The following is a 57048-nucleotide window of genomic DNA, read 5'->3' on the forward strand; positions in this document are numbered from 1 at the left end:
TTCGTGCCGATGACCCGGGTGACCGGTATCGAGTCCGGGCAGATCGTGATCACCGGAGTGATCAACATGCGGCGGTTCGAGCAGCGGTCGTCGGAGACGCTGGTGCTCGGCGAGCTGCTGGACCGGCGGGTGCGGCTGGTGGAGACCGGCGAGGAGGCCACCGTCCTCGACATCGGCATCACCCGGCTGCCGGCCCGCCGCGACTGGGAGATCGAGAAGGTCTTCGTCCGCAAGGGCAAGGGCAGGAGCGGGGCGCTGCGCCGCAAGGGCGAGACGCTGACCGTGGAGTGGTCGGCGGTGACCGGCTTCTCGCTGGAGGAGCACGGTCAGGGCGCGGAGAGCCTGCTGGCCACGTTCGAGCAGCTGCGGCCGGCCGACCTCGCCGGCGTGCTGCACCACCTGTCCGCGAAGCGACGCGGTGAGGTCGCCGCGGCGCTGGACGACGCCCGGCTCGCCGACGTCCTGGAGGAGCTGCCGGAGGACGACCAGCTGGAGATCATCGGCAAGCTGAAGGACGAACGGGTCGCCGACGTGCTGGAGGCGATGGACCCGGACGACGCCGCCGACCTGCTCTCCGAGCTGCCGGACGAGGACAAGGAGCGGCTGCTGGCCCTGATGCGGCCGGAGGAGGCCGCCGACGTGCGGCGGCTGATGTCCTACGAGGAGCGGACCGCGGGCGGGCTGATGACCACGGAGCCGATCGTGCTGCGCCCGGACGCCACGGTCGCCGACGCGCTGGCCCGGGTCCGCGACCCCGACCTCTCCCCCGCGCTCGCCGCCCAGGTGTACGTCTGCCGGCCGCCCGACGAGACCCCGACCGGCAAGTACCTGGGCCTGGTGCACTTCCAACGGCTGCTGCGGGACCCGCCGTTCACCCTCGTCAGCTCGATCGTGGACACCGATCTGCCGCCGCTGCCGCCGGACACCCCGCTGCCCGTGGTGACCGGCTTCCTGGCGGCGTACAACATGGTCGCCGCGCCGGTCGTGGACGAGAGCGGCGCCCTGCTCGGCGCGGTGACCGTCGACGACGTCCTGGACCACCTGCTGCCGGACGACTGGCGGGAGTCCGAGCTGTACGCCGGCGGGGCCGCCGGGCTGACCGGCGCCGGGAGCCGGGCGGAGGCACCGGATGGGCGCTGAGGAGCGGGAGAACGCGCGGGAGCGCGCCCGGGCGAACGGCGCCTCGGCGGTGCGGCGCGGGGCCGCCGAACGGTCCCGGGTGCGGCTGGACGTGCCGCGCACTCCGCGCCGGACGTTGCTGCCGGAGTACGACCCCGAGGCGTTCGGGCGGCTGTCGGAGAAGATCGCGCGGTTCCTGGGCACCGGGCGCTTCATCGTCTGGATGACCGTCGCCATCATCCTGTGGATCACCTGGAACATCACCGCGCCGGACCATCTGCGGTTCGACGGGTACCCGTTCATCTTCCTGACCCTGGCACTGTCGCTGCAGGCCTCGTACGCGGCGCCGCTGATCCTGCTGGCGCAGAACCGCCAGGCCGACCGGGACCGGGTCACCCACGAGCAGGACCGCCAGCGCAACGAACGGTCGATCGCCGACACGGAGTACCTGACCCGGGAGATCGCGGCGCTGCGGATGGGGCTGGGCGAGGTCGCCACCCGCGACTGGATCCGCTCCGAACTGCAGGATCTGCTGCGGGATCTGGAGGCGGTGCCGGAGGGCCGCCGCGGAGAGTGACGAACGTGACCGCCGACGGCCTTTCCGGAGGCCGCCTCATGCGCCGTACCATCGGGACATGGCTCACGAGACTGCCCCCAGCACCCCGAGCGAAGACGCGATCCGCGCCGCGCTCGCGACGGTGAACGACCCCGAGATCCACCGCCCCATCACCGAACTGGGGATGGTCAAATCGGTGGACATCGCGGCGGACGGCGCGGTGGCGGTCGTGGTCTACCTCACCGTCTCCGGCTGCCCGATGCGCGAGACGATCACCCGCAACGTGAGCGACGCGGTCGCCGGCGTCGAGGGCGTCACCGACGTCCGCGTCGACCTGGAAGTGATGAGCGACGAGCAGCGCAAGGAGCTGGCGGCGTCGCTGCGCGGCGGCACGGCCGAGCGCGAGGTCCCGTTCGCCAAGCCGGGCTCGCTCACGCGCGTGTACGCGGTCGCCTCCGGCAAGGGCGGCGTCGGCAAGTCCTCGGTGACGGTGAACCTCGCCGCGGCGATGGCGGCCGACGGCCTGAAGGTCGGCGTCGTGGACGCCGACATCTACGGCCACTCCGTCCCCCGCATGCTGGGCGCCGACGGCCGGCCCACCCAGGTCGAGAACATGATCATGCCTCCGTCGGCCAACGGCGTGAAGGTCATCTCGATCGGCATGTTCACGCCCGGCAACACGCCGGTCGTCTGGCGCGGCCCGATGCTGCACCGCGCCCTCCAGCAGTTCCTCGCCGACGTCTACTGGGGCGACCTGGACGTCCTGCTCCTGGACCTCCCGCCCGGCACCGGTGACATCGCGATCTCCGTCGCCCAGCTCGTCCCGAACGCCGAGATCCTGGTCGTGACCACCCCGCAGCAGGCGGCGGCCGAGGTCGCCGAGCGGGCGGGCGCCATCGCCGTCCAGACCCACCAGAAGATCGTCGGCGTGGTCGAGAACATGTCCGGGCTGCCCTGCCCGCACTGCGACGAGATGGTCGACGTCTTCGGCACCGGCGGCGGCGAGCGGGTCGCCGAGGGCCTGACGAAGACCACCGGTACGCAGGTTCCGGTGCTCGGCGCCATCCCGATCGACGTCCGCCTCCGCGAGGGCGGCGACGAGGGCAAGCCGGTCGTGCTGACCGACCCGGACTCCCCCGCCGGCGCGGCCATCCGCGCGATCGCCGGCAAGCTCGGCGGCCGCCAGCGCGGCCTGGCCGGCATGTCCCTGGGGATCACCCCGCGCAACAAGTTCTGAGAGTGGTGCCCCGGGGCTCCTACGGGAACTCCCGGGGCTCATCGACGCCACATGATGCGAAGAAGGGGGCGGGCCCATGGGCCCGCCCCCTTCCCTCTGCACGGGCGCCCTCAGCTGCCGCACACGCCCAAGCCGAGGCGCGAGGCGTGCGGCCGGCAACCCGGCCGACCGTGGCGGCCGTCAGCGCCGGTCAGCCCGCGTACGTGCTGATGTCCTCGACGACCGAGAAGCCCAGGCGCGAGGCATGCGGCCGGCAACCCGGCCGACCGTGGCGGCCGTCAGCGCCGGTCAGCCCGCGTACGTGCTGATGTCCTCGACGACCGAGAAGCCCAGGCCGTAGGCGCTCATTCCCCGCCCGTACGCGCCCAGATGGACCGTCTCCGGGCCGTCGCCCGCGGAGCCGGCCAGGACCCAGCCGTATTCGGACTCGCGGTAGGCGAAGGAGGTCGGGACGCCGTCGACCGGGAGCATCAGCTCGGTCCAGGCCCCGCCCCCGAGGTCGTCGGCCAGTTCCCAGGCCAGCATCGTCTGCTGGTCCAGCCAGGACTGGCGCAGCGTGCGGTCCATGTGGGTCGGCCAGGTGTGGTTGAGCAGGCCGGACCCGGCGAGCCAGGCGGCGGTGGAGACCGAGGTGGCCTCCAGGACACCGGTGCCGTCCGCGCTGCGCCGTACGGGGCGGCTGGCGACTGTCACCACCACCGCGAACCGCTCGTCCTGCGGGGACTCCACCTTGATGGTGGGCTCCTCGCCGTGCCCGGTCGCGCCGTGCTCGACGGTGCCGTCCGCGGCCGCGCCGACCTGCATCAGCCAGCGCGGACCGGTGAACGCCTCGTCGAGGCCGTACCACGGGAACGCGGCCAGCAGATAGCCGTCGGCCTTCCGGCCGACCGTGGCGGGCGCCTGTTGTTCCGCTGTCCGACTCGTCGTCTCCATCTGAGCGGAGCCTCCTTGTTGCCCTGCGTCGTGGGCGGCCCGCCCCCCTCAGGCGACCAAACCCCGGACACCCGGAGCATAGCCATAGGGGTCAATACAGCCCGGGCATACCGGAGTGTGTCAGGTGGCGTCGGCGTCGAACGGCGGACGCTCGTCCGGCTGCCGCTCCGCGGGCTTCTTGAGCAGGTCCGGAGCCCCGGAGGAGGCCGGGGATTCCTTGGAGAAGGAGATCCCTGAGCCGTTCGGGTGCGCGGCCGCGGAGCCGCTCTCGCGGCTGTGCACGGCGTCGGTGACCTCGGCCATCTCCGTGCGGAAATCGAAGCCGTTACGGATCTCCTGGAGGTCCTTGAGGCCGTACTCGTCCTTCTCCAGGACGTGCTTGCGGACGAAGTTCTTCGGCTTGAGGTCCTCGAACTCGAAGTCCTTGAAGTCCGGGCCGAGCTCGTTGCGGATGTCCTGCTTGGCGCTGTCGGAGAACTCCCGGATCTTGCGGATGACCCCCATCACGTCCTGGATGACCTTGGGGAGCTTGTCCGGACCGAAGACGAGCACTGCCAGGACCACGATCGCTACCAGCTCTAGGGGTCCTATGTCGAAGAACACCTTGCAGCTCCTTGGGTCATCCGCGGCCTTCGTCGGCCTATGGGCCAGGCCGCCTCTCACCGTACCTGGCCCCGCACGTCGGACGGGAGTCGACCGTGCCAACACCGTGCAAACGATCAGCCCGCGGTGGAGGAACCCAGCCTGAGCCGAACGGACCGCTCCTTGCCGTCCCTTTGGAGGGTGAGCGCCAGGGTGTCGCCCGGCCGGTGGCTGCGGATCTTGATGATCAGCTCCTCACCGCTGTGCACGGCGGCGCCGTCCACCTTGGTGATCACGTCACCGGGCCGGATGCCCGCCTTGGCGCCGGGCCCGCCCGGGAGGACCGGCTGCCTGCCGCCCTTGCTGTGCGCGCTGACCCGCGCCCCGTCGCCGGCGTACTCCATCTCCAGGGTGACGCCGATGACCGGGTGGGTCGCCCGGCCGGTGTTGATCAGCTCCTCGGCCACCCGTTTCGCCTGGTTGATCGGTATGGCGAAGCCCAGCCCTATGCTGCCGCCCTGGCCGCTGCCGTCCTGTCCGCCGCCGCTGTCGGCCGCGCGGATGGCGCTGTTGATGCCGATGACGCGGGCCCTGGCGTCCACCAGCGGGCCGCCGGAGTTGCCGGGGTTGATGGGGGCGTCGGTCTGCAGCGCGTCGACGTACGAGATGTCGCTGCCGTCGCCCTTCTGGCCGCCCGCCGTGATCGGGCGCTGCTTGGCGCTGATGATCCCGGCGGTGACCGTGTTGGCCAGGTCGAACGGTGCGCCGATGGCCACGACCGGGTCGCCGACCTGCACCGAGTCGGAGTTGCCGAGCGGCAGCGGCCGCAGCCCGGTGACGCCCTCGACCTGCACCACCGCGAGGTCGTAGCCGCCGTCCTGGCCGACGACCTTGGCCTTGGCGGTCTGCCCGCCGCTGAACGTGACCGTTATCTCGCCGCCCGTTCCGGCCGGTTCGACGACGTGGTTGTTGGTGAGGATGTGGCCCTCGCGGTCGAGGACGAAGCCGGTGCCGGTGCCCTGCTCGGCGTTGCCGCGGACGTGGATCGTGACGACGCCGGGCAGCGCGGCCCGGGCGATCCCGGCGACGCTGTCCGGCTTGCGGCCCCCGGAGTCCCCGGCGGCCTGCGGCAGCTTGATGTCGTTGATCCCGCCGTAGCGCTCGACGTACGCACCGATCCCGCCGCCGACGCCGCCCGCGAGCAGCGCCAGCGCCACCGCGCCGGCGACCAGCACCCCGCGCGGGGTGCGCCGGGCGGGGTGCAGCGGCAGCGGGCCGCCCTGCAGCGGCGCGCGCCACGGGTCGTACTGCTGCCAGGCACTCCGCGGGGCGCCCGGGTGGTCCTGCGCGGGGGCGTGCCCCGGCGAGAGGGTGGGGCCCGGCGTCGGTGCGGGCCCCGGCGGCAGGGCGGGGCCGCCCGGGTGTGCGGGCACGCCGGGCTCGACACCCGGTTCGGCGGAGGGGCCGGTGGCCGGGCCGGCGGACGGATGGGGTTGCGCGGGTCCGGTGCCCTCCGGTGCGGCGGGGTACGGCTGGTCGCCGGGTCCGGCTCCCGGAGGTGCGGTGGGGTGCGGCTGCTCGCCGGGGCCGGATCGCGGCGGCGCGGTGGGCTGCGGGGGCTGCGGGGGCTGCTGCGGGCCGGGATAGCCCGCACGGCCGGGCGCGGCCTGGGCGGCCGGGGCGCCGTACGGGGGCATCGGTCCGGCGGACGGCGGGAGCACCGTGCCGTGCGCAGGGGTCGTCACCGGCCGCTGCACGGGCGGCGCGGGTGCCCAGGGCCCGGGCCCGCCGTACGGCGGGGTCCCGTACGGGTCCTCGGCATGCAGCGGCCGACGCTGCGGCGGCGCACCGGGTGTCTCGGCGGAGACGGACGCCGCGGCGGAGACGGATGCCGTGGCGGGGGCGGGCGCGGCAGGCGCGGTGGCTTCGGCGTCGGTACGGTCCGGGGCCTGCCCTGTGGCCGTCGGGGCGACAGGAGCAGCCGGGGTCCCCGGGGTCCCCGGGGTCGCCTGGGTCGCCTGGGTCGCCTGGGCCAACTCCGCGGTCGTGTCAGGGAGTTCGGGCGCCGCGTCGGCCACGGACGGCCCCGCGGCCGGTGCCTGCGCGCTCACGGTCGTGGCCTCCGCGCCGGGGTTCCGCTGCGGTGGCCGCACGATCCAGTCCTCCGGTTCCTGCACCGCGGCCTCACCGAAGCCACCAGGCGTTCCGGAGGTGTCGGACACAGAGGGGGTGCCGGCCGTACCGGGCACCGCGGCGGCGTCCCGCCCCGCGGCGGCGTCCGGCGCCGGCAGGCCCGCCTCGGCGGGTCGCTCCGGGCTCGGGGGGTTTCCCGGGCGGCTCCACCACTTCAGCTTCGACCCGGCGGCCTTACCGTCGTCCATGCTCTCCCCTACTTCGCCCGCGACCCCGCGGGCCACCACCACCTCGCGGCACGCGCCCGGTCAGGGGTGCGCCGCCCCAGGGGGATTCAACCAGTTCCGCCCGGGGCCGTGCAGCGGGCGGTCAGCGGCGGTCGGCGGCGGGGCCGTTCGCGGCGGGGCCGTGCAGCGGACGCATCGGCTCCAGCGGGGGAAGCGGGGGCAGGTTCTTGCGCACCGGGCCGCTGCCGGACGCGGCGGTCAGGGGCGAGAAGCGGTACGCCGGGGCCGGGCCGGTCGCGGCGATCAGCGGCGACAGGCCGAAGTGGCCGGAGGACTGGTCCGGCGTCCAGGACACCGACGGGGAGGCGGGCGCCCCGCCGGCACCGTCCAGGCTCATCGCGCTGGGCGCGGGGGCGAGGGTCGGCGCACCGGACGGCGGCCAGGTGGCCGGCCGGGAGCGGGCGCTGGGGACGAACTCCGCGCCGCGCAGCAGGGCGGCGCCGTCCGCCGCGGGACTGCCGGTGAGCGGGGTGACGGCCGTACCGCCGCCGTCGGTCCGTCCGCCGGTCGCGTCGACGGCCGCCTCCAGCGGGAGGGCACCACCGAGCGCGAACGCCGCGAGCGAGACCGCGCCGGCCGCCGCGAAGGCGAACCGGCGGCGCTGTCCGGGCCGCCCGTCCTCCTGGACGCGGAAGCCGCGCGTCCGGGGCTGCGGGGGCACCGCGGCCATGGCATGACGGGAGTGGACGTCGGCGGGGACGTAGCGGAACGCGCCGCCGCCGCGGGCGAATTCACCGCGTCCGAGAGCGCCGTTGCCCAGTCGGCTGCCGGGACCGTCCAGGTCACCTCCGGGCAGCTGCACGAGGCGGGCCAGCAGTCCCTCGGAGGGACCGGGCGGCGCCGTCTCGGCGAACACGCTTTTCAGCCGACGCTGGGCGTCGGCCTCCGCCTTGCACTTCGCACATGTCGCAAGATGCGCGAGCACCCGCTCGCGCGCGTCATGCCCCAACTCGCCGTCGACCAGGGCCGCGAGGCGGTCGCCGAGATGCTGCTCGGCGGGGGACGGACCGCCACTGAGGCTCACGCGATCCCGACCTCCCCCGTGGGCACCACGGCCAGCGCCCGCCGCTGCTCGCGCCGCTCCTCGCCGCGCAGTGCGGGGGCGCGGTGCTTGAGGGCCTTGCGCAGGTGCGAGCGGCCGCGGTGGATCCGGCTGCGGACCGTGCCGAGCTTGACCCCGAGGGTCGCGGCGATCTCCTCGTAGGACAGCCCCTCGATGTCGCACAGCACGACGGCGGCGCGGAATTCGGGCGCGAGGGTGTCCAGCGCCTGCTGGACGTCGGCGTCGAAGTGGGTGTCGTCGAAGTGCTCCTGCGGCGCGGGCTCCTTGCTGGGGAGCTTCTCGGCCGCGTCGTCACCGAGCGCGTCGAAGCGGATACGCTGCCGGCGGCGGACCATGTCCAGGAAGAGGTTGGTCGTGATGCGGTGCAGCCAGCCCTCGAAGGTGCCGGGGGTGTACGTCGACAGCGAGCGGAAGACGCGGACGAACACCTCCTGGGTGAGGTCCTCGGCGTCGTGCTGATTGCCGCTGAGGCGATAGGCCAGGCGGTAGACCCGTGCGCTGTGCGTGCTGACGATCTCCTCCCACGTGGGCGGAGTCCACGCCTCCGCATCCGCGTCTGCGGCGAAGGTCGCGGTGCGTGCGGAGTCAGTGCGGAAACGGTCAGCAGTGTTTGTCACGGATTTCGGCTCGGCGAACGACCTCTTCAAGCGCCTCAGCACTCCTCGGTCACCCGTCGCAGCCGCACCTCCCCTGGTGGCTCTGGTGGTGTCCAGTAGAGCCCCTACCATATCCACCTCGCCCGTTAGCTCCGGATAAGCAGATTTGACCTGCATTTGGTCCAGCTTCTGGCCTTGATTCGTGTCTCGCGCGGTCTTCACCACTGCGTCCCCCCGTCTTCCTCCTCCCCCTCTTTAACGCCCGGTCCCATCTGCGGGTTCCCGGACGCAGCGGATACAGTCACGGTTGCGTCAACTACGGGGACAGGAGAGGGCCATTACCGGCAACCGGCAGACGAGCTTGGCATTCGCCGAGGCGTACGGCGCCGGGACCATCGACGGCACCACCGAGGCCGCCCTGCGCTGGTCCCGCGACCGCGCACGCGAGGCCGGCATCCGCACGGTGGCCACCGGCACCGGCGCGGCCCTGCGGCTGCTCGCCGCCACCGTCGACGCCAAGGCCGTCGCCGAGATCGGCACCGGCACGGGCGTGTCGGGCATCTACCTCCTGCACGGCATGCGCCCCGACGGCGTGCTGACCACCGTGGACTGCGAGCCCGAGCGGCAGGCCTTCGCCAAGCAGGCGTTCCGCGCCGCGGGGTTCGCCGGCAACCGCGCCCGCTTCATCCCGGGCCGCGCGCTGGACGTCCTGCCGCGACTGGCGGACGGCGGGTACGACCTCGTCTTCTGCGACGGCGACCTGATGGAGTGCCTGGAATACCTCGCTGAATCGTTGCGGCTGCTGCGCCCCGGCGGCCTGGTGTGCTTCGAGGGCGTCTTCGCCGACGGCCGGACGGTGGACTCGGCGATGCAGCCCGCCGAGGTGCTGCGGCTGCGCGAGCTGCTGCGGGCGGTACGCGAGAGCACCACGCTGGTGCCGTCCCTGCTGCCGGTCGGCGACGGCCTGCTCTGCGCGGTCAAGCGCGGCTGAGCGCCGGAACGCCGGGGCCTTGGAAGTCCCCGGGCACGCGAACGGCCCCGGCACGCGGCGCGCCGTCACTGCGCGCCGTCTGCCGGGGCCGGGGTCTCGGCCGGGTACCGGGCTCACTCGGGCCCGGGCGTCCGCCGGTTACTCACCCTTGTCAGACGGTGACCTTCTCCAGGGCCTCTCCGAGGGCCTTGGCTTCGTCGGGGGTCAGCTCGACGACGAGCCGCCCGCCGCCTTCGAGCGGAACGCGCATGACGATGCCCCGCCCCTCCTTGGTCACCTCGAGCGGGCCGTCACCCGTCCGCGGCTTCATGGCCGCCATGCTCGTTCCCCTTCCTGAAACCAGCTCATCTCAGCCGACGGCCCGGATAGGCACGTGTCACCGGCATCGAACACATTGCTTCCAGGCCATTATCCCGCATCGAACGACCCGATGACCAACATCGGGCAGCATCCCTTCGGCAACTCGCACCCGCAAACCCACCCAATTCGGGGAGCGGGCTGCGATACTTCTCCGCCCGCCGACTCCCGACGCGCCCGCAATCTTTGATGTACGTCACATGCGAACGGCCGATGATCTCCGGCATCCTGAGCGCTGACTGCCGCCACCAGGCAGTGCCGAGCCGCTACGGAGGGGACTCCCAACTATGGCCGACACCGTGCTCTACGACGTGACCGACGGACTCGCGACGATCACCCTCAACCGACCCGACGCGATGAACGCGCTGAACGTCGAGGCCAAGGTCGCGCTGCGGGACGTCCTCCAGGAGGCCGCGGGCGATCCCGCCGTGCGCGCGGTGCTGTTGACCGCCACCGGGCGGGCGTTCTGCGTCGGCCAGGACCTCAAGGAGCACATCGGGCTGCTGGCCGAGGACCGGGCCACCGGCTCCGGCGGCACCATGAGCACCGTGCGTGAGCACTACAACCCGATCGTGACCGCGCTGGCCGGGATGGCGAAGCCGGTGGTCGCCGGGGTCAACGGGGTCGCCGCGGGCGCCGGTGCGGGCTTCGCACTGGCCGCGGACTACCGCGTCGTCGCCGACACCGCCTCCTTCAACACCTCCTTCGCGGGCGTCGCGCTGACCGCCGACTCCGGGATGTCCTGGACCCTGCCCCGGCTGATCGGCCACGGCCGCGCCGCCGACCTGCTGCTCTTCCCGCGGTCGATCAGCGCCCAGGAGGCGTACGAACTGGGCATCGCCAACAAGGTCGTACCCGCCGCCGAGCTGGCCGAGGAGGCCGCGGCGGTGGCCCGCCGGCTGGCCCAGGGGCCGACCGCCGCGTACGCCGCGATCAAGGAGTCGCTGGCCTACGGGGCGGGGCACTCCCTCGTCGAGACCCTCGGCAAGGAGGACGAGCTGCAGGGCCGGGCCGGGGCGTCGGAGGACCACCACATCGCGGTCGAGGCGTTCGTGAAGAAGGAGAAGCCGGTCTTCCTCGGCCGCTGACCGCCGCCGGCCGGCCGGGCCGGGCGGGGCGCTACACGCACCGGGCCGCCCGCCGGCCGGGCCGGGTCAACCGGCCGCCGCCTCCACCGCCGCCCGGACGTGGCAGTCCGCCAGATGGTCGTTGACCAGGCCGCAGGCCTGCATCATCGCGTAGGCCGTGGTCGGGCCGACGAAGCGGAAGCCGCGCTTCTTGAGGTCCTTGGCCAGCGCGGTGGACTCCGGGGTCACCGGCTGCACCTCGCGCACCGTGCGCGGCACCGGACGGCCGGCCCGGTCGGGGGCGTAGGACCAGATCAGCTCGTCGAGCTCGCCGGGGGCCAGCGCGGCGGCGACCTTGGCGTTGTTGATCGTCGCGGCGATCTTGGCGCGGTTGCGGATGATGCCGGGGTCGGCGAGCAGCCGCTCGGCGTCCGCCTCGGTGAACCGCGCCACCTCGGCGACCCGGAACCCGGCGAACGCGGCGCGGAACCCGGGGCGGCGCCGCAGGATCGTGATCCACGAGAGGCCGGACTGGAACGCCTCCAGGCTCATCCGCTCGAAGAGCGCGTCGTCGCCGTGGACCGGCAGGCCCCATTCCGTGTCGTGGTAGGCGCGGTAGTCCGCCATCTGCGCGGACTCCATGCCCCACGGGCAGCGCGGGATCCCGTCCGGCTCCGTCACCACACCGCTCATCGGCCCTCCCCCTCTTCCGGGCCGCCGGCCGGACCGGTCCCGTCCGCGTCCCCGGAACGGCCGCCGCCGGCCCCCGGCCGCTTCTCCGGCACCGGTCCGGCCGCGGCCGGGCCGTCCTGTATGAGCCCCGGGCCGCCCATCGCCGCGGCGTGCGCCCCGGCCAGCGCGGCCTCCAGCTCGGCGATCCGGGCGTCCCTCTCGGCCAGCTCGGCGCCCAGCCGGTCCAGGACGCCGTCGACGTCGTCCATGCGGTAGCCGCGCACGGTCACCGGCAGCCGGACGGCGTCCACGTCGCCACGGCCCAGCGGGCGGTCCACGGGCAGCGGGTCGGACAGCCGGTCCGGCTCGGCGTCCCGCAGGCCACCGCCGTCACCGCCGACGACCACGAGCGTGACCGCGGCGACCACCACGACCATCGCGATCAGCAAGAACCAGAACACGACCAACTCCCCGGACTTGTGCCTGCTCCGATCGTGCCATGCGGGTCCGACAGTTAGGGTCGCTCCCGGACCACGGAGAGGAAGTCAGGGAATGCTGCGGCTGGGTAATCGCGAGTTCGGACCGGACGAGCGGGTGATCATGGCGATCGTCAACCGGACTCCGGACTCCTTCTACGACCAGGGCGCCACCTTCCGTGACGAGCCCGCGCTGGCCCGGGTGGAGCAGGCGGTCGCCGAGGGCGCCGCGATCATCGACATCGGCGGGGTCAAGGCGGGGCCCGGCGAGGAGGTCAGCGCCGAGGAGGAGGCCCGCCGGACGGTCGGTTTCGTGGCCGAGGTGCGCCAGCGCTTCCCCGATGTGGTGATCAGCGTCGACACCTGGCGGCACGAGGTCGGCGAGGCGGTCTGCGAGGCCGGCGCGGACCTGCTCAACGACGCCTGGGGCGGGGTCGATCCGCTGCTGGCCGAGGTGGCGGCGCGGTACGGCGTCGGCCTGGTGTGCACCCACGCCGGCGGGGTCGAGCCGCGCACCCGCCCGCACCGGGTGGCCTACGACGACGTGATGGCCGACATCCTCCAGGTCACGCTCGGACTGGCGGAGCGGGCCGTGGAGTTGGGCGTGCGGCGGGACGCGATCCTGATCGACCCGGGGCACGACTTCGGCAAGAACACCCGGCACAGCCTGGAGGCGACCCGCCGGCTGGACGAGATGACCGCCACCGGCTGGCCCGTGCTGGTCTCGCTGTCCAACAAGGACTTCGTCGGCGAGACGCTCGACCGGCCGGTCAAGGAGCGGCTGCTGGGCACCCTCGCGACCACGGCCGTTTCGGCCTGGCTGGGCGCCCAGGTCTACCGCGTCCACGAGGTCGCCGAGACCCGCCAGATCCTCGACATGGTCTCCTCGATCGCCGGCCACCGGCCCCCGGCGGTCGCCCGCCGGGGCCTGGCCTAGAGACCTGGAGAAGTGCCTCCCCGAGCAGGCCGCAACAGGGGAGGCACCGGCTGAATCCGGCCCGGTCAGGGCTGGATGCCGCCGACCTCCTTGGTCACCAGCGTGATCGCCTCGTCCACGTCGTCGCTGAGGTGGAACAGCTCCAGGTCGTGCATCGACGCCTTGCCCTGGGCGATCAGGGTGTCGCGCAGCCAGTCGACCAGGCCGGCCCAGTAGGCGGTGCCGAACAGCACGATCGGGAAGCGGGTCACCTTGCGGGTCTGGACCAGGGTGAGCGCCTCGAAGAGCTCGTCGAGGGTGCCCAGCCCGCCGGGCAGCACCACGAACCCCCGGGCGTACTTCACAAAACACGTCTTGCGGACGAAGAAGTACCGGAAGTCGACACCGAGGTTCACGTACGGGTTCATGCCCTGCTCGAAGGGCAGCTCGATGCCCAGTCCGACGGAGGTGCCACCGGCCTCGTGGGCGCCCTTGTTGGCCGCCTCCATGGCGCCCGGACCGCCGCCGGTGATCACTCCGAAACCGGCCTCCACCAGCGCCCGCCCGATCCGCACGCCGGTCTCGTACTCCTTGGAGTCGCGCGGCGTACGGGCCGATCCGAAGACGCTGACGGCCGGGCCCAGCTCGGCCAGCGCGCCGAAGCCCTCGACGAACTCCGACTGGATGCGCATCACACGCCAGGGATCGGTGTGCACCCACTCGGAGGGGCCTGCGGAGTCCAGCAGCCGCTGGTCCGTGGTGCCGGCCTGCACCTGGTCGTGGCGGCGCAGAACGCGACCCAGCCGCTGCTCACCGGGGGCCGGTGCTCCCTCGGGACTGGCCATGACATGCTCCCTCCGCTGACGATCGTTTGCCGTTTCAGCGTAGATCCGACGGGCTGAAGCGCAGGGGAATTCCGCTGGTCCGCCAGGGATCGGCGACCGGTCCCGAGGGGTGTGGTGCACGTCCTTCAGGCGGTGAGCCAGGCGCGCAGCCGCTCCTCACAGTGCAGGATGCGCTCGGTCTCGACCCGTTCGTCCTTCTTGTGCGCCAGCAGCGAATAGCCCGGCCCGTAGTTGACGGCCGGGACGCCCAGGGCGCTGAAACGGGAGACGTCGGTCCAGCCGAACTTGGGCATCGCGGTGCCGCCGACGGCCGCCATGAAGGCCTTGGCCGCGGGGTGCGACAGCCCGGGCAGCGCGCCCGGGGAGTGGTCGTCCACGACGAACTCGTCGACCGGGCAGTCCGCGAAGACCTCGCGGACGTGGGCGATCGCCTCCTCCGGGGTCCGGTCCGGCGCGTAGCGGAAGTTGACCGTGACCGTGCAGGCGTCGGGGACGACGTTGCCCGCGACGCCGCCCTCGATGCGGACGGCGTTGAGGCCCTCGCGGTATTCGAGGCCGTCGATCACCGGCCGGCGCGGCTCGTAGGCGGCGAGCTTGGCCAGGATCGGGGCGGCGGCGTGGATCGCGTTGGCGCCCATCCAGCTGCGGGCGGAGTGCGCGCGCTCCCCGGTGGTGCGCAGCAGGACCCGCAGGGTGCCCTGGCAGCCGCCCTCCACCTGGGCGTCGGAGGGCTCCAGGAGGACGGCGAAGTCACCGGCGAGCCACTCGGGGTGGGCGTCGGCGACGTGCCCGAGGCCGTTGAGGTGCGCGGCGACCTCTTCGTTGTCGTAGAAGACGAAGGTGAGGTCCCGGTTGGGCTCGGGGACGGTGGCGGCCATCCGCAGCTGGACGGCGACGCCGGACTTCATGTCGCAGGTGCCGCAGCCCCACAGGACGCCGTCCTCGTCGAGCCGCGACGGGACGTTCTGTGCGATCGGCACGGTGTCGAGGTGTCCGGCGAGCACCACCCGCTCGTCGCGGCCCAGCTGCGTACGGGCCACGACGTTGTTGCCGTACCGGTCGACGGTCAGGTGCGGCAGGGCGCGCAGGGCGTTCTCGACCGCGTCGGCGAGGTCCTTCTCGTTGCCGCTCTCGGAGGGGATGTCGACCAGCTGCGCGGTGAGCGCGGCGGCGTCGAGCGACAGGTCGAGGACCGGGGGGTGTGTGGAGCGCTCCATGGTTCCGACCCTATCGGCAGCACTCCAGTACGGTGGGCTCGTGTCCGCCCGTCCCGCCTTCGCCGTCCGCCGCAGCCGCCTGTGGCGTTTCACCGCAGCCTTCGCCGTACTGCTCGGGCTGGCCGGCTACCTCCTGGTGCAGTACATCACCGGCGGTCCCGGCGCGCCGCACTGCACGGTCCGCGCCGAGGGTGACGAGGAGGCGTACGAGCTGTCGCCGGAGCAGGCCGCGAACGCCGCGACGATCTCGGCGGTGGCGTCCTCGCGGGGGCTGCCCGAGCGTGCGGTGACCATCGCGCTGGCGACCGCGATGCAGGAGTCCGGGCTGCGCAACATCGAGTTCGGCGACCGGGACTCGGTCGGGCTCTTCCAGCAGCGGCCGTCCCAGGACTGGGGCACGGTGCGGCAGATCATGGACCCGGTCTATTCGGCCGGGGAGTTCTACCGGCATCTGGCGAAGGTGCCGGGCTACTCCCGGCTGCCGCTGACCGTCGCCGCGCAGAAGGTGCAGCGCAGCGGCTATCCGCAGGCGTACGCGAAGCACGAGGCGAACGCCGCCCGGCTGACCGGCGCGCTGACCGGGCGCGACGCGGGCGCGATGACCTGCACCGAGAGCCGGCCGGAGGACAGCCGGGCGGGCGGCGCCGCGGACGTGCGGCAGAAGCTGGTGCGGGAGTTCGGGGCCGGGGTGCTGCCGCGGACGGACTCCGCCGCGGGCCGCGGCGCGGGCGGCAACCGCGGGGTGACGGTGCCGGTGGGGCAGGGCGGCGGCCCGGGTTCGGAGGGCGCCCGGCGCGGCTGGGAGCTGGCGACCTGGGCGATGGCGCACTCCGCGGAGCTGCGTATCGAACAGATCTCTTACGCCGGCCGGACGTGGACGGCGGACGATTCGGGGAAGGGCTGGCAGAACCGGCCGGGTGATTCCGCGGCGGACGGGCGCGAGGTTCGTATCATCACCGCGCAGTAGTTTGCGATATCGCCCGGAAGGGTTCCCGGGTGCGTGCCTACGGCAATTCCCCGGGAAATGGCGCGAGTTGGCGTCCGGGCGAGTGCGCTTTCCGTCAATTCCCCTGCGGGCCAAGGGCCGTGACGTTTCCGCATCCGCGGGTGCGCGTCCATATCGCCCTTCTTTCCACACGCCCGATTATGCGATGCGTTACCAACTCTTTACCGGAGTTCACCGCAACCTTCGGGGGCCTGACGCGGTAGTCAGTGCGTCCGCCCGGCGGACATGGCACACCACATCTGTCAGAAGTCCGAGTCCTTCTCCGTAAAAGGAGCACCATGTCCCTCCCCGTTACGCGTCGGATCGCCCGAGCCGCCCTGCTCGTCGCAGCAGGCGCCGCTCCCGTGATCGCTGCGGCCGGTTCCGCGAGCGCCGCGAACCTGCCCGTGAAGGCACCCGACCTGGTCGGCGGACTCACGGCGCCCCTGGACTCCCACAAGACGGGCGACACCCTCGACCGCGCCGCGCACCACGGCGTCGGCGTGCTGAACGAGGCCGGCAACAAGGCGGCGACGAAGCTCGCCCCGGCGCTGGTCGAGACCGCGGGCCCGGTCGTCAAGAAGGCCATGCCGCTCACCAAGGGCGCGACGGACAAGGCCGAGAAGGTGGTGCGCCCGGTCGCGAAGGAAGGCGTCTCGACCGAGTCGCTGCCGCGCAAGGCGGCCGGCGGTCTGCTCGGCTCGCCCCAGGCGCTGGTCGGGAAGGCCACCGGGCTGCTCGGCGGGCTGCCGCTCGGCGGCCAGGCGTAACGACGTACGACGACGCGCAGGGGCCCGGGGAGAGTGCTCTCCCCGGGCCCCTGCGCGCGTGGCGTCAGCCGGCGCGGTTCACCCCGCCAGGCGGCGCACCGCGGCGGCCACCCGCTCGTCGGTGGCCGTGAACGCGATCCGTACGAACCGCTCGCCCGCGGCGCCGTAGAACTCCCCGGGAGCGACCAGGATGCCGCGCTCGGCGAGGGCCCCGACGGTGTCCCAGCAGGGCTCGTCGCGGGTCGCCCACAGGTAGAGCGACGCCTCGCTGTGCTCGATGCGGAAGCCGTGGTGGAGCAGCGCCTCGCGCAGGGCCGTGCGGCGGGCCGCGTAGCGCTCGCGCTGTTCCCGGACGTGCGTGTCGTCGCCGAGCGCCGCCACCACCGCGGCCTGGGTGGGCGCCGAGGTCATCATGCCGCCGTGCTTGCGGATCTCCAGCAGCGGGCCGAGGACGGCCGGGTCGCCGGCCAGGAAGGCGGCGCGGTAGCCCGCCAGGTTGGAGCGCTTGGAGAGCGAGTGGACCGCGACCAGGCCCTCGTACGAGCCGCCGTTGACGTCCGGGTGCAGGACCGAGACCGGGTCGGCCTCCCAGCCCAGTTCGAGGTAGCACTCGTCGGAGACCAGGAGCACGCCGTGCTTGCGGGCCCAGGCGACGATGCCGGTCAGCTCGTCCTTGGAGAGGACCTTGCCGGTCGGGTTCGACGGCGAGTTCAGCCAGAGCAGCTTGAGGTTCGCCGGGTCCAGGTCGCGCGGGTCGTCGTAGACCTCGTGGTCGGCGCGGGCCAGGCGGGCGCCGACCTCGTACGTCGGGTAGGCCAGGCGGGGGTGGGCCACCTTGTCGCCGGGGCCGAGGCCCAGCTGGGTGGGCAGCCAGGCCACCAGTTCCTTGGAGCCGACGATCGGCAGGACGTGGTGGTGGGTGACCCCGCGGGCGCCCAGACGGCGCTCCAGCCAGCCGGTGATCGCGTCGCGCAGCGCCGGGGTGCCCCAGACCGTCGGATAGCCCGGGGAGTCCGCGGCGTCGATCAGCGCCTTCTGGATCAGCTCGGGGACCGGGTCGACCGGGGTGCCGACGGAGAGGTCGACGATCCCGTCGGGGTGCGCGGCGGCCGTCTTCTTGTACGGCTCCAGCTTGTCCCAGGGGAAGACCGGAAGCCGGGCGGAGACTGCGGACACGGGGTGGCTCACTTTCCTCGGTGCGGCAAACGCCTCGGTCCCGTACGGCGGCGATCAAGGCGATCGGGCCGTACGGGACCGAGGCGGCGCCGTGCGGCCGCTGATGACTCCGGGGAGGGGAAGCCGCGGGGCTCCCCTCCGGTCCGGTCGGTTACTGGTTCTGCGGCGGCAGCGCTGCGATGAAGGGGTGGTCGCGCTCGATCAGGCCGAGCTTGCTGGCGCCACCGGGCGAGCCCAGCTCGTCGAAGAACTCGACGTTCGCCTTGTAGTAGTCCTTCCACTCCTCCGGGGTGTCGTCCTCGTAGAAGATGGCCTCAACCGGGCAGACCGGCTCACAGGCGCCACAGTCGACGCATTCGTCCGGGTGGATGTACAAGGACCGGGAGCCCTCGTAGATGCAGTCGACCGGGCACTCCTCGATGCACGCCTTGTCCTTGACGTCGACACAAGGCTGCGCGATGACGTAGGTCACGCTGTCGTTCCTCCTCGTTAGGGCCGGCGGACCGATTGGCGGTACCGCCGCAGGGCGCGCGGGAGCGCGGCGTCGTCGATGCCCGCCACCTAGTATCTCCGTTCCCGGGCACGAGACGAACAAGAGGGGCGGTTTGAGCGATGGAATTCCTGGCCGGCGGTCGCGCGGAAGTCCAGATCACCCGTGCTGACGTGGGCAAAAGGGTATCCGTCCGGCGCCTCACGGGGGACCGGGAGGGGGGTCCGGCCTTCACGGACGCGGTCGGGGTGCTCACATCGTGGGACGGGGGTGTGCTGAGCATCACACGCCGCTCCGGCGAGTGCGTACGGATCGCGGAGTCCTCGCTGGTCGCCGCCAAGGTCGTGCCCGCGGCCCGGCCACGGAGAAAGGTGCCCGCCGCCTCCGCACGCGAGCTCCAGGAGGTCGCGGCGCGCGGCTGGCCCGCCACCGAGACCGAGCGTCTCGGGGAGTGGACGCTGCGGGCGAGCGTTCAGGAGGTGCCGGGCGAAGTCCGTCCTGGAGAGGTGGCGGCCGGGCGACGGGTGGGCTTCACGCGGCGGGGCAATTCCGTGCTGCCGATCGGGGACCCCGGGGTTCCGCTGGACACCGCGCTGGAGCGGATCGCGCAGTGGTACGCGGCGCGCGGCCTGCCGCCGGTGATCGTGGTCGCCACCGGGCGCGCGGACACCGACGAGGCGCTCGCCGCCGAGCTGGAGCGGCGCGGCTGGGAAGGCGAACGGCACACCCGGGTCCTGATCTCGGCGCTGGCCCCGCTGGCCGACACCGACGCGGACCTCTCCCGCGTCACCCTGTCCCGCGAGCCCGGCGAGGCGTGGCTGGCCCTCTACAACCGGACCGGCGACGCCGGCGGCCCGACCGCGACGGCGCTGAAGGTGCTGACCGGCGGTCCGTCGGTGTGGTTCGCGACGGTACGGGGCGCGGACGGCGGGACCGCGGCCATCGGGCGGCTGGTCGTGGACGGGCGCTGGGCGGGGTTCGCGGCGATCGAGGTGGCGCCGGACGAGCGGCGGCAGGGGCTGGCCTCGCTGGTCATGGCGGCGCTCGCCGGGCGGGCGCTGGACGAGGGCGCCTCCGCGGCGTACCTCCAGGTCGAGGCGGACAACGCGGCCGCGCTGGCGCTCTACGAGCGGCTCGGCTTCACCGACCACCACGGCTACCACTACCGCCGGGCCCTGCCCGGCGGGCGCTGAACGGGTATCGGTCACCTATGGCACCCCGTACGCCTGATGAGGAACCCGGGCCGGAGCCGGACGCGCGGGCCGCGCGGCGCCGCCGGTTCGCCGCCGCCGCCCGCGAGGAGCGGCCCGACCTGTCCCTGCTCTGCCTGCTGGTCGCGGCCGAGGCCGATCCCGGGCTGGACGAGGCGGGCATGGACGCGGCCCAGATCGAGCTGGACCGGCTGGCCGGGCTGCTGCCGTACCACCCGGCGGGCGGCCCGGGGGCCTGGGCCCGCAACCTGGCCGAGCTGCTCGGTACCCGCTGCGGCTTCGGCGGCACGCCCGCCGACTACCGGCGGCTGGAGTCCTCGCTGCTGCACGAGGTGCTGCGGCGCCGCCGCGGGCTGCCGATCCTGCTGTCGGTGGTGTGGATGGAGGTCGCCCGGCGGGCCGGCGCACCGGTGTACGGGGTGGCGCTGCCGGGACATTTCGTGGTCGGCTTCGGCGATCCGGCCGGGGCGCATGTGCTCGCCGATCCGTTCGCCGGCGGCCGGCCGCTCACCGACGAGGACGCCGCGCTGCTGGTCGCGGGGGCGACCGGCGGGCAGCTGACCCGGCCGATGACGTCCCCGGCCGACCCGCTGGAGATCGTGCTGCGGGTGCTCAACAACATCCGGGCCTGGGCCGAGGCCCGTCCCGAGCACAGTGCGGTGCAGCTGTGGGCGCTGGACCTGGCGCTGCTGCTGCCCAGCCATCCCGCGCGCCTGCGCCATGAACGGGCCCAACTCCTGGTCCGGCGCGGGCAGTTCCTCGAAGGCGCGGCGGAGCTGACGGAGTACGCCGAGGTGGTGGCGGCGGTCGACCCGGCCGGCGCGGAGGCGATCCGCCGTCAGGCCGCGGCGGCCCGCGCCATGCTCAACTGAGGGGCGGCGGCCCGGCGGCCGACGACCAGGACCGTGGCGTCGTCCTTGAGGTCGCCGCCGGTGAAGCCCTCCAGGTCGGCCCGGAGGGTGCGGGCCAGCTCGGGCGGCTCCAGCCGGGTCCAGCCCGCCAGCCGCTCGCCCAGCGGGTAGAAGATGCCGTCCGGGCCGCGCGCCTCGGTCACCCCGTCCGTGCACAGCACGATCCGGTCGCCGGGTTCCGGGCGGACCGGTACGCCGCGCCGTGGTTCGCCGCCGAGCGGGCCCAGGCCCAGCGGCAGTCCGCCCTCGCCGTCCCGGCGCTCGTACACCGCACCGTTCCGGATCAGGTAGTACGGGATGTGGCCGCAGGACAGCACCCGGCCCTGCGGCGGCCCGGCCCCGCCGTCCCGTACCTCCACCAGCAGCGCGGTGACGAACCGTTCGTCGGCGCCCTGCTCGGCCGAGCGGGCGTTGTAGCGGGCCAGCGCCTGCTCCATCCGGTCGGCCACCGTCTCCAGGGCGTCGTGGTAGTGCGCGGCCTCCCGGAACGCCGCCAGCACCTCCAGTCCGGCGCCGATGGCCGGCATGCCCTTGCCCTGGACGTCGCCGATCATCAGCCGCAGCCCGTGCGGGGTGTCGACGGCCTCGTAGATGTCGCCGCCGACCCGGGCGCCTTCCTGGGCGGAGACGTAGAAGCCGTACGCCTCGACGGGGCCGGCGCGCAGCGGCAGTTCGCGGAGCATGGCCCGCTGCACGGTGTCGGCCACCAGGCTCGTCCGGGCGTACAGCGCCTCCCGTTGGAGGCGGACGCGGCACAGCATCACGGAGAAGGCCGCCGCCAGGCAGGCCCCGAAGACCGCGGTGATCCGGCTGACCGGGGCCCAGTCGGCGACGGTGAAAAGGTCCACGTACAGCAGGCACAGCAGGTAGACGGCCGCCACCAGGACGGTCCGCCGGAGGGAGCAGCGCAGTGCGGCGTACAGCGGCGCGATGCCCAGGAAGGCGGACTGGTGCAGCTCGGGGCCGAGGTCGACCGCGTCCAGCACCGTGACGCCGACGATCACGAGGATCAGCGCCGCGGTGGTGCGGGGGCCGCCCTCCGGGACGCGGCTGAGGGGCATCACACTTCAAGCCTGCGGGACGGTGCGCGCGGCCGCACCGGGGCGAAGGTCCCGGTTGCGCCGGCCGGGCCCGCGGGGCCGCGGGCGCCGCGGGTGACTACAGCCAGCCCTTGTCGCGGGCCGTGCGGACCGCCTCGGCGCGGTTGCGGGCGCCGGTCTTCTGGATGGCGGTGGAGAGGTAGTTGCGGACCGTGCCCTGGGAGAGGTGGAGGGCGGCGGCGATCTCGGCGTTGGTGGAGCCGTCCGCGGCGGTCCGCAGCACCTCCCGTTCGCGGGCGGTGAGCGGGCTGGCGCCGTCGGCCAGCGCGGCGGCCGCCAGCGCCGGGTCGATGACCCGCTCGCCGCGCAGCACCCGGCGCACCGCGTCCGCGAGCCGGGCCGCCGGGGCGTCCTTGACCAGGAAGGCGTCCGCGCCGGCCTCCATGGCGCGGCGCAGGTAGCCGGGGCGGCCGAAGGTGGTGAGGATGACGATCTTCACGCCGGGCAGCTCGCGGCGCAGCGCGGCCGCCGCGTCCAGGCCGCTGAGGCCCGGCATCTCGATGTCCAGCAGGGCGACGTCCACGTCGTGCGCCCGCGCGGTGGCCACCACCTCGTCGCCGCGCGCCGCCTGTGCGGCGACCTCCAGGTCCGCCTCCAGCGACAGCAGCGCGGCCAGCGCCTCCCGGACCATCGACTGGTCCTCGGCCAGCAGCACTCTGATCATGCCGGTCAGCTTAGGGCCGGGCGCAACCGCCCGGGGCCGGCGTACGGCCGGGGCTACGCCTGGCCCGGCAGCCGCTCCGGGAGGGTCCCGGCGGCGGGCGGCGCGGGGGCCGGGGCGGCCAGGGGTACGGAGGCGCGCAGGGCGAAGCCGCGGCCGCGCGGGGCGGGGCCGGTCTCCAGACGGCCGTCGGCCCGCGCCAGGCGCTCGCGCAGCCCGGTCAGGCCGTTGCCGTCGTGGCCGCTGCCGCGCGGCGGCCCGATGCCGTCGTCGATGACCGACAGGCACAGGTAGCGGCGTTCGTCGGCCTCCCACTCCTCGGTCAGCAGCAGCTCGCAGCGGCGGGCACCGCTGTGCCGGACGACGTTGGTGACGGCCTCGCGCAGTGCCCAGGCCAGGGCGCCCTCCTCGTCGGCGGAGAGGTCCCGCTGCTCGTCGTCCAGCGCCGGGTCGACGGCGGCGGTGATGCCGGCGGTGCGCAGCGCGGCCCGGGCGCCGGCCAGCTCGACGGTGATCCGGGGGCGGCGGTAGCCGGTGACCGCCTCCCGTACGTCGACCAGCGCCTGCCGGCTGACCCGTTCGATGTCGGCCACCTGGCGGGCGGCGTCGTCCGGGCGGTCCGGCAGCATCCGGCCGGCCAGCTCGCTCTTGAGCGTGATCAGGGAGAGCGAGTGGCCGAGGAGGTCGTGCAGATCGCGGGCGAGCCGCAGCCGCTCGTCGTTGGCGGCGAGCCGGGCCACCTCCTGGCGGGCGGCGCGCAGCTCCTGGGTCGTACGGATCAGGTGCTGCACGCCGACCATCATGAAGCCGCAGCCCAGGGCGGGCAGGCCGTAGGCGAAGAGGTAGTAGTCGCGGATTTCCGGGTAGTGCCAGCCGACGGCGAGGAGCAGCGCGGTGACCAGCGGGATGGCCCAGCGGGACTGCTGCCAGGACAGGACCACGCCGCTGGCCACGCTGGTGAAGATGAACAGCACCAGCCAGGAGAAGTCCATCGTGCAGGAGAGGGCGAGGGACAGCGCCAGCAGGACGGCCAGTGCCGCGTACGTCACCTGGCGGGTGAGGGTGCGCCACATGTGGCGGAAGACCAGGGCGAAGTAGGTGAGGACGAAGAGGGCGAGCCCGAGGAAGCCCCAGATCCGCTGGCCGGTGGACACACCGGGCTGGAGGAGCTGGCCCACCGGCCCGGCCAGGTACAGCAGCCAGAGGGAGGTCCACGCGGTCTTGCTGAGGGCCTGGCGGCGGCTGCGGGGCTCCTGCCCGATCCGGATCGGGTTGTAGTCCTCGGGTTCGCTCTTCTTCTCCACCGGCGTCACGCCTTCCGGGTGTCCTTGCGGTACAGCCAGGCCGCGCCGCCGGCGAACAGCACCAGGTAGCCGGCGAGGACGGCGATGTCCTTCAGGTGCGGCGCGCCGCCGGCCTCGACGGCGGTGCCGAGCGCCGCGTACGCGTGGCTGGGCAGCCATTCGGCGACGTCCTGCACCCACTGCGGCAGGAGCGTCAGCGGCATCCACAGACCGCCGAGGAACGCCAGGCCGAAGTAGATCAGCATGGCGATCGGGCGGACCGCGTCGCCGGTGGCCAGGTAGCCGATGGCGACGCCCAGCGCGGCGAAGACGAAGCTGCCGAGCCAGGTGCCGGCGGCGATCGCCAGCCACTGCCAGGCTTCCAGCCGGACGCCCTTGACGACCGCGGCGACGAGCATGACCAGCACGATCGACGGCAGGCTGACGGTCGCGGCGGCGCCCATCTTGGCGGCGACGTAGCCGCGGCCCGGCAGGGCGGTCAGCCGCAGTTGCCGCACCCATCCGTTCTCGCGTTCCTTGGCGATGCGCTCGCTGTTGCCCAGCAGCACGGCGGTCATGGCACCGAATGCTGCCATGGACACCATGAAGTACAGCCCCATGTCCAGCTTCATGCCGGGGAGCGGGGTGCGGTCCGCGCCGCCGGCGATGATCAGGTACAGCGCCGGCGGGTAGATCACCGAGAAGAACATGAACTTCTTGTTGCGCAGCGCGCGGACGATCTCCAGCTTGATCAGGGTGGTCATCGGGCCGCCTCCTCGGCGGTGGCGGGGCTCCGGTCGGACGCGGTGGTGAGGGCGATGAAGGCCTGCTCCAGCCCGAGGCCGGAGACTTCGAGGTGGTGCGGGTAGAGGCCGAGGCGGTAGACGGCGTGCACGGTGGCGTCGGCGTCCTGGGACTGGATCCGGACGGTGCGCCCGGAGACCTCCAGGGAGGTCAGGTACGGCAGGGCGTCCAGCGCGGCGCGGTCGACCGGCTCGTCGAGGTCGAAGGTGACCCGGCGGGCGCCGGCCCGGGCCTTGATCTCGGCGGCGGTGCCGTCGGCCAGCACCCGGCCGCGGTGCAGCACGATCACCCGGTCGGCGATCGCGTCGGCCTCTTCGAGGTAGTGGGTGGCGAACAGCACCGTACGGCCCTGCCGGGCCTGCTCGCGCATCGTGCCCCAGAAGGTCTGCCGGGCCGAGACGTCCATGCCGGTGGTCGGCTCGTCCAGGACGATCAGGTCGTTGGCGCCGGCGGTGGCGAGCGCGAAGCGGACCCGCTGCTCCTGGCCGCCGGAGAGCTTGTCGACCATGCGGTCGGCGATCTCGGTGATGCCGGCGGTGGCGAGGACCTCGTCGAGCGGATAGCCGTGCGGGTGCAGATCGCGGGCCAGCTTCACCAGCTCGCGGACCTTCACGCCCTCCATCAGGCCGCCGCTCTGCAGCACGGCGCCGACCCGGCCCTGCTCGATGGCGCGCTGGGGGGTCGTGCCGAAAAGGGTCACCGTGCCGGCGTCCGCGCTGCGCAGGCCGAGCAGCAGGTCGAGGGTGGAGGATTTGCCGGCGCCGTTGGGGCCGAGGAGGGCGACGGTCTCGCCGGGGTGCAGCTCCAGGTTCAGGTCGGCGACCGCGCGCACCGCGCCGTAGCTCTTGCTGACCTGACGGAAGCTGACCACCGGTGTCCGGCCCGCCTCCTGGGCGGTGACCGTGCTGGTCGCTGTCGTCTTCATGGTGCCAGCCTCCCGGTCGCGCCCCGGTGCCCGGCAGTGTCGGACGTCCGTACTCCGGGATGACATCTGTCATGGGGGAGGCCCCCTAGGGGTTCTCCCGGAGTGGTGTGCCGGGAGTGCCTCCAGGGGGCCTCGGGCCGGTGGCCGGCCGGGCTGGTCCGGTCCGCCGTCAGCCGTCCGCGCCGATGGTCTGGACCCGCTCGGCGGGGGTGCGGCCGAGCAGCGCCTTGGCGACCGCGCTGGCCACCTCCTCGACGGTGACCGGCTTCTTCGAGCCGTCGCCCTTGGTGAGCAGGACGCCGTTGAAGGTGTCGCCGTAGAGCTCCTTCAGGGCGGTCCGGTCGTAGTACGGCACCAGCTCGCCGTTGCTGCCGATCTTGAACGACAGGAACTTCGGGATGGACTTCTGCGGGCTGAACGAGACCGCGTGGGCGCCCGTACGGACCGTCACCAGGCCGGACATGGCGGGCTCGGCGTACTGCTTCATCGCCCGGTCCACCGCGGCCTTGCTCACCCGCGGCTGCTGGGTGCCGGCGGCGAGGACCACGGGGGTGTCGGTGCCGTTGGTGACCCGCTCGCGGTAGGCGTCGGCGACCTTCTGGCGGGACGCCTTGACGTCGATCGCCTTGTGCGGGACGCCGTAGTGCGGCACCGCCTTGCCGTTCTCGAAGGTGATCCCGCCGTCCTCGGCGGCGCCCCCGGGCCCGGCGATGTTCTCCAGCGCGACCGCCAGCTTCTCGTCGTCGACGACCATGGCGGGCTTGGCCGTCCGGTCGACGCCGAACAGCGAGCCGATGACGGAGACCGGGTTGTAGTCCCGGCCGGCCGCGTTGCGGACCGTCGCCTGCGGGTCGACGTCCAGGCCCGCCTTGGCCGGCAGCAGGGTCTCGGCCTTGCCGTCGACGGTGAGCTTGAGCGGCGCGGTGCGGCGGTCCTTGAGCGCCGCCTCCAGCTTCTTGACGGCGTCTTCCTTGGTGGTGCCGCCGATGTTCACGCCGAGCGCGGTGGTGCCGTTGGGCACGTCGGCGTGGTCGAGCAGCAGACCCGCACCGTAGGCGACGCCGGCCAGGACGACGACCGCGACGCCCGCCAGGACCAGCTTGTTGCGGCCCTTCTTGGGCGGGTTGATCGGCTCGGGGATCTTGGGCCGCGGCTTGGGGGCGCCGCCGCCCTCGCCGGGTCCGGCGGCGAACGGCGAGGGGGCCGACGGACCGTCCGCCCCGGGGACCGCCGGGATGCCGCTGACCAGGGTGTCGCCGGACACCCGGTCGCGACGGCCGGGCGCCCCGCTCCGGGGGCCGCTCTTCGGGCCGCCGGGCACCGGGCCGGCCTGCGAGCCGGGCAGACCGCCCGAAATGCCGCCGGCGCCGACGCCGCTGCCCGGGCCGGTCAGCGGTCCGGGGGCCTGCGGGGTGAGTTCGGCGGTGTCGTCGATCTTCGGACCCGGGCCGGACGCCGGGTCACTGAAGCCGGGCGGGAGGTTGAGCGACGAGGTGCCCTTGGCCGGGCCCGTGGTGGGTCCGTTCGGGCCGGCCGCCGGGGAGTCGAACGGGCTGTGGTCCCGGGCCACGCCGGGGGGCGCGTCGAACGGCGAGGCGCCGCCGTGCGCCGCGCCGTCGAACGGCGAACCGGTGTCCCGCGGGGCGCCGTCGAAGGGCGAAGCGGCGTCCTGCTGCCCGCCGTCGAACGGCGAGCCGCCACCGGGCCGGGCGCCCTCGTCGAACGGCGAGCCGCCGCCCTGCGCCGCCGGGCCGTCGGAGAAGTACGGCAGGTCGGGGCGCTGGGGCGCGCCGGTGCCCGACGGGCCGCGCGGCGGGGTCGTACCGCCCGGGGCGGGCGGCGCGGGGTGCGAGCCGGTGCTCGACGACGAGCCGGCCCCCTGAGACGTACCGGCCTGCGGCTTGCGCGGCGCGAACCAGTCGCTGGTCTTCTCGCCGCGGCCGCCCGTGGTGGCGTCGCCCGCGGCGGCCTCCGGGCGGGGGGTGCTGCCGGTGCGTTCGGCGCCGCGCTCGGCACCGCGCGCCGGGCGCGGGGCGCCGCGGGAACCGCCGGACCCTGCCGATGCGTTCATGCCGGACTCCTCACCGACGGGCTTGCGCACGACGACCGGCGGGATCGGGCGGGAGCCCGGAATGTTGATCTTGATCCGCGTCGTCAGCGTGGTCTCGGTCTTGGGCTCCTCCGGCTGCGCCGCGGCACCGGGCGCCAGGGCCTCGTCGGCGTCTCCCCTGGGCGAGCCGTACGGCGGCGTCCCTGACGGGTACGCGGCTCCGCCACGGCCCCGCGGGCCGGAGGACGAACTGTCAGATTCACGACTCAAAGCAGGTTCTCCCGGTTGGCGCTCCGCCGCTCGTCAGAGATGATCCCCGGCCTCAGGACCGGAGGGTGCCCCCAGGGCGGCGCGACGGCGCGCACCACCATACTGTCCGCCGCGGGCGGACACCCGGGGAGCCGACGAACACCGCCGCCATGGGCGAACCCCCTGCACCGGGGCCACTCGCCCGGACCCGCGCGGCATTCGTCCTGGTATGCACCATGTCATCCGCCAACTCGGCCGGGGCGGGCGCCCATCGTGCGCATCTGGGCCGCGGTGGCACAGATCACAGCCACCAGGATGCCGCCCAGCAGGAAGACGTAGGAGCCGGCGCCCGGGCCGAAGAGGAAGTCGCCTTCCGGCCGGACGTCGCTCAGCAGCAGGAACACCGTCACCAGCCAGGCCGCGCCGGGCACCAGCGCGCCGGCGGTGGTGCCGCTCGCCCGGGTGCCGCCGTAGAAGAGGCCGCCGACGGCCGCCAGCGCCAGCACCAATCCGCCCGGGAACCAGGCGGCTTGCACCAGCGTCCCGGCCAGCGCCACCAGCACACCGGCGACCAGAAGCAGTACGTATATGCCGATCCGGCCGCCGGTGAGCGGTGCCGGTCCGGCCGCGGGTGCGGCGGGTGCGCCGGACCGCGGGCGGGCGCCGGACCCGCCGCCGGACGCCGCACGGGACCGCTGCCCCTTGCCCGCGCCACCCTTGCCGCCGTCAGCGGCCGCGCCGCCGTTGCCGCCCTTCGCCGTGCTCATTCCGCCGCCTCCTCAATCCGGGCACTCTCCTCCATACCCGCCATTTCGCCGATACCCGCGAAGAGGTCGTCCTCACGGTCCCCGGCCGCCACTCCCGGAACGCCGTGCACCAGCCGATAGTGCTCCGTGCCGAACAGCGGCTGCCCCAAGTCGTTGGAGAGCGCGAAGAACGGCCCGTCGACCGCGATCTGGGTGTAATGGGCGCGCATCGCCGCGGCCTTGGCCGCGGCGTACGCCGGGTCGCCGGAGATCGAGGCGGTCACCTCGGAGTCCGGCACCACCCCCGGCACGTCGTCGACGGTGGCCACGCCGGGGAAGCCGTGCCCGGCCGCGCGCAGCCGTGCGAAGCCCTCCTCGACCACGGAACGGGGGTTGCAGTTCCAGTAAATCTTCCCGATCGCATACGCGCCGCCCAGCTCCGGCCGGAAATCCGCGCGCGCGGCCAGCTCGGCGCCGCGCATGGCCACGCGGTGCGCCTTGATGTGGTCGGGGTGGCCGTATCCGCCGTTCGGGTCATAGGTGACCAGGACCTGCGGCCGGACCTCACGGATGACGGCCACCAGGTCGGCGGCCGCCGCGTCGAGCGGGGCCTGCCAGAAGGAGTCGGGCCGGTCGTTCTGCGGGGCGCCCATCATGCCGGAGTCGCGGTACCGTCCCGGCGCGCCGAGGAAGCGGTGGTCGGTGACGCCGAGCTCGGCCATGGCGGCGGCCAGCTCACCGACGCGGTACGGGCCGAGGCCGCCGTCCCGGTCCGGCGCGAGGTGCGCGAGCTCGGGCGGGATCACCTCGCCCTCCTCGCCGCGCGTGCAGGTGACGAGGGTGACCAGCGCGCCCTCGGCCGCGTACTTGGCCATGGTCACGCCGTTGTTGATCGACTCGTCGTCCGGATGGGCGTGGACCAGCAGGAGACGGCGGGCGGAGGGAGGGTGGGCGGTCATGCGGACAAGCCTACGAGCCGCCACCGACACCCTCACCCCGCGCTCGGGTCCGGACGTGCCGCCGCCCGGGTACGGACGCGCCGCCGCTCAGGACCCGCTGCTCAGAACTTGATGCCGCCGATCATGCTGGCGACGTTCGTCGTCAGCTGCTTGACCGACGGAGCGATGGACGAGCTGGCCAGATAGAAGCCCAGCAACATACAGACGAAGGCATGCACGGCCTTCAGCCCGGCCTTCTTGACGAGCAAGAAGACGATGATCGCCAGCAGCACCACCGCCGAAATCGAGAGTGCCACGGCGGCTCACCTCCAAGTATCCACGACCCGAACAGAGTTGATGGTGCACGGAGCGCCGCCGCGGACCGTACACCGGGGTATGCCAAGGGCTCTTTACCCCGTACCCACTACGCGCAAGGGATCATAACTTTCCGTCCAAGCGCATAAGTCGGAGCACGGAAGCAGAGCGGGGGCGCACACGATCTTCACGAGCGCGACCGCGGTGAGCCGGGCCATCCCCTCGCTCACGAACGGGCCCGATCCCGGGGCACCTCGCCTAGGCTCGGCCCCATGACCGGACAGCCTTCGTTCCCGCGGCAGTACGCCCGTACGCAGCGCTTCACCCTGGGCGCCCCGCGCAGTTACACCGTCTCCCCCGACGCCGCGCGGATCGTCTTCCTCCGTTCCCCTTCGGGCACCGAGCGCAGCCAGCAGCTGTGGGTGCTGGACCTGGACGAGGGGCGGGAGTTCACCGCCGCCGATCCGCAGGCCCTGCTGGCCGGTGCCGAGGAGGACCTCTCCCCGCAGGAGCGGGCCCGCCGCGAGCGCAGCCGGGAGAGTTCGGCGGGCATCGTGGGCTATGCCACGGACGCCGCCGTGGAGTTGGCGGCGTTCCCGCTCTCGGGCCGGCTCTTCGTCTCCGAGCTGCGGGCCGGCACCACCCGCGAACTCCCGGTGCCCGGCCCGGTGGTGGACCCGCGGCCGTCCCCGGACGGGCGGCACGTCGCCTTCGTGGCGGAGGGCCGGCTGCGGGTGGTCCCGGTGGACGGCGAGACCACGGCGGACGGCGGCGGGGCGGCGGACCGGGTGCTGGCCGAGCCCGACGGGCCCGAGGTGACCTGGGGCCTGGCGGAGTTCATCGCGGCCGAGGAGATGGGGCGTTACCGGGGCTTCTGGTGGTCCCCGGACAGCGACGCGGTGCTGGCCGCGCGGGTGGACGAGGCGCCGGTGCGGCGCTGGTGGATCTCCGACCCGGCGCACCCGGACCGCGAGCCCGCCCGGATCGCGTACCCGGCCGCCGGCACCGCCAACGCCGAGGTCTCGCTGACCCTGTTCGGCCTGGACGGCTCGCGCACCGACATCGACTGGGACCGCGGACGCTATCCCTATCTCGCCCGCGTCCACTGGTCCGCGGCCGGCCCGCCGCTGCTCCTCGTCCAGGCCCGGGACCAGCGCGACCAGCGCTACCTGACGGTCGACACCGCGACCGGTGCGACCCGGACGGTGCACGAGGACGAGGACGAGGCGTGGGTCGAGCCGTTCCCCGGGGTTCCGGCCTGGACGCCGGACGGCCGGCTGGTGCGGATCGCCGACGAGGGGGGCGCGCGCAAGCTGTTCGTCGGCGACCGGCCGCTGACCGGGGCGCCGCTGCACGTACGGGCGGTGCTGGACATCGGCGAGGAGGACGTGCTGTTCTCCGCGAGCGGCACGGACATGCACGACATCGGCGTCTACCGCGCCTGGTTCCGCGGCAGCGGCGACCAGGGCGGCTGGGAGCGGGTGGGCGACCGGCCGTATCCGACGGTGTCCTCCGCGGTGCGCGGCGGCGCGCTGACCGTCCTCTCCCAGACCTCGCTGGAGCGTCCCGGCACCCAGGTGGACGTGGTCCGGCTGGACCCGGACGGCGGGGAGAAGACCCTCGCCACGATCGGCTCGTACGCCGAGGAGCCCTCGCTCACCGCCCGGCCCCGGCTGGTCCTGGCCGGGGACCGGGAGATCCCGTGCGCGGTGCTGCTGCCCGACGGCTACGCGGAGGGCGACGGTCCGCTGCCGGTGCTGCTGGACCCGTACGGCGGTCCGCACGGCCAGCGGGTGGTCGCCGCGCACAACGCGCATCTGACCTCGCAGTGGTTCGCCGACCAGGGGTTCGCGGTGATCGTCGCGGACGGCCGGGGCACCCCGGGCCGCTCCCCCGCCTGGGAGAAGGCGGTCTCCCGGCGGCTCGCCGAGATCACCCTGGACGACCAGGTGCACGCACTCCAGGCGCTGGCCGGATCCTTTCCCCTGGACCTCGGCCGGGTGGCGATCCGCGGCTGGTCCTTCGGCGGCTATCTGGCGGGGCTGGCCGCGCTGCGCCGGCCCGATGTCTTCCATGCCGCGGTGGTCGGCGCCCCGGTGACCGACCTCCGGCTGTACGACACCCACTACCAGGAGCGGTACCTCGGCCACCCGGACGAGGAGCCGGCGGTCTACGCGGAGAACTCGCTGGTCACGGACGAGGGGCTGGCCGGGGCGCGGGAGCCGCACCGTCCGATGCTGATCGTGCACGGCCTGGCGGACGACAACGTGGTCGTGGCCCACTCGCTGCGGCTGTCCTCGGCCCTGCTGGCCGCCGGCCGCCCGCACGAGGTCCTGCCGCTGTCCGGCGTGACGCATATGACGCCCCAGGAACAGGTGACCGAAAACCTGCTGTTGCTTCAGGTGGACTTCCTCAAGCGGTCGCTGGGGATGCGGCCCTGAGGGAATAGCCCCCCGCCCCCGGCCCGTTGTGGCCCCGAAGGGGGGCACGCATCCCCTACGGGATCTGTTCGACCACCCCGTAAGGGCCCAGCCCAGCCCAGCCCACCCCGCCCTCTCCCGCCCGGCCCCGTGATCGCCGCTCCGTGATCACCAGCCCGCCCCACCCCGTGGCCGCAAGCCCGTGCGCCCGTGGTCACCAGCCCCTGGTCACCAATCCGTGGTCACCAGCCCGGCGAGAACGTGGTCACCAGCCCGGCGGGAGCGTGGTCGGCGGGGGCGGGGCGTGCGGTGGCCGGGCCTCGCCCGGGGCGGAGCCGTAGGCGCGTACCTCATCCGGGTCGGCGGGACGGGGCGGTAGGCCGGGCCGGGCCGCGGCGATCAGTACGAGCGGGCCGGCGGTCGCCGCCAAGGCAGCCGTGGCGAGCCCGAGTTGGGCGCCGGCCGGCAGGACCGCCAGCCGTCCGAACGCACCCGAGCGCACGGCGAGGGCGAGCGCCACCGCGCCGTGCACGGCCAGCAGGGCCCCCGCGGCGGCCGCCGCGGGCCGGGCCGAGGCCGCCCGGCGGAACGCGGCCGTCGCGGCGGCCAGCGCCAGCAGTGCCAGGACCGCCGTCTCCCAGTCGGCCGGGGGCTCCAGCAGGGCCCGCACGGTCCCCGCCCCGCCGACCAGCCGCCTGCCGTACGCCTCGCCGCCGAGCCGTACCCAGTGGTGGATCTCCCGGGCCGTCAGGGCCAGTCCGGCGGCGCCCAGGAGGACGCCGGCCACGACCGCCGGCCCCTTGTACGGCCGGCCCGCCGGGCCGGCGTCCGCCCCGTACCGCACCGCGTACACGACCCCGTACGCCGAGGACGCCACCTCGGGCAGGGCGTCGGCACGGCGTCCGCCGGACCGGCCCGGGCGCCCGTGCCGCCGGACCGCGCCGGCCGCCACCCCACGCAGCAGCGCCGCCGCCACGAACTGGGCCGCGGCGGTCGCCCACGTCCATGTCAGCAGCCCGTCGTCCGGGCCGGGCAGCCGGGCCGCGGCCGGTGTCCACAGCACCGGCAGCCGCAGCAGGACGACACCGGCCGCGAGGGAGCACAGGGCGCCGGCGGCCACGGCCGGGGCGGCGGCCCGGCGCCGTACGACCGCCGCGGCACCGAGCGCGCCGAGCACCAGCAGCGGGTCCAGGGCCGAGGTGGCCCAGACGGTGTCGCGGCCCGGGCGGAGGGCCGCGCCGGACCAGTGCCGCCACAGGTCCGTACCCGGTCCGGCAGCGACGACGAGGTCCCGGACGATCCAGCCGGCGCCGGACGACGCGAGCAGCAGGCAGAGCCAAGTGGCGGTGCGGCGCATGCCGTTGGTGAGAAAGCTGTCCCGCTTCGTGGACACGGCCCGTCCCCCGTCCGTGTCGATGTGCCGGGTGGCCTCGGGCGCCGCGGGGACGCGGCGTCCACCGCAGATCTACTCCACTCCCGGCGCGGGCACAACAGACCGGGACGAGGTGCGGGGGCGCCATCGGCGCGAGGCGTCGGGACGGGCCGCCACCACGCGCGGACAAACCCCCCGAAACGACAACCGGCCGGGCCGCCGTCTGGCGTCCCGGCCGGTCCACGGCACCCGCACGGCCGTACGTTGTTCATCATGGCGCGTCCGTATATCGGTGTTGCGACAGTGAAGTTGCCTTCACGTTAAAGCAGTTGGTGGTGATATGTCCCCCATGCCGCATATCACGCCCACCTGTCAAGCACGCCCTGGCGTCGATCTGCGCAATCTTCGCTCAAGAAGTAGACGACCTGTTCGCGAGCACACCCGATCCCCTTGACTCCGCCATAAATCACTTGCGAAAGTCCGCTCATCCAGCGGTGCGAATCGACACCGCTTCACGTTCCAAGAGAACTCGGCGCGGGGGCACTTCGCGATGACTAGTCCATCCCAGACCGCCGCTGACAGGTCCGACACCCCAGGGCTTGGATCCGGCGGCCTGAAGAAGGAAAAGAAGGGCAAGGGCGGTGAGCTCGTCGGCCGTTCCCCCGGCCAATTGATGTGGACGCGCTTCAAGCGCGACCGCACCGGCGTGATCTGCGCGATCGTCGTACTCGCCTTCTTCGTCATCGCGGCCCTGGCCCCGGTGATCGGCGCACTGTACGGCAAGGACCCGTACACCCTCTACGGCAACGAGGACCCGAACCTCCTCGATGAGTTCGCCTACCCGGCGGGCCCGAACGGCGGCATCTCCCCCGAGCACTGGTTCGGCGTCGAACCGCAGCTCGGCCGGGACGTCTTCATGATGCTGATCTACGGCATGCGGATGTCGCTGGGCATCTCCGTCGTGGTGACGATCCTGACCGTGATCACCGGCATCGTCGTCGGTGTGACGGCCGGTTACATGGGCGGCAGGACGGACTACTTCCTGAGCCGGGTGATCGACTTCCTGCTGGCGTTTCCGAGCCAGCTGACCTTCGTGGCCTTCATGCCGGTCGTGGTGGCGCTCTTCGTCCCGCCGGGCGACGAGACGCCGACCTACGTCCGGGTCTGCGCGCTGATCATCGTCCAGTGGTTCCTGGGCTGGATGGGTCTGGCCCGGCTGCTCCGCGGGCAGGTGCTCTCCCTGCGCGAGCGGGAGTTCGTCGAGGCCGCGAAGATCACCGGCGCCTCGCCCTGGCGGATCATCCGCAAGGAGCTCCTGCCGAACGTCGTCACGCCCGTGCTGGTGCAGAGCACCTACATGCTCCCCCTGTTCGTCACCGCGGAGGCGGGTCTGTCCTTCCTGGGCGTCGGCATCATGGAGCCCACGCCCGACTGGGGCCGCCTGTTCCAGGCCGGCGCCCACTTCTACGAGAACGACCCGACCTTCCTGCTCTTCCCCGCCGCGGCCATGCTGATCTTCGTGCTGTGCTTCAACCTCCTCGGAGACTCGGTACGCGACGCCTTCGACCCCAAGTCCGGGCGCTGATCGTCCACTTGAGGGGGGCTTGCTGTCACCCCCACCTGCCGGGCCCAGCCCCGGATGTCTGAGACAGCAACATCTGGACCCCAACTGACAGGCAGGTGCTTGGAACCTCATGAACGCACTTTCTACGCGCAGAGCACGCGCGGTGGTCGTGGCCCTCGCGGCCGGATCGCTCGCGCTCACCGGTTGCAGCGGCGGCAGCAACAACAACAAGGACAAGGCGCAGACCGACGCGGACGCCGCGGCCCAGGCCAAGGTCATCCCGATGGGCACCGCCGCCGACTCCACCGGTCCGGCCGTCGCCGTCAAGGGCGCGCACCGCGGTGGCACCATCCGCGTGTACCAGCGTGACAGCTACAACCACCTGGACCCGGGTCAGATGTACGTCAGCGACATGAAGGCGCTGTCGCAGCTGATCTTCCGCGGTCTGACCGCCTTCAAGCAGGACGACAAGGGCAACGCCAAGGTCGTCGGTGACCTCGCCACCGACGCCGGCCAGATGTCCGACGGCGGCAAGACCTGGAAGTACACGCTCAAGGACGGCATCAAGTTCGAGGACGGCAAGCCGATCACCTCGAAGGACATCCGGCACTCCATAGAGCGGCTGTACGCCAAGTTCATCACCGACGGCCCGACCTACGTCCAGACCTGGCTGTCGGGCGCCGGCACCACCTACCGCAAGGCGCTGCCGGACGGTCCGTACAAGGGCGACCACCTGCCCAAGAGCGTCCTGGACACCCCGGACGACAAGACCGTCATCTTCCACTTCAAGAAGCCGCAGTCGCAGCTGCCGTACGCGCTGACGATGCCCGGCTACAGCGTGGTCCCGGACAGCGCGAAGGACACCAAGGACGCCTACGACGTGGCGCCGGTGTGCGCGGGCCCGTACAAGATCGCGTCGTTCAAGTCCGGCAAGTCGATGCAGCTGGTGCGCAACAAGAACTGGGACCCGAAGACGGACCCGATGCGCACCGCGTACCCGGACGGCTACAACATCACCTTCAACCACCAGGCCTCGGACTCCACCAAGCGCCTGATGGCCGACCAGGGTGAGGCCAAGAACGCGGTGAGCTTCACCAACGCGGTGGACCCCACGCTGACCAAGGACGTGCTGAACAACGCCAGCGCCAGCAAGCGCCTGGTGCAGGGCTACCAGCCCTACGTCTGGCAGATGAACTTCAACATGGACCGCCTCAAGGACAAGCGGATCCGTGACGCCATCACCTACGCGCTGCCGGACCAGCAGCTGGTCCGCCTCAACGGCGGCAGCTACGGCGGTGAGATCGCCGGCGGTCTGCTCGCCCCGACCGTGGCGGGCTACAAGAAGGGCTACGACCCCTACGGCAAGCTGTCGCACCCCAACGGCGAGCCGGAGAAGGCCAAGAAGCTCCTCAAGGAGGCCGGCAAGACGGGCATGAAGCTCGTCTACGCGTACTCCAACACCGAGTCGCGTCAGAAGGAAGCCGTCGCCATCGAGGACGCGCTGACCAAGGCCGGCTTCAACGTGCAGAAGAAGGAGGTCGACGCGGCCTCCTGGTACGAGCAGATGGGCAAGGTCGACAACGGCTTCGACATCTACATGACCGGCTGGGGCCAGGACTGGCCGGACGCCTCGACCGTGATCCCGCCGTCGTACGACGGCACCACGATCCAGGACGGCGCCTCGAACTACTCCCACGTCAACGACAAGCACGTGAACTCCGAGATCGCCCGCATCTCGCAGATCACCGACGTCAAGAAGGCGACCGAGGAGTGGCAGAAGCTGCACCAGTACATCGTGGAGAAGGTCAACCCGGCCGCGCCGGCCTTCTACACCAAGGTGCTCCAGCTGTACGGCTCGAACGTCGGTGGCATCCGCTACAACCTGGACGTCAGCTACCTCGACCCGAACACGCTGTACCTGAAGAAGTAACAGGAGCGGTTGCCCCTCAGGCAATCGCCTGACGAAGGCACTCCGGAGAGCGCGCACACGGCGGAACGCGCGCCCTCCGGGGCCTTCGTCCGCCACCCCTCACGCCCACTGCCGCCGCCGTCCTGAGAGCAGCGAACTGCCATGCTTCAATTCCTACTTCGCCGGACGTTCGGCGCTGTTGTCATCCTTCTCCTGCTCAGTGCCTTCACCTTCTTCGTGTTCTTCGGTGCCGGTGACCCGGCAGCGATGTCCTGCGGAAAGAACTGCACCGCGGACAACATCGCGCTGATCCACCAGAACCTCGGCCTCGACAAGCCCCTGCCGACCCAGTACTGGGACTGGCTGGTCGGCATCTTCGCCGGCCGGGACTACTCCGTCGGCCACTGCAGCGCCCCCTGCTTCGGCTACTCCTTCGCCACCAAGCAGGACGTCTGGGCCACGCTGATCGACCGGCTGCCCACCACCGCCTCGCTGGCCATCGGCGGCGCCGCGGTGTTCCTGACCGTCGGTCTGGGCACCGGCCTGCTCGCCGCCTACAAGCGCGGCTCGATGCTCGACAAGGTGCTCACCTCCATCTCGATGGTGCTGAGCTCGGCGCAGATCTACATCCTCGGCCCGATCGCACTCGGTCTGTTCGTGTACAGCGGCCTGATGGACTCGCCGAAGTACGTGGAGTTCACCTCGGACCCGGCCGGCTGGTTCATGGGCCTGCTGCTCCCCTGGGTCGTGATGGCGACCATCTTCACCGCGCAGTACACCCGTATGTCCCGCTCGACGATGATCGAGCAGCTGCAGGAGGAACACGTCCGCACGGCCAAGGCCAAGGGCATGTCCGGCAGTTACGTCTTCCTGCGCTACGCCTGGCGCGGTTCGCTGATCCCGATCGTGACCATCCTCGGCATGGACCTCAGCTCGCTGTTCGGCGGCGCGATGATCACCGAGTTCACCTTCCAGCTGGCCGGTGTCGGACGGCTCGCGATCGACTCCGTCATCACCCTTGATCTGCCCATGGTCCTGGGCGTGCTGGTCTTCAGCGCCGCCCTGATCCTGGTGTTCAACATCATCGTGGATGCGACGTACGCCTTCATCGACCCGCGCGTGCGCCTGTCCTAGGAGAGCCTGAAGTGACCACACTCACCAAGACCGAAGGCACCACCGTGCCGGCCGGGTCCGACCCCTTCCTGTCCGTTCGTGACCTGCACGTGCGGTTCTCCACCGAGGACGGCATCGTCAAGGCGGTCGACGGTCTCTCCTTCGATCTGGAACGCGGTGAAACGCTCGGCATCGTCGGCGAATCGGGCTCCGGCAAGTCGGTGACCAACCTGGCGATCCTGGGCCTGCACAACCCCAAGGCCACCGAGATCGGCGGGGAGATCCTGCTGGACGGCCAGGAGCTGACCGGGGCCAAGGAGAAGACCCTGGAGAAGCTCCGCGGCAACAAGATGGCGATGATCTTCCAGGACGCGCTGACCGCGCTGTCGCCGTACTACACGGTCGGCCGGCAGATCGCCGAGCCGTTCATGAAGCACACCGGCGCCAGCAAGCGTGAGGGCCGGCAGCGCGCCATCGAGATGCTGACCAAGGTCGGCATCCCGCAGCCCAACCTGCGGGTGGACGACTACCCGCACCAGTTCTCCGGCGGTATGCGCCAGCGCGCCATGATCGCCATGGCGCTGGTCTGCAACCCGCAACTGCTGATCGCCGACGAGCCGACCACCGCCCTCGACGTCACCGTCCAGGCGCAGATCCTCGACCTGCTCAAGGACCTCCAGCAGGAGTTCGGCTCCGCGATCATCCTGATCACCCACGACCTCGGCGTGGTCGCCAACACGGCGGACAAGCTGCTGGTGATGTACGCGGGCCGGGCCGTCGAGCGGGGCTCCGTCAAGGAGATCCTCACCGAGCCGCGGCACCCGTACACCTGGGGCCTGCTCAGCTCGATGCCGCGGCTCTCCTCGGACGTCAGCGAGGCGCTGCACCCGATCCCCGGCTCCCCGCCGAGCCTGCTGAACCCGCCGTCCGGCTGCCCGTTCAACCCCCGCTGCGGCTTCACCGGCGAGGTCGGCGGCAGCAGCTGCACCGACGAGCGGCCCCCGCTGGCGCCGGGGCGTGCCGCCGCGTGCCATCTGAGCGCCGAGCAGAAGCAGACCTTCTTCACCGAGCAGATCAAGCCCCGGCTGGGCTAGGGAGCGACCACCATGACCGACAACGTCACCCTCCCCGCGCCCCGGGACGCCGCGCCCGACAAGGGCGAACCGCTGCTCACCGCCGAGGGCCTGACCAAGCACTTCCCGATCTACGGCGGCTTCCCGTTCAGGCGGAAGGTCGGCGCGGTGCAGGCCGTCGACGGCGTTGACCTGACCGTGCACGCCGGGGAGAGCTTCGGCCTGGTCGGCGAGTCCGGCTGCGGCAAGTCCACCACCGGGCGGCTGCTCACCCGGCTGATGGAGCCGACCTCCGGCAGGATCACCTACCAGGGTCAGGACATCACCCACGCGGGTCGCAAGGAGCTGGCGCCGATCCGCTCCGAGATCCAGATGATCTTCCAGGACCCGTACGCCTCGCTCAACCCGCGGCAGACGGTGGGCACCATCATCGGCGGCCCGATGGAGATCAACGGGATCAACCCGCCCGGGGGCCGGGAGAAGCGGATCCGCGAGCTCCTGGAGACCGTGGGCCTGAACCCGGAGCACTACAACCGCTTCCCGCACGAGTTCTCCGGCGGCCAGCGGCAGCGCATCGGCGTCGCCCGCGCGCTCGCCCTGGAGCCGAAGCTGATCGTGGCCGACGAGCCGGTCTCCGCGCTCGACGTGTCCATCCAGGCGCAGGTCGTCAACCTGCTCCAGGACCTCCAGCGCGAGCTGGGCATCGCGTTCCTGTTCATCGCCCACGACCTGGCGATCGTGCGGCACTTCAGCGAGCGGGTCGCGGTGATGTACCTCGGCAAGGTCGTCGAGGTGGGCAGCCGCGACGAGATCTACAACCGGCCCCGCCACCCGTACACCCACGCGCTGCTCTCGGCCGTGCCCGAGGCCAAGTTCGTGGAGAGCGAGGAGGAGGACCGCGAGCGCATCCGGCTGGCCGGTGACGTGCCCTCGCCGGTCAACCCGCCCTCGGGCTGCCGCTTCCGCACCCGCTGCTGGAAGGCGCAGGAGAAGTGCGCGACCGAGGAGCCGCCGCTGATCCAGCTCGACGGCAACCTGGGCGGGCACCTGACGGCCTGCCACTTCCCCGAGGAGCCGACGACCGCGGCCCGCGACGAGGACATCGTCCTGGACCCGGCGCTGGCGGCCATCGAGGAGGCCCAGGAGGGGTCCGCGGCCACCGAGTGACGCACACGCGACGGCCCGGCGCCGCCGTGGCGGGAATGATCCCCGCCCCGGCGGCGCTGTGGTGTCCACAGGAGGTGGGTGGCGGTGCGGATCGGGGAACTGTCGGAGCGTACGGGCACGCCGCGGCGGCTGTTGCGGTACTACGAGGAGCAGGGGCTGATCGTCTCGGACCGCTGCGCCAACGGCTACCGCTCCTACGACGAGCCGACCGTCGACCGGGTGCGGCAGATCCGGGGCCTGCTGGACGCCGGGCTGCCGACCCGGATCATCCGGCAGATCCTGCCCTGCCTGAAGAGGCCCCGGGCCATCCACTTCCCGGACGCCACCCCGGAGATGCTCGCCGCGCTGGAGCACGAGCGCGACCGGATGACCGAACGCATCGAGACGCTGTGCCGCAATAGGGACGCCATCGGTGAGTATCTGGCCGTGGTGCGCGGCGGTGTCCCGGGCTGAGGTGCCGGCTACTCGCTCGGCACGACGTGCCGCTCCTCCGCGAAGTGGCAGGCCGAGGCGTGGTGCGCCGGTCCCGTCGACTCCCGGAACTCCGGGGGGACGTCGAGCGGCGGGACGACCTCGGCGCACAGCGGGCGGGCCTTCCAGCAGCGGGTGCGGAAGGGGCAGCCGGACGGCGGGTCGGCGGGTGAGGGGACGTCGCCGCTGAGCAGGATGCGTTCGCGGTGGGCACGGGCCTCCGGGTCCGGGACGGGGACGGCGGAGAGCAGCGCCTGGGTGTAGGGGTGGGTGGGGTGGTCGTAGATCTGCTCGTCGGTGCCGGTCTCGGCGATCCGGCCCAGGTACATCACGGCGATCCGGTCGGAGATGTGCCGGACGACGGACAGGTCGTGCGCGATGAAGACGTAGGAGAGGTCGAACTCGTCCTGCAACCGCTCCAGCAGGTTGACCACCTGGGCCTGGACGGAGACGTCCAGCGCGGAGACCGGTTCGTCGGCGACGATGATCTCCGGGCGCAGTGCCAGGCCGCGGGCGATGCCGATGCGCTGGCGCTGGCCGCCGGAGAACTGGTGCGGGTAGCGGTTGACGAACTCCGGGTTGAGCCCGACGACGTCGAGGAGTTCCTGGACCCGCCGGCGGCGGTCTCCCTTGGGCGCGGCCTCCGGGTGGATCTCGAAGGGTTCGCCGATGATGTCGCCGACCGTCATCCGGGGGTTGAGCGAGGTGTAGGGGTCCTGGAAGACCATCTGGATGTTGCGGCGCACGGAGGTGAGGGCGCGGCCCGAAAGGGCGGTGATGTCCTCGCCGCGGTAGCGGATCTGACCGGCCGTCGGGCGTTCCAGGCCGACCAGCAGCCGGGCGAGGGTGGACTTCCCGCACCCCGATTCGCCGACCACGCCGAGCGTTTCGCCCTTCCGGAGCGTGAGGGAGACCCCGTCGACGGCCTTGACCGCCCCGATCTGCTTGCGGAAGAGCACGCCCCGGGTGAGCGGGAAGTGCTTGACCAGATCGCGCACTTCGAGGAGGGGTTCACCGGGTGTCACCGAGGGTCTCCTTCCAGAAGTGGCAGGCGCTGGCCCGGCCGGGGCCGGCCTCGTACAGCGGTGGCGGGTCGGTGCGGCAGACGTCCTGGGCCAGTGGGCAGCGGGGGTGGAAGGGGCAGCCCGGCGGGATGGCGGTGAGGCTGGGCGGCAGTCCTTTGATGGCGTGCAGCCGGCGGCCCTTGTGGTCCAGCCGCGGGATGGACTCCAGCAGTCCGCGGGTGTACGGGTGGGCGGGTGCGCGGTAGAGGGCGTGGACGGGTGCGGTCTCGACGATCCGGCCCGCGTACATCACGGCGATGGTGTCGGCGACGTCCGCGACCACCCCGAGGTCGTGGGTGATCAGGATCAGTCCCATGGTGAGTTCGCGTTGCAGCTCGGCGAGCAGGTCCATGACCTGGGCCTGGACGGTGACGTCCAGCGCGGTGGTCGGCTCGTCCGCGATGATCAGGTCGGGGCCGAGGGCCAGCGCCATGGCGATCATGATGCGCTGGCGCATCCCGCCGGAGAACTGGTGCGGGTAATCGCCCACCCGCGCCCGCGCGGCGGGGATCCCGACCCGCTCCATGAGTTCCACGGCGCGGCCGCGGGCCTCCTTGCGGGAGGTGCCCTCGTGGACCCGGAACATCTCGGCGAGCTGGGCGCCGACGCTGAGGACCGGGTTCAGCGCGGACAGCGCGTCCTGGAAGATCATCGCCATCTTCGCGCCGCGGATCCGGCGCCGCTCCTCCCGGCGGAGGGTCAGCAGGTCGCGGCCCTGGAAGAGCACCTGGCCGCCGGTCACCCGGCCGGGCGGGGAGTCGAGGATGCCCATCACGGCCTGGGCGGTGACGGACTTGCCGGAGCCGGATTCGCCGAGCACCGCGAGGGTCTCCCCCGGCGCCACGCGGTAGCTGACGCCGTTGACCGCGTGCGCCACCCCGTCCCGGGTCCGGAACTCCACCTTCAGGTCCCGTACGTCCAGCAGGGCCGCCCCGCCGCCCTCCCCGTTCCGCCCGTCGTTCGTCATCTGCCGTCTCCTCAGCGCAATTTGGGGTCGAGGGCGTCGCGGACCGCGTCGCCGAGCATGATGAACGCCAGGACGGTGATGCTCAGCGCGCCGGCGGGCCACAGCAGCATGTGCGGGGCGCTGCGGATGTAGGTGGAGGCCGTGGAGATGTCGATGCCCCAGGAGACGGTCGGCGGCTTCAGGCCCGCGCCCAGGTAGGACAGCGTCGCCTCCAGCGCGATGTACGTACCGAGCGCGATGGTGGCGACGACGATGACCGGCGCCACCGCGTTGGGCGCGATGTGCCGCAGCAGCAGCCGCCGGTTGCTCGCGCCCAGCGCCCGCGCGGCCTGGACGTAGTCGTTCTGCTTCGCGGTGACGACCGAGCCGCGGGCGATCCGGGAGACCTGCGGCCAGCCGAGCAGCACGATGAAGCCGATCACCGGCCAGACGGTGGTGCTGGTGACGACGGAGAGGAAGACCAGGCCCCCGAGGATCACCGGGATGCCGAAGAAGATGTCGGCGAGCCGGGAGAGCAGGGTGTCGCCCCAGCCGCCGAAGAACCCGGCCAGCCCGCCGAGCAGGCTGCCGAGCAGCGCCGCGCCGGCGGTGGCGCAGACGCCGACGGTGATGGAGGCCCGGGCGCCGTAGACCACGCGGGTGTAGACGTCCCGGCCCTGGGTGTCGAAGCCGAAGGGGTGGCCGGGCTGGGAGCCCTGCTGCGCCTTGGCCAGGTCGGCGCGGTACGGGTTGCCGGTGGCGATCAGCTGCGGCCAGATCGCGATGACCACCAGGAAGACGATGACCAGCGCGGAGAGCACGAAGACCGGGTTGCGGCGCAGGTCGTGCCAGGCGTCGCTCCACAGACTGCGGGGTTTGCCGGCGGGGGCGCCGGGCGGGCCGGCGGACGGCGGTGCGGCGGCCGGCCGGCGCTCCAGCGACTCCGCCTCGCCGATGGCCAGCGCGGCGCTGCCGCCGTCGCCGTGGCCGATGGCTTCCTTGGGGACGTAGGGCTCAGGCATAGCGGATCCTCGGGTCGAGGACGGCGTACAGCAGGTCGACGAGGAGGTTGGCGACCAGGAAGACCAGCACCAGGATCGTCACGAAGCCCACCACGGTCGGCGAGTTCTGCCGCAGGATGCCCTGGTAGAGCTGGAATCCGACGCCGTGGATGTTGAAGATCCGCTCGGTGACGATCGCGCCGCCCATCAGGGCGCCGATGTCGGTGCCGATGAAGGTGACGACCGGGATCAGCGAATTGCGCAGCAGGTGGCGGGTGATGACGCGGTGTCGGGGCAGGCCCTTGGCGAGGGCGGTACGGACGTAGTCGGCGCGGGCGTTCTCGGCGATGGAGGTGCGGGTCAGCCGGGTCACGTAGGCGAGCGAGACCAGCGCCAGCACCAGCCCGGGCAGCAGCAGTTCGTTCAGCGGCGCCTCGGGGGCGACGGACGGCGCCGCCCAGGCCCACCGCACACCGAACAGGAACTGCAGCAGATAGCCGCTGACGAACGTCGGGACGGACACCACGATCAGCGAGAGCAGCAGGACGGAGGTGTCGATGCCCCGGCCGCGCCGCAGCCCGCTGAACACCCCCAGCGTGATGCCCACGAGCATTTCCAGCACGATGGCGACCAGGGTCAGCCGGAGCGTCACGGGGAAGGCCGAGGCCATGAGTTCGGTGACCGACTGCCCGTTGAACGCGGTGCCGAAATTCCCCTGGAAGATCTGGCCCATGTAATGCAGGTACTGCGCTCCCAGTGGCTGGTCGAGATAGAGGTCGCGGCGGATCTGCGCGGCGGTGGCGGGGTCCGGCGCCCGGTCGCCGAACATGGCCGCGACCGGATCGCCCAGGGCGTACACCATGAAGAAGATGAGGAAGGTGCTGCCGATGAACACCGGGATCATCTGCAACAGCCGCCGGATCACATACCGCCCCACGCGCAGCCCGCCTCCCTCGTCGTCCCGTCAGTTGACCGTGATCGCGTTGTACACCGGCACGCTGAACGGATTCAGCGAGACATGGCTGATCCGCTCCGAATAGCCGCCGCTGCCGTTCTGGTACCACAGCGGAATTGCGGGCATCTGCTGCGCGAGGATCTTCTCCGCGTCCTGGAAGGTCGCCACCGCCTTCCCCTGGTCCGTCGCCGCATTCGCCTCGTCCACCAGCTTGTCGAACCGCCGGTCGCTGAACTTCCCGTCGTTCGCCGATCCGTTGGTGTAATACAGCGGCTGCAGGAAGTTCTGGATCAGCGGGTAGTCCATCTGCCAGCCGGCCCGGAACGGGCCGGTCATCGTCTTCGCCGAAATCTTGTTCCGGAAGTCGGCGAACGTCCCGACCGGATCGCCCACACAGGCCCGGTCGTTGCCCAGCGACCGGTTGATGCTGTTGCAGATCGCGTCGATCCAGTCCTTGTGCGACCCGGTGTCCGCGTTGTACGTGAGGGTCATCCGGCCGCCCGGCAGCCCCCCGCCCTCCTTGATCAGCTGCCGCGCCTTCGCCGGGTCGAACGCGCAGGCCGCACCGCACAGCCCGGCCCGGTAGCCGCCGTCCGCGCCCAGTACGGGTGAGGTCCAGTCGGTCGCCGGGGTGCGGGTGTTCTCGAAGATCTCCTTCGTGATCTGCTTCCGGTCGATGGCCATGGACAGCCCCTGCCGGACCTTTTCCGATCCGGGCCGGGACCATTCCTTGAGGTACATCGGAAAGGTGAGCGTCTGGATGATCCCGGCCGGCTGGTTGATGTATCTGCCGCCCAGATCGGACGTCACGTGCCGCAATTGCGAGGCCGGCACATCGTCCACCAGGTCCAGGTTCCCCGCCTGCAGATCCGTATAGGCGGTGTTGTTGTCCGTGTAGACCCGGAGATCGATCCCTCCGTTGCGCGCCGGATCGCTGCCCGGGTACTTCTCCCATTTCCGCATCCGCAGCACGGACCCCTTCTCGTAGGAGTCCACCAGATACGGCCCGTTCCCCACCGGTTTTCGCAGCCAGCCGTCGTGGTCGGTGAAGAACGCCCGGGGCAGCGGCATGAACGCGGCATAGCCGAGGGTGTCCGGCCAGCTGGAGAATTTCTGGTTCAGCCGGACGGTGAAGGTGCGGTCGTCCTTGACGACGAGTCCCGACAGCGTACGGGCGGTGGGCTTCCCGTTCTCCGGGTGCACCTGCCCGAACCCGTCGATGTATTGGAAAAAGGGTGCGTTCTTCTGCTTGTTGCCGATGAACGCCCCGTAATTCCAGGCGTCGACGAAGGACTTGGCGGTGACCTTCTCCCCGTTGCTGAAGGTCCAGCCGGGCTTCAGGGTCACCGTGAAGTTCTGCGAATCCGCCGTCTCGATCCGCTCGGCGAGCACGTTCTCCGCGGCGCCGGTCTTCGGGTCGTACCGCTTGAGCCCCCGGAACAGCATTTCCAGGACCTTCCCGCCCTGGACCTCATTGGTGTTCGCCGGCTCCAGCGGGTTCTGCGGATCCCCCCAGGAAGCGCTGATCACGCCGGACCGGCCGGCGCTCCCCCCTCCACAGGCGGTGGCCGCCAGCGCGACGGTCGCGAGGAGGGCACAAGCGCGTGCGCGCACAACCCCCATGACGCCTCCTCAGGTCCGCGATCAAGCCTAGCCACATAAGATCGCAAACCAGGACGAAGCGCACGCCGGCGGGGGCCGTCGCTACTCCGTATGCCCCTCACGCCGGGGATGAGGAAAAGGCCGGTGGGGGCGCACGTGAGTGATCACGCGCACCCCCACCGGCCTCATGCCGTGGGAAACCGGGGTTACCGCTTGGCGCGCGACGCCGCGCGCGCCCGCTCCCGCGCGTCCAGGTTGACCTTGCGGATGCGGACCGCTTCCGGGGTCACCTCGACGCACTCGTCGTCGCGGCAGAACTCCAGCGACTGCTCCAGGGAGAGCTTCCGCGGCGGGACGATGGACTCGGCGACGTCGGCGGTCGAGGACCGCATGTTCGTCAGCTTCTTTTCCTTGGTGATGTTGACGTCCATGTCGTCGGAGCGGGAGTTCTCACCGACGATCATGCCCTCGTACACCTCGGTGCCGGGCTCGACGAAGAGCACGCCGCGCTCCTGGAGGTTGGTCATCGCGAAGGCGGTGACCGCGCCGGAGCGGTCGGCGACCAGGGAGCCGTTGTTGCGGGTCTGCAGCGCGCCGAACCAGGGCTCGTGGCCCTCGTGGATGGAGTGCGCGATGCCGGTGCCGCGGGTGTTGGTCAGGAACTCCGTGCGGAAGCCGATCAGACCGCGGGAGGGGACGACGAACTCCATGCGGACCCAGCCGGAGCCGTGGTTGGACATGTTGTCCATCCGGCCCTTGCGGGTGCCCATGAGCTGGGTGACGGCACCCATGTGCTCCTCGGGCACGTCGATGGTGATGCGCTCGACCGGCTCGTAGGTCTTGCCGTCGACCTCCTTGGTGACGACCTGCGGCTTGCCGATGGTGAGCTCGAAGCCCTCCCGGCGCATGGTCTCGACGAGGATCGCCAGCGCCAGCTCGCCGCGGCCCTGGACCTCCCAGGCGTCGGGGCGCTCGGTGTCCAGGACGCGGAGCGAGACGTTACCGATCAGCTCGCGGTCCAGGCGGTCCTTGACCTGGCGGGCGGTGACCTTGCGGTCCTTGACGGCGGACTTGGCGTCCGCGCCCTTGCCGGTGCCGCCGCGGCCGACCAGCGGGGAGGTGTTGGTGCCGATGGTCATCGAGATCGCCGGCTCGTCGACCGTGATCAGGGGCAGCGCGACCGGGTTCTCCGGGTCGGCGAGGGTCTCGCCGATCATGATGTCGGGGATTCCGGCGACCGCGCAGATGTCGCCGGGGCCGGCCTTCTCCGCGGGCTTGCGGGTGAGCGCCTCGGTCATCATCAGCTCGGTGATGCGGACGTTCTGGATCGAGCCGTCGCGCTTCATCCAGGCCACGGTCTGGCCCTTGCGCAGCTCGCCCTGCTCGACGCGGAGCAGGGCGATGCGGCCGAGGAAGTTGTCCGCGTCGAGGTTGGTGACGTGGGCCTGGAGGGGCGCCTCGGCGTCGTACTCGGGCGCCGGGGCGTGCTCCAGCAGCGTGGAGAAGAACGGCTCCAGGTTGGTGCTGTCGGCCGGGACCGTGCCGTCCTCCGGCTTGGTCAGCGAGGCGACACCGTCCCGGGCGCAGGCGTAGACGATCGGGAACTCGATCTGGTCCTCGTCCGCGTCGAGGTCGAGGAAGAGGTCGTAGGTCTCGTTGACGACCTCGTCGATGCGGGAGTCCGGGCGGTCGGTCTTGTTGATGCACAGGATGACCGGCATCCGGGCGGCGAGCGCCTTGCGGAGCACGAAGCGGGTCTGCGGCAGCGGGCCCTCGGAGGCGTCGACCAGCAGGACGACCGCGTCGACCATCGACAGGCCGCGCTCGACCTCACCGCCGAAGTCGGCGTGGCCGGGGGTGTCGATGATGTTGATCGTGATGGGCTCCCCGCCGTCCTTGGGGTGATACTTCACCGCCGTGTTCTTGGCGAGGATCGTGATGCCCTTCTCACGCTCCAGGTCGTTGGAATCCATCATCCGGTCGTCGAGCTTCTCGGCGGCGTGCTCGGCGAACGCCCCGGCCTGCTTGAGCATGGCGTCGACGAGGGTCGTCTTGCCGTGGTCGACGTGGGCGACGATGGCGACGTTACGAATGTCGTGGCGCGTGGGCACTAGCGGTGCTTCTCCCGGAATCGTGGATGGCGGCGCGTACGGACCGGTACGCGCGCCCGCCGGGCATGAAGACGCCACGGCCTCACCCCATGGTACGGGGCTGGGGCGACAAAGGCCGCCCCAGCCCGTACACAGCACCGCTGACCTGCGCCTTCCCTTCGAAAAGAGGGTGTTCGCCGGGCCTTATCTCCGGTAGCCGATGTCCTGGAAGCGGGGGGTGGCGAAGCCGAAGGCGCCGACGTTGGCGAGCGACTTCTTGGTGGCCACCAGCTCGGGCCGCTGGTAGAGCGGGACCGAACCGGCGGCCGCCCAGATCCGGGCGTCGGCCTGCGCCACGAGCGTGCGCGCCGCGTCCTCGTCCAGTTCGGAGGCGGCCTGGTCGAAGAGCTGGTCGATGTGGTCGGTGCCGACCCGGGTGTAGTTCTGCTCGACGGTCAGCGAGCCGTCCGGTGCGGGCTGCGGCTTGGCGTAGATCGGCCGCGCGTCGGTGGCCGGGTAGGCGGTGCCGGGCCAGGAGTACAGCGCCAGGTCGTAGTCGCCGGAGGCCACGTGGTCCTGGAAGTAGCTGGCGTCGGAGACCCGCTGGAGGGAGGTCTGCACGCCGATCTTGGCGAGCATCGCGGCGATCCGGCCGCCCACGGTGCGCAGCTGCTCGGAGGCCGCACCGTCGGGGAGCACGAAGCGCAGCGTGAGCGGCTTGCCGTCCTTCTTGACGGCGGGCACCCGGGCGGCCTTGCCACCGGCCGGGGAGGCGGCGCTGAGCGGGGCGTCGTAGGAGCGCGGGACGGCGGCGGGCCGGGCGCCCGGGTGGCCGCCGGAACCCGGCAGGTCGGGGGCCTGTCCGGTCTCGATCACCTCGGCGGCGCTCAGCGCCTGGGCGGCGCGCTTCTTGTACCGCTTGTACTTGGCGTAGGCGTCGGAGGCGGTGTCGCCGTCGGCGTCCGCCTTCTCGTCGGCGGCCGCATCCTTGTAGAAGGCGGCGCTCTGCCGCAGCAGGGCGGCCTGCTGGACCTCGGAGCCGACCGCGCCGGTGAAGGACAGCGGGGCCTCGGCGGCGGCCGGCCGGGCACCCTTCCCGTGGTCGCCCTTGGCGGGGCCGACGGCCTGGGCGGGGACGGGCCGGCCGGGGTTGCGGCCGTCGGCGGCACCGTCGGCGTCCGGGTCGTAGCCGCCCTCGTCGTCGCCGTACCCGTCGTCCGGGCGGTCGTCGGTGCGCTCGCCCTCGTCCTCGTCGCCGTAGTCGCGGGCGCCGAGCCAGCCGCCGGGCGCGGGGGCGCCGGCCTTCTCGCCGGCCTGCTGGCGGCCGGCGCCGTCGGGCTTCCAGCCGGCGTCGGCGAGCAGCGCCTTGGCGGCGCCGGCGTCCTGGTCGCCGAGCGCATCGCTGTGGTCCTCGTAGCCGGGCTGCCCGGCCATCAGCAGATGGCTGCCGAGCGGCTTGGACGGCAGGCCGAGCGGCTTGAGGACGGTGTCGGCGAGGGCCTGCCGGTCGATGGCGCGGGCCACCGCGCGACGCACCCGGTCGTCGGCCAGCGGGCCGCTGCTGCCGTTGAGGGCGAGCTGGGTGTAGGCGGGTTCCAGGGCCTTGTGGATGACGTAGCGGCGCAGCGCCGTGCTCCCGGCGGCGGTCTTGGTGCCGGAGCCGGCCGCCCGGCCGGGCTGCGGGCCCGCGTTGCCGGCGTTCCCGGCCGCCTCGACCCGCTTGGCGGCGGTCCGGTCGACGGCGGCGACGTCGATGGAGCCGTCGGCCAGCGCCGCGGCCCGCTTGTCCGCGGGCAGCGCCTGCAGCACGATCTTCTGCAGCTTGGCGCGGGCGCCCCACCACGAGGGATTGCGGACCAGGACCACCCGCCCCTCGTCGGCGTCCCGCTTCTGCACCAGGAACGGGCCTGCGCCGACCCTGAGCCGCTCGCGCACCCCGTCGTTGAAGGCGTCGGGGCTGCCCATCACGCTCCGGGGATAGAGCGGGGTGAACAGCGAGCGCCAGTCGGCGTAGGGCCGGGCGAAGGTGACCTTGACCTCGTGGGCGCCGGCGCCCTGTTCGACCTTGCCGATCCGGTCGTAGCCGGCGTTGCGGGCGGTCCAGAACGCGTTGTCCTTGCCGCGCAGCGCGGTCCACTGGGCGATGAAGTCCGCGGCGGTGATCGGCTTCCCGTCGCTCCACCGCGCCTTGGGGTTGATCTTGTACGTGACGACCTGCTTGGGGTCGCGGGCGCTGACGTCGGCGGCGTCGAGGTAGTCGGCGTTGCGCTGCGGGGTGCCGTCGGCGTCGACGGTGAACATGCTGGGCAGCACCGCGCCGGCGATCCGGGCGGTGGTGGCGTCGGCGTCGGCCTGGAAGGCGTTGAAGGTGCCGGGCATGGCGTCGACGGCCCAGCGCAGGGTGCCGCCGTCCTTGAGGTCGCCGCGCGCCGCCGGGGCGATGTCCTGGGACGCCTCGGCGGCCGCCTCCCGGTCGTCGGTGCTGCATCCGGCCAGGGCCGGCAGGGGGAGCAGCACCCCCGCCGCGACGAGCGCGGCGCAGCGGCGTCTGCGGCCCGCCGAGCGGCGGCCTGAGGGGTGGTCGTGGTCGGTCATGACGGTTACCTCCGGGCTCGCCCGCGCCGCGCCGAGCACCGCGCTGGTGCCGGACCGGCGCACCACGTTCGGCCGACTTTGCGGCTCATCACATCTATGGCATCCCTACTGAAGGCGACCGGAGACGGCCCGGCATCCCGACACGGCGACTGCCGCCGGAAGGCCACCCGCCCGGCCCAACATCGGGCCCGTACGGCGGAGTGGGGGCCGGCGCACGAGGGGGGCGCACGGGGAGCCGCATCCGCCGTTTCTCGCAATGGCGTTCGACCCCCGCCGCGGCGCATGGGTTCCGAAACGCACCGGTTCGAGTCGTAATCGCGTGGGACCCCTTCCCAAGCCCTACTGTGACGCGCGACACTCTCGGGCGCATGAGATCGCCCAGCACCCCTTCAAAAGTGAGGGCACGTTATGTCCCTTCAGGACGAATTGACGGCGGTTGAACGCAGCCTGGCCGACCTGGTCCGGTCGGTGGGCAGGCTCGAAGTACGGCTCGGTGGCGGCCTGGACATCCGCCGGGTCCGGAGCGACACCGACCACCTGCGGCAGAGCGTCGCCCTGCTCAAGCAGAGCGCGTCCTGCGGACCGGCCGCCCGCGGGCAGGCCGTGGAGACCGAAATGGTCACGATCTCCGATGCGCCCTACAACTCCGCGCTGTGGGCCGGCGCCGACGACGAGGGGCTCGGGTCGAGACACGGGCACGCGCCCTGAGGACCGGGGCACGCCGGGGACCTCCCCCGCCCGGTCACGCCCCCGCCCGCCCCTCATCCCGCCCCCGCCGCGCCCCGACGGAGCGCCCTTCACGGAGACCGACGTTGGCCACTGGCACCGAACCCACCTCACCCACGGGCACGAACGGCGTGCACATCCCGTCGCGCGCCGCCATCCCGGCCCGCCACCTGCGGACCGACCGCTGGTGGCTGGCACCGGCCGCCACCGCCGCCGGGCTGCTCGCGTTCATCGTCTACTCGACCTGGCGGGCGTTCGCGAACGCCGACTACTACAGCGCGCCCTACGTCTCGCCGTTCTACTCGCCGTGCCTGGCGGAGAACTGCCACACCATGCGCGGCGGGCCCAACTGGGAGATCTTCGGCAGCTGGTGGGGCCTGTCCCCCGCGCTGCTGATCCTGATCTTCCCGCTGGGCTTCCGGCTCACCTGCTACTACTACCGCAAGGCCTACTACCGCGGCTTCTGGGCCTCGCCGCCGGCCTGCGCGGTCGCCGAACCGCACAAGAAGTACACCGGTGAGACCCGCTTCCCGCTGATCCTGCAGAACATCCACCGCTACTTCTTCTACTTCGCGGTGCTGGTGGCCGGCGTACTGACCTACGACACCGTGCTCACCTTCCGCGACGAGCACTACGCCTGGGGCCACATGGGCCTGGGCACCCTGGTGTTCCTCGCCAACATCGTGCTGATCTGGGCGTACACCCTCTCCTGCCACTCCTGCCGGCACATCGTCGGCGGCCGGCTGCGGCACTTCTCGAAGCACCCGGTGCGCTACCGGCTCTGGGGCTGGATCGGCAAGCTCAACGAGCGGCACATGCTGCTCGCCTGGTCGTCGCTGGTCAGCGTGGCGCTGGCGGACTTCTACGTCTTCCTGCTGGCCAGCGGGGCGTTCGCGGACCCGCGCTTCTTCTGACGCGGCGCCCCTCGGCCGCGGCGTTCCCCCTCCCCTCAACAACTCCTGTTCCTACGACAGTTCTCCAAGGAAGGTTGTGCCCCCCGATGGCGCATGTGGACCGGCAGACATGGGACGTGGTCGTGGTGGGCGCGGGCGGCGCCGGACTGCGCGCCGCCATCGAGGCCCGCGAGGCAGGCATGCGGACGGCCGTGATCTGCAAGTCCCTGTTCGGCAAGGCCCATACGGTGATGGCCGAGGGCGGTATCGCGGCCAGCATGGGCAACGCCAACGAGCACGACAACTGGCAGGTCCACTTCCGCGACACCATGCGCGGCGGGAAGTTCCTCAACCACTGGCGGATGGCCGAGCTGCACGCCCGGGAGGCGCCGGACCGGGTCTGGGAACTGGAGACCTGGGGCGCGCTGTTCGACCGTACGCCGGACGGCCGGATCTCCCAGCGCAACTTCGGCGGCCATGAGTACCCGCGGCTGGCGCACGTCGGCGACCGTACCGGCCTGGAACTGATCCGCACCCTCCAGCAGAAGATCGTCGCGCTGCAGCAGGAGGACGAGAAGGCGTTCGGCGCGTACGACGCCCGGTTGAAGGTCTTCCAGGAGTGCACGGTCACCCGGGTCCTCAAGACCGACGGCAGGGTGTCCGGCACCTTCTGCTATGAGCGGGAGTCCGGCCGGTTCTTCGTGCTGGAGGCGCCCGCGGTGGTGCTGGCCACCGGCGGCATCGGCAAGTCCTTCAAGGTGACGTCGAACTCCTGGGAGTACACCGGCGACGGGCACGCGCTGGCGCTGCTGGCCGGGGCGCCGCTGATCAACATGGAGTTCGTGCAGTTCCACCCCACGGGGATGGTCTGGCCGCCTTCCGTGAAGGGCATCCTGGTCACGGAGTCGGTGCGCGGTGACGGCGGGGTGCTGCGCAACAGCGACGGCAAGCGCTTCATGTTCGACTACATCCCGGACGTCTTCAAGGAGAAGTACGCCGAGACCGAGGACGAGGGCGACCGCTGGTACGAGGACCCGGACCACAACCGCCGCCCGCCCGAACTGCTGCCCCGCGACGAGGTCGCCCGGGCCATCAACGCCGAGGTCAAGGCGGGCCGCGGCTCCCCGCACGGCGGCGTCTTCCTGGACGTCTCGACCCGGATGCCGGCCGAGGTGATCAAGCGCCGGCTGCCGTCGATGCACCACCAGTTCAAGGAGCTGGCGGACGTCGACATCACGGCCGAGCCGATGGAGGTCGGGCCGACCTGCCACTACGTGATGGGCGGGGTGGACGTGGACCCGGACACCGCGGCGGCGACCGGCGTCCCGGGCCTGTTCGCCGCCGGTGAGGTGGCCGGCGGCATGCACGGCTCCAACCGCCTGGGCGGCAACTCCCTCTCCGACCTGCTGGTCTTCGGCCGCCGGGCGGGTCTGTACGCGGCCGAGTACGTGAGCGGGCTGACCGCGCGGCCGGCGGCCGATCCGCTGCAGATCGACACCGCGGAGGCGGAGGCGCTCCGTCCGTTCAGCGCCGAGGACGCCGGAGGGAACGGCGCCGGGGACCGGGGCCCGGCGGAGAACCCGTACACCCTGCACCAGGAGCTCCAGCAGGCGATGAACGACCTGGTCGGCATCATCCGCAAGGAGAGCGAGATGTTCGAGGCGCTCAAGCGGCTGGCCGATCTGCGGGTGCGGGCCCGGCGGGCGGGCGTCGAGGGCCACCGGCAGTACAACCCGGGCTGGCACCTGGCCATCGACCTGCGGAACATGCTGCTGGTCAGCGAGTGCGTGGCGCGGGCGGCGCTGGAGCGCGAGGAGAGCCGCGGCGGGCACACCCGCGACGACCACCCGGCGATGGACCGGAGCTGGCGCAACATCAACCTCGTCTGCGAACTGGCCGATCCGCAGGGCGACGCCCGGGCCGCGGACCCGTCCCTGGGCCAGATCCGGCTGTCCCGGCGGGAGACCCCGCCGATCCGCCGCGACCTGCTGGAGCTGTTCGAGAAGGACGAGCTGGCGAAGTACCTGACCGACGAGGAGCTGACCCGGTGACCGAGCAGCAGGCAGCGCAGCACGTGGCGGAGCAGCCGGGGGCGTCCGGCGCCTACCAGGCGCACTTCCGGGTGTGGCGGGGTGACACGGACGGCGGGGACCTCGCGGACTTCACGGTCGAGGTCCACGAGGGCGAGGTGGTGCTCGACATCATCCACCGGCTGCAGGCCACCCAGGCCCCGGACCTCGCGGTCCGCTGGAACTGCAAGGCGGGCAAGTGCGGGTCGTGCAGCGCGGAGATCAACGGCCGGCCGCGGCTGATGTGCATGACCCGGATGTCGGTGTTCGACCGTACGGAGACGATCACGGTGACGCCGATGCGGGCGTTCCCGGTGGTGCGGGACCTGGTCACCGATGTGTCCTTCAACTACGCCAAGGCCCGGGAGGTCCCGGCGTTCGTGCCGCCGCCGGAGCTGGGGGCGGGCGAGTACCGCATGCAGCAGGAGGACGTGGGGCGCTCGCAGGAGTTCCGCAAGTGCATCGAGTGCTTCCTGTGCCAGGACACCTGCCATGTGGTCCGTGACCACGAGGAGAACAAGGCGGCGTTCGCCGGCCCGCGGTTCCTGATGCGGATCGCCGAGCTGGACATGCATCCGCTGGACGCGGCGCCGCAGGCGGGGATCGACCGCAAGCGCACCGCGCAGGACGACCACGGGCTGGGCTACTGCAACATCACCAAGTGCTGCACCGAGGTCTGCCCCGAGCACATCAAGATCACCGACAATGCGCTGATCCCGCTCAAGGAACGCGCCGCGGACCGGAAGTACGACCCGCTGGTGTGGCTCGGCAACAAGATCCGGCGCCGCACCACGGAATGACCGCGGCGCCGGACGGTTCGACGTGACGTACGGGGCGGCCTGAGGGGCGCGGCGCGGCCCCTTACGGGTTGCCCCGTAAGGGATCGATGGGCCCCCGGTTCGAACCAGGGTAGGCCGTCCCCCCAGCCCCCGCCCGAGCCTGTGGACAACCGCCCCGGACCGCCCGGCCCGCCCCGGCCCCGGGCCGCCCCGCCCCGGCCCCTGTCCTTGGCCCCTGGCCCGTCCCCTGTCCCCGGCCCCGGGCCCCCGGCCCAGCCCCCGGCGGGGCCCCCGGCGGGGCCTACGCCCTCAGAAGAGGCTCAGCAGGGCCTCGGTCGGGTCGGGCGTCGTGGAGTCGCCGTCCGGGAGGGCGAGTTCGAACCAGACCGTCTTGCCGCGGGGCGTACGGCGGCTGCCCCAGCCCTCGCTCAGCAGGCCGACCAGCTGCAGTCCGCGGCCGCCCTCGTCGGTGTCGCGGGCGCGGCGGCGGCGCGGCTGGGCGAGGTCGGCGTCCCAGACCTCGCAGACCAGTGTGCGGTCCAGCAGCAGCCGCAGCCGGATCTCGCCGTGGCCGTGCCGGAGCGCATTGGTCACCAGCTCGCTGACCAGCAGTTCCGTGGTGTCGACCAGGCCCTGCAGGCCCCAGTCCGTCAGCTGGTCGCGGGCCAGCTCGCGGGCCCGGGCCACCGAGCGGGCCTCCGGCGCGAGGTTCCAGTCGCCCACCGCGTCCTTGGGCAGCCCGTGCACCCGCGCCATCAGGAGCGCGATGTCGTCCTCGCCGTGCGAGGTGTCCAGGGCGCTGAGCACGTGGTCGCAGGCGTCCTCCAGCGGGCGGTCGGCGCCCGACAGAGCCCGGCGGAACGCCTGCAGGCCCTCGTCCAGCGGGTGTTCGCGGGATTCGACCAGTCCGTCGGTGTACAGCGCGAGCAGCGCCCCGTCCGGCAGATCGACCTCGATCTCCTCGAACGGTTCGCCACCCACCCCCAGCGGCATCCCCGGCGGTACGTCGAGCAGCAGCGCGTCCTCGCCCTCCTCGACGAGCACCGGCGGCAGGTGCCCGGCGTTGGCGAACGTGGCGCGCCGGGTGACCGGGTCGTAGACGGCGTAGACGCAGGTGGCGAGGTAGACCTCGGAGAGATCGGCGGTACGGGCGGAGCGGCTCGGCTCGGCGGCGGAACCGGCGGAACCGGCGGAGCCCGAGCGGCCACGCGGACCGCGGCCCTTGGTGCGTCCGTCGCCGCTGCCGCCGAGCCCGCGGGCGATCTCGTCCAGCGCGGAGAGCACCTCGGCCGGTTCGAGGTCCAGCAGAGCCAGGGTTCGTACGGCGGTGCGCAGTTCGCCCATCGCCACGGCGGCGCGCAGCCCGCGGCCCATGACGTCGCCGACGACCAACGCGGTGCGGTGGCCGGGGAGTTCGATGACGTCGAACCAGTCGCCGCCGACCTCGGTGGCGGTGGTGCCGGGCAGGTAGCGGCAGGCGATGTCGAGGCCGGCCGCCTCGGGGTCGCCCGGCGGCAGCAGGCTGCGCTGCAGTATCAGGGCGCGTTCGTGTTCGCGGCGGTAGAGGCGGGCGTTGTC

Annotated in this window: 50 protein-coding genes and 1 pseudogene (2 of these 51 only partly in view); 21 read left to right on the forward strand and 30 right to left on the reverse strand. The window is 72.3% G+C overall.

The window, feature by feature from the left end; genetic code table 11:
• The 3 genes and pseudogenes from AB0G35_RS10875 to AB0G35_RS10885 form a co-directional block, all read left to right on the forward strand.
• Window positions 1-1140 carry the 3' portion of a CBS domain-containing protein gene (locus AB0G35_RS10875; protein WP_360946987.1) on the forward strand. It extends 174 nt beyond the left edge of the window, so only the last 1140 of its 1314 coding nucleotides appear in the window; its start codon lies beyond the left edge, outside the window; the stop codon is at window positions 1138-1140.
• Window positions 1130-1709, forward strand: a pseudogene (locus tag AB0G35_RS10880) (DUF1003 domain-containing protein); the annotation flags it as partial. The gene AB0G35_RS10875 and the pseudogene AB0G35_RS10880, both read left to right, overlap by 11 nt.
• A gap of 45 nt (window positions 1710-1754) precedes the next feature.
• Window positions 1755-2912: a P-loop NTPase gene (locus AB0G35_RS10885; protein ID WP_360947138.1), complete on the forward strand. Its 1158-nt coding sequence runs from the start codon at window positions 1755-1757 to the stop codon at window positions 2910-2912.
• A gap of 288 nt (window positions 2913-3200) precedes the next feature.
• On the opposite strand, the gene AB0G35_RS10890 is transcribed toward AB0G35_RS10885, so the two are convergent.
• The 5 genes from AB0G35_RS10890 to sigE form a co-directional block, all read right to left on the reverse strand.
• Window positions 3201-3845: a hypothetical protein gene (locus AB0G35_RS10890; protein WP_360946989.1), complete on the reverse strand. Its 645-nt coding sequence runs from the start codon at window positions 3843-3845 to the stop codon at window positions 3201-3203.
• Window positions 3846-3965: 120 nt separating this feature from the next.
• Window positions 3966-4448, reverse strand: coding sequence for a sec-independent translocase (locus AB0G35_RS10895; protein ID WP_360946991.1), 483 nt, complete (start codon window positions 4446-4448; stop codon window positions 3966-3968).
• 116 nt (window positions 4449-4564) lie between these two features.
• The gene (locus AB0G35_RS10900) at window positions 4565-6808 is read right to left on the reverse strand and encodes a trypsin-like peptidase domain-containing protein (RefSeq protein ID WP_360946993.1); all 2244 of its coding nucleotides are present in this window, start codon (window positions 6806-6808) and stop codon (window positions 4565-4567) included.
• A gap of 121 nt (window positions 6809-6929) precedes the next feature.
• Complete coding sequence (locus AB0G35_RS10905) at window positions 6930-7871, reverse strand: zf-HC2 domain-containing protein (protein WP_360946995.1); 942 nt, start codon at window positions 7869-7871, stop codon at window positions 6930-6932.
• Window positions 7868-8638, reverse strand: coding sequence for an RNA polymerase sigma factor SigE (gene sigE / locus AB0G35_RS10910; RefSeq protein WP_360946997.1), 771 nt, complete (start codon window positions 8636-8638; stop codon window positions 7868-7870). Before sigE ends, AB0G35_RS10905 begins: the two co-directional genes overlap by 4 nt.
• A gap of 175 nt (window positions 8639-8813) precedes the next feature.
• Between sigE and AB0G35_RS10915 the strand changes: the two genes are divergently transcribed.
• Window positions 8814-9497, forward strand: coding sequence for an O-methyltransferase (locus AB0G35_RS10915; protein ID WP_360946999.1), 684 nt, complete (start codon window positions 8814-8816; stop codon window positions 9495-9497).
• Window positions 9498-9648: 151 nt separating this feature from the next.
• On the opposite strand, the gene AB0G35_RS10920 is transcribed toward AB0G35_RS10915, so the two are convergent.
• On the reverse strand, window positions 9649-9816 hold the full coding sequence (locus tag AB0G35_RS10920) for a DUF3117 domain-containing protein (RefSeq protein ID WP_003985072.1): 168 nt from the start codon (window positions 9814-9816) through the stop codon (window positions 9649-9651).
• Between the two features lie 325 nt (window positions 9817-10141).
• On the opposite strand from AB0G35_RS10920, the gene AB0G35_RS10925 reads away from it, so the two are divergent.
• Window positions 10142-10942, forward strand: a complete 801-nt coding sequence (locus AB0G35_RS10925; protein ID WP_360947001.1) for an enoyl-CoA hydratase-related protein — start codon at window positions 10142-10144, stop codon at window positions 10940-10942.
• A gap of 66 nt (window positions 10943-11008) precedes the next feature.
• On the opposite strand, the gene AB0G35_RS10930 is transcribed toward AB0G35_RS10925, so the two are convergent.
• Together AB0G35_RS10930 and AB0G35_RS10935 are read right to left on the reverse strand one after the other, a co-directional pair.
• A complete protein-coding gene (locus tag AB0G35_RS10930) occupies window positions 11009-11614 on the reverse strand; it encodes a DNA-3-methyladenine glycosylase I (protein WP_360947003.1) in 606 nt (201 codons plus the stop codon).
• Complete coding sequence (locus tag AB0G35_RS10935) at window positions 11611-12054, reverse strand: DivIVA domain-containing protein (RefSeq protein ID WP_360947005.1); 444 nt, start codon at window positions 12052-12054, stop codon at window positions 11611-11613. Before AB0G35_RS10935 ends, AB0G35_RS10930 begins: the two co-directional genes overlap by 4 nt.
• A 91-nt stretch (window positions 12055-12145) precedes the next feature.
• Between AB0G35_RS10935 and folP the strand changes: the two genes are divergently transcribed.
• Window positions 12146-13006, forward strand: coding sequence for a dihydropteroate synthase (gene folP / locus AB0G35_RS10940; protein WP_360947007.1), 861 nt, complete (start codon window positions 12146-12148; stop codon window positions 13004-13006).
• 65 nt (window positions 13007-13071) lie between these two features.
• Here folP and AB0G35_RS10945 read toward each other — a convergent pair whose 3' ends face one another.
• Window positions 13072-13830 (reverse strand): TIGR00730 family Rossman fold protein, encoded by a 759-nt coding sequence (locus AB0G35_RS10945; RefSeq protein ID WP_360947009.1) that lies wholly within the window; start codon window positions 13828-13830, stop codon window positions 13072-13074.
• A 125-nt stretch (window positions 13831-13955) separates the two neighbouring features.
• On the reverse strand, window positions 13956-15047 hold the full coding sequence (gene dapE / locus AB0G35_RS10950) for a succinyl-diaminopimelate desuccinylase (RefSeq protein ID WP_360947011.1): 1092 nt from the start codon (window positions 15045-15047) through the stop codon (window positions 13956-13958).
• A gap of 40 nt (window positions 15048-15087) precedes the next feature.
• On the opposite strand from dapE, the gene AB0G35_RS10955 reads away from it, so the two are divergent.
• Both AB0G35_RS10955 and AB0G35_RS10960 read left to right on the forward strand, forming a co-directional pair.
• Window positions 15088-16014 (forward strand): heavy metal transporter, encoded by a 927-nt coding sequence (locus AB0G35_RS10955; RefSeq protein WP_360947013.1) that lies wholly within the window; start codon window positions 15088-15090, stop codon window positions 16012-16014.
• A 317-nt stretch (window positions 16015-16331) separates the two neighbouring features.
• Window positions 16332-16802 (forward strand): ATP-binding protein, encoded by a 471-nt coding sequence (locus AB0G35_RS10960; protein WP_360947015.1) that lies wholly within the window; start codon window positions 16332-16334, stop codon window positions 16800-16802.
• A 78-nt stretch (window positions 16803-16880) separates the two neighbouring features.
• Here the strand turns inward: AB0G35_RS10960 and AB0G35_RS10965 are convergent, their stop codons facing one another.
• Both AB0G35_RS10965 and fdxA read right to left on the reverse strand, forming a co-directional pair.
• On the reverse strand, window positions 16881-17978 hold the full coding sequence (locus tag AB0G35_RS10965; protein WP_360947017.1) for a bifunctional succinyldiaminopimelate transaminase/glutamate-prephenate aminotransferase: 1098 nt from the start codon (window positions 17976-17978) through the stop codon (window positions 16881-16883).
• A gap of 151 nt (window positions 17979-18129) precedes the next feature.
• Window positions 18130-18450 (reverse strand): ferredoxin, encoded by a 321-nt coding sequence (fdxA, locus tag AB0G35_RS10970; protein ID WP_018089397.1) that lies wholly within the window; start codon window positions 18448-18450, stop codon window positions 18130-18132.
• Window positions 18451-18590: 140 nt separating this feature from the next.
• Here fdxA and AB0G35_RS10975 point away from each other — a divergent pair, with 140 nt between their 5' ends.
• Together AB0G35_RS10975 and AB0G35_RS10980 are read left to right on the forward strand one after the other, a co-directional pair.
• Complete coding sequence (locus AB0G35_RS10975; protein ID WP_360947019.1) at window positions 18591-19661, forward strand: GNAT family N-acetyltransferase; 1071 nt, start codon at window positions 18591-18593, stop codon at window positions 19659-19661.
• A gap of 17 nt (window positions 19662-19678) precedes the next feature.
• Window positions 19679-20551, forward strand: coding sequence for a transglutaminase-like domain-containing protein (locus AB0G35_RS10980; protein ID WP_360947021.1), 873 nt, complete (start codon window positions 19679-19681; stop codon window positions 20549-20551).
• Here AB0G35_RS10980 and AB0G35_RS10985 read toward each other — a convergent pair.
• The 9 genes from AB0G35_RS10985 to AB0G35_RS11025 all read right to left on the reverse strand — a co-directional run bounded on the left by AB0G35_RS10985 (window position 20518) and on the right by AB0G35_RS11025 (window position 29663).
• Window positions 20518-21651, reverse strand: a complete 1134-nt coding sequence (locus AB0G35_RS10985) for a PP2C family protein-serine/threonine phosphatase (protein ID WP_360947023.1) — start codon at window positions 21649-21651, stop codon at window positions 20518-20520. The genes AB0G35_RS10980 and AB0G35_RS10985 overlap by 34 nt on opposite strands.
• Before the next feature lie 97 nt (window positions 21652-21748).
• Window positions 21749-22354, reverse strand: coding sequence for a response regulator transcription factor (locus AB0G35_RS10990; protein WP_360947025.1), 606 nt, complete (start codon window positions 22352-22354; stop codon window positions 21749-21751).
• Window positions 22355-22407: 53 nt separating this feature from the next.
• Window positions 22408-23664, reverse strand: a complete 1257-nt coding sequence (locus AB0G35_RS10995) for a sensor histidine kinase (RefSeq protein WP_360947027.1) — start codon at window positions 23662-23664, stop codon at window positions 22408-22410.
• Window positions 23661-24398 (reverse strand): ABC transporter permease, encoded by a 738-nt coding sequence (locus AB0G35_RS11000; protein ID WP_360947029.1) that lies wholly within the window; start codon window positions 24396-24398, stop codon window positions 23661-23663. Before AB0G35_RS11000 ends, AB0G35_RS10995 begins: the two co-directional genes overlap by 4 nt.
• Window positions 24395-25363: an ABC transporter ATP-binding protein gene (locus AB0G35_RS11005; protein WP_360947031.1), complete on the reverse strand. Its 969-nt coding sequence runs from the start codon at window positions 25361-25363 to the stop codon at window positions 24395-24397. Before AB0G35_RS11005 ends, AB0G35_RS11000 begins: the two co-directional genes overlap by 4 nt.
• 169 nt (window positions 25364-25532) lie before the next feature.
• Window positions 25533-27683 carry a hypothetical protein gene (locus AB0G35_RS11010; RefSeq protein WP_360947033.1) on the reverse strand — a complete coding sequence of 717 codons (2151 nt, stop codon included), beginning with the start codon at window positions 27681-27683 and terminating at the stop codon, window positions 25533-25535.
• Between the two features lie 218 nt (window positions 27684-27901).
• Window positions 27902-28429 (reverse strand): DUF6113 family protein, encoded by a 528-nt coding sequence (locus AB0G35_RS11015; protein WP_360947035.1) that lies wholly within the window; start codon window positions 28427-28429, stop codon window positions 27902-27904.
• Complete coding sequence (gene mshB, locus AB0G35_RS11020) at window positions 28426-29367, reverse strand: N-acetyl-1-D-myo-inositol-2-amino-2-deoxy-alpha-D-glucopyranoside deacetylase (protein ID WP_360947037.1); 942 nt, start codon at window positions 29365-29367, stop codon at window positions 28426-28428. The genes AB0G35_RS11015 and mshB overlap by 4 nt, the downstream gene beginning before the upstream one ends.
• 101 nt (window positions 29368-29468) lie before the next feature.
• Entirely contained in the window at window positions 29469-29663 is a 195-nt protein-coding gene (locus tag AB0G35_RS11025; protein WP_360947039.1) for a hypothetical protein, read from the reverse strand.
• A gap of 270 nt (window positions 29664-29933) precedes the next feature.
• Here AB0G35_RS11025 and AB0G35_RS11030 point away from each other — a divergent pair, with 270 nt between their 5' ends.
• Entirely contained in the window at window positions 29934-32102 is a 2169-nt protein-coding gene (locus tag AB0G35_RS11030; protein WP_360947041.1) for a prolyl oligopeptidase family serine peptidase, read from the forward strand.
• Window positions 32103-32346: 244 nt separating this feature from the next.
• Here the strand turns inward: AB0G35_RS11030 and AB0G35_RS11035 are convergent, their stop codons facing one another.
• Window positions 32347-33474, reverse strand: a complete 1128-nt coding sequence (locus AB0G35_RS11035) for a hypothetical protein (protein ID WP_360947043.1) — start codon at window positions 33472-33474, stop codon at window positions 32347-32349.
• Between the two features lie 529 nt (window positions 33475-34003).
• Between AB0G35_RS11035 and AB0G35_RS11040 the strand changes: the two genes are divergently transcribed.
• The 6 genes from AB0G35_RS11040 (at window position 34004) to AB0G35_RS11065 (ending at window position 40732) form a co-directional block, all read left to right on the forward strand.
• Window positions 34004-35038 (forward strand): ABC transporter permease, encoded by a 1035-nt coding sequence (locus AB0G35_RS11040; protein ID WP_360947045.1) that lies wholly within the window; start codon window positions 34004-34006, stop codon window positions 35036-35038.
• 109 nt (window positions 35039-35147) lie between these two features.
• Window positions 35148-36947, forward strand: coding sequence for an ABC transporter substrate-binding protein (locus AB0G35_RS11045; protein ID WP_360947047.1), 1800 nt, complete (start codon window positions 35148-35150; stop codon window positions 36945-36947).
• 141 nt (window positions 36948-37088) lie between these two features.
• Complete coding sequence (locus AB0G35_RS11050) at window positions 37089-38060, forward strand: ABC transporter permease (RefSeq protein ID WP_360947049.1); 972 nt, start codon at window positions 37089-37091, stop codon at window positions 38058-38060.
• An 11-nt stretch (window positions 38061-38071) separates the two neighbouring features.
• Window positions 38072-39133 carry an ABC transporter ATP-binding protein gene (locus tag AB0G35_RS11055; protein WP_360947051.1) on the forward strand — a complete coding sequence of 354 codons (1062 nt, stop codon included), beginning with the start codon at window positions 38072-38074 and terminating at the stop codon, window positions 39131-39133.
• Between the two features lie 12 nt (window positions 39134-39145).
• The gene (locus tag AB0G35_RS11060; protein WP_360947053.1) at window positions 39146-40279 is read left to right on the forward strand and encodes a dipeptide ABC transporter ATP-binding protein; all 1134 of its coding nucleotides are present in this window, start codon (window positions 39146-39148) and stop codon (window positions 40277-40279) included.
• 84 nt (window positions 40280-40363) lie between these two features.
• Window positions 40364-40732, forward strand: coding sequence for a MerR family transcriptional regulator (locus tag AB0G35_RS11065; RefSeq protein ID WP_360947055.1), 369 nt, complete (start codon window positions 40364-40366; stop codon window positions 40730-40732).
• Between the two features lie 8 nt (window positions 40733-40740).
• Here AB0G35_RS11065 and AB0G35_RS11070 read toward each other — a convergent pair whose 3' ends face one another.
• From AB0G35_RS11070 to AB0G35_RS11100, 7 genes are all read right to left on the reverse strand, one after another.
• Window positions 40741-41775, reverse strand: coding sequence for a dipeptide ABC transporter ATP-binding protein (locus AB0G35_RS11070; protein ID WP_360947057.1), 1035 nt, complete (start codon window positions 41773-41775; stop codon window positions 40741-40743).
• Window positions 41762-42781 carry an ABC transporter ATP-binding protein gene (locus tag AB0G35_RS11075; protein WP_360947059.1) on the reverse strand — a complete coding sequence of 340 codons (1020 nt, stop codon included), beginning with the start codon at window positions 42779-42781 and terminating at the stop codon, window positions 41762-41764. Before AB0G35_RS11075 ends, AB0G35_RS11070 begins: the two co-directional genes overlap by 14 nt.
• Window positions 42782-42792: 11 nt before the next feature.
• Window positions 42793-43782, reverse strand: coding sequence for an ABC transporter permease (locus AB0G35_RS11080; RefSeq protein ID WP_360947061.1), 990 nt, complete (start codon window positions 43780-43782; stop codon window positions 42793-42795).
• Window positions 43775-44698 carry an ABC transporter permease gene (locus AB0G35_RS11085; protein ID WP_360947063.1) on the reverse strand — a complete coding sequence of 308 codons (924 nt, stop codon included), beginning with the start codon at window positions 44696-44698 and terminating at the stop codon, window positions 43775-43777. Before AB0G35_RS11085 ends, AB0G35_RS11080 begins: the two co-directional genes overlap by 8 nt.
• 27 nt (window positions 44699-44725) lie before the next feature.
• Window positions 44726-46339: an ABC transporter substrate-binding protein gene (locus tag AB0G35_RS11090; protein ID WP_360947065.1), complete on the reverse strand. Its 1614-nt coding sequence runs from the start codon at window positions 46337-46339 to the stop codon at window positions 44726-44728.
• Window positions 46340-46524: 185 nt separating this feature from the next.
• Window positions 46525-48429 (reverse strand): translational GTPase TypA, encoded by a 1905-nt coding sequence (gene typA / locus AB0G35_RS11095; protein ID WP_360947067.1) that lies wholly within the window; start codon window positions 48427-48429, stop codon window positions 46525-46527.
• Between the two features lie 183 nt (window positions 48430-48612).
• A complete protein-coding gene (locus tag AB0G35_RS11100; protein ID WP_360947069.1) occupies window positions 48613-51003 on the reverse strand; it encodes an ABC transporter family substrate-binding protein in 2391 nt (796 codons plus the stop codon).
• 408 nt (window positions 51004-51411) lie between these two features.
• On the opposite strand from AB0G35_RS11100, the gene AB0G35_RS11105 reads away from it, so the two are divergent.
• The 4 genes from AB0G35_RS11105 (at window position 51412) to AB0G35_RS11120 (ending at window position 55491) form a co-directional block, all read left to right on the forward strand.
• Window positions 51412-51711 carry a hypothetical protein gene (locus AB0G35_RS11105; RefSeq protein ID WP_360947071.1) on the forward strand — a complete coding sequence of 100 codons (300 nt, stop codon included), beginning with the start codon at window positions 51412-51414 and terminating at the stop codon, window positions 51709-51711.
• Between the two features lie 104 nt (window positions 51712-51815).
• Window positions 51816-52643 (forward strand): hypothetical protein, encoded by an 828-nt coding sequence (locus AB0G35_RS11110; RefSeq protein WP_360947073.1) that lies wholly within the window; start codon window positions 51816-51818, stop codon window positions 52641-52643.
• A gap of 86 nt (window positions 52644-52729) precedes the next feature.
• The gene (locus tag AB0G35_RS11115) at window positions 52730-54673 is read left to right on the forward strand and encodes a fumarate reductase/succinate dehydrogenase flavoprotein subunit (protein WP_360947075.1); all 1944 of its coding nucleotides are present in this window, start codon (window positions 52730-52732) and stop codon (window positions 54671-54673) included.
• Between the two features lie 23 nt (window positions 54674-54696).
• A complete protein-coding gene (locus AB0G35_RS11120) occupies window positions 54697-55491 on the forward strand; it encodes a succinate dehydrogenase/fumarate reductase iron-sulfur subunit (protein ID WP_360947140.1) in 795 nt (264 codons plus the stop codon).
• 288 nt (window positions 55492-55779) lie between these two features.
• On the opposite strand, the gene AB0G35_RS11125 is transcribed toward AB0G35_RS11120, so the two are convergent.
• Window positions 55780-57048, reverse strand: the 3' end of a protein-coding gene (locus AB0G35_RS11125) for a SpoIIE family protein phosphatase (RefSeq protein ID WP_360947142.1). Its footprint extends 1416 nt past the window's final position; only the last 1269 of its 2685 coding nucleotides appear in the window; its start codon lies off the right edge, out of view — the gene reads right to left on this strand; it ends in the stop codon at window positions 55780-55782.

Source organism: Streptomyces sp. NPDC021749 (assembly GCF_040640655.1).
Lineage (GTDB): Bacteria > Actinomycetota > Actinomycetes > Streptomycetales > Streptomycetaceae > Streptomyces.

Excerpts from the sequence above, each read along its gene's own strand:
- AB0G35_RS11090 (WP_360947065.1), bottom strand. The coding sequence starts at position 46,339 with ATGGGGGTTGTGCGCGCACGCGCTTGTGCCCTCCTCGCGACCGTCGCG.
- AB0G35_RS11000 (WP_360947029.1), bottom strand. The coding sequence starts at position 24,398 with ATGACCACCCTGATCAAGCTGGAGATCGTCCGCGCGCTGCGCAACAAG.
- AB0G35_RS10930 (WP_360947003.1), bottom strand. The coding sequence starts at position 11,614 with ATGAGCGGTGTGGTGACGGAGCCGGACGGGATCCCGCGCTGCCCGTGG.
- AB0G35_RS11105 (WP_360947071.1), top strand. The coding sequence starts at position 51,412 with ATGTCCCTTCAGGACGAATTGACGGCGGTTGAACGCAGCCTGGCCGAC.
- AB0G35_RS11075 (WP_360947059.1), bottom strand. The coding sequence starts at position 42,781 with ATGACGAACGACGGGCGGAACGGGGAGGGCGGCGGGGCGGCCCTGCTG.
- AB0G35_RS10975 (WP_360947019.1), top strand. The coding sequence starts at position 18,591 with ATGGAATTCCTGGCCGGCGGTCGCGCGGAAGTCCAGATCACCCGTGCT.
- AB0G35_RS10925 (WP_360947001.1), top strand. The coding sequence starts at position 10,142 with ATGGCCGACACCGTGCTCTACGACGTGACCGACGGACTCGCGACGATC.
- AB0G35_RS10985 (WP_360947023.1), bottom strand. The coding sequence starts at position 21,651 with ATGCCCCTCAGCCGCGTCCCGGAGGGCGGCCCCCGCACCACCGCGGCG.
- dapE (WP_360947011.1), bottom strand. The coding sequence starts at position 15,047 with ATGGAGCGCTCCACACACCCCCCGGTCCTCGACCTGTCGCTCGACGCC.
- AB0G35_RS11115 (WP_360947075.1), top strand. The coding sequence starts at position 52,730 with ATGGCGCATGTGGACCGGCAGACATGGGACGTGGTCGTGGTGGGCGCG.
- AB0G35_RS11080 (WP_360947061.1), bottom strand. The coding sequence starts at position 43,782 with ATGCCTGAGCCCTACGTCCCCAAGGAAGCCATCGGCCACGGCGACGGC.
- sigE (WP_360946997.1), bottom strand. The coding sequence starts at position 8,638 with ATGGTAGGGGCTCTACTGGACACCACCAGAGCCACCAGGGGAGGTGCG.
- AB0G35_RS10890 (WP_360946989.1), bottom strand. The coding sequence starts at position 3,845 with ATGGAGACGACGAGTCGGACAGCGGAACAACAGGCGCCCGCCACGGTC.
- AB0G35_RS11030 (WP_360947041.1), top strand. The coding sequence starts at position 29,934 with ATGACCGGACAGCCTTCGTTCCCGCGGCAGTACGCCCGTACGCAGCGC.
- AB0G35_RS11040 (WP_360947045.1), top strand. The coding sequence starts at position 34,004 with ATGACTAGTCCATCCCAGACCGCCGCTGACAGGTCCGACACCCCAGGG.
- AB0G35_RS11045 (WP_360947047.1), top strand. The coding sequence starts at position 35,148 with ATGAACGCACTTTCTACGCGCAGAGCACGCGCGGTGGTCGTGGCCCTC.
- AB0G35_RS10900 (WP_360946993.1), bottom strand. The coding sequence starts at position 6,808 with ATGGACGACGGTAAGGCCGCCGGGTCGAAGCTGAAGTGGTGGAGCCGC.
- AB0G35_RS10960 (WP_360947015.1), top strand. The coding sequence starts at position 16,332 with ATGTCCCTCCCCGTTACGCGTCGGATCGCCCGAGCCGCCCTGCTCGTC.
- AB0G35_RS10920 (WP_003985072.1), bottom strand. The coding sequence starts at position 9,816 with ATGGCGGCCATGAAGCCGCGGACGGGTGACGGCCCGCTCGAGGTGACC.
- AB0G35_RS11005 (WP_360947031.1), bottom strand. The coding sequence starts at position 25,363 with ATGAAGACGACAGCGACCAGCACGGTCACCGCCCAGGAGGCGGGCCGG.
- AB0G35_RS10990 (WP_360947025.1), bottom strand. The coding sequence starts at position 22,354 with ATGATCAGAGTGCTGCTGGCCGAGGACCAGTCGATGGTCCGGGAGGCG.
- AB0G35_RS10945 (WP_360947009.1), bottom strand. The coding sequence starts at position 13,830 with ATGGCCAGTCCCGAGGGAGCACCGGCCCCCGGTGAGCAGCGGCTGGGT.
- AB0G35_RS10885 (WP_360947138.1), top strand. The coding sequence starts at position 1,755 with ATGGCTCACGAGACTGCCCCCAGCACCCCGAGCGAAGACGCGATCCGC.
- AB0G35_RS11100 (WP_360947069.1), bottom strand. The coding sequence starts at position 51,003 with ATGACCGACCACGACCACCCCTCAGGCCGCCGCTCGGCGGGCCGCAGA.
- AB0G35_RS11060 (WP_360947053.1), top strand. The coding sequence starts at position 39,146 with ATGACCGACAACGTCACCCTCCCCGCGCCCCGGGACGCCGCGCCCGAC.
- AB0G35_RS11050 (WP_360947049.1), top strand. The coding sequence starts at position 37,089 with ATGCTTCAATTCCTACTTCGCCGGACGTTCGGCGCTGTTGTCATCCTT.
- folP (WP_360947007.1), top strand. The coding sequence starts at position 12,146 with ATGCTGCGGCTGGGTAATCGCGAGTTCGGACCGGACGAGCGGGTGATC.
- AB0G35_RS11015 (WP_360947035.1), bottom strand. The coding sequence starts at position 28,429 with ATGAGCACGGCGAAGGGCGGCAACGGCGGCGCGGCCGCTGACGGCGGC.
- mshB (WP_360947037.1), bottom strand. The coding sequence starts at position 29,367 with ATGACCGCCCACCCTCCCTCCGCCCGCCGTCTCCTGCTGGTCCACGCC.
- AB0G35_RS10980 (WP_360947021.1), top strand. The coding sequence starts at position 19,679 with ATGGCACCCCGTACGCCTGATGAGGAACCCGGGCCGGAGCCGGACGCG.